Annotated in this window: 56 protein-coding genes and 2 tRNA genes (2 of these 58 only partly in view); 17 read left to right on the top strand and 41 right to left on the bottom strand. The window is 70.4% G+C overall.

Annotated features, from left to right (window positions below):
• From AB3M34_RS07620 to AB3M34_RS07580, 9 genes are all read right to left on the bottom strand, one after another.
• On the bottom strand, positions 1 to 709 hold the 5' portion of the coding sequence (locus tag AB3M34_RS07620) for a rod shape-determining protein (protein WP_370618708.1). The gene continues 326 nt to the left of window position 1, outside the view; the window shows 709 of its 1035 coding nt (coding positions 1–709); its start codon is at positions 707 to 709; its stop codon lies beyond the left edge, outside the window.
• A 77-nt stretch (positions 710 to 786) separates the two neighbouring features.
• Positions 787 to 1779 (bottom strand): carbohydrate ABC transporter permease, encoded by a 993-nt coding sequence (locus tag AB3M34_RS07615; protein ID WP_370618706.1) that lies wholly within the window; start codon positions 1777 to 1779, stop codon positions 787 to 789.
• Entirely contained in the window at positions 1776 to 2705 is a 930-nt protein-coding gene (locus AB3M34_RS07610) for a carbohydrate ABC transporter permease (protein ID WP_370618704.1), read from the bottom strand. Before AB3M34_RS07610 ends, AB3M34_RS07615 begins: the two co-directional genes overlap by 4 nt.
• A gap of 76 nt (positions 2706 to 2781) precedes the next feature.
• Positions 2782 to 4152, bottom strand: coding sequence for an ABC transporter substrate-binding protein (locus AB3M34_RS07605; RefSeq protein WP_370618702.1), 1371 nt, complete (start codon positions 4150 to 4152; stop codon positions 2782 to 2784).
• Between the two features lie 81 nt (positions 4153 to 4233).
• Positions 4234 to 5880: a glycoside hydrolase family 13 protein gene (locus AB3M34_RS07600; RefSeq protein ID WP_370619965.1), complete on the bottom strand. Its 1647-nt coding sequence runs from the start codon at positions 5878 to 5880 to the stop codon at positions 4234 to 4236.
• 134 nt (positions 5881 to 6014) lie between these two features.
• A complete protein-coding gene (locus tag AB3M34_RS07595) occupies positions 6015 to 7028 on the bottom strand; it encodes a LacI family DNA-binding transcriptional regulator (protein ID WP_370618700.1) in 1014 nt (337 codons plus the stop codon).
• A 206-nt stretch (positions 7029 to 7234) separates the two neighbouring features.
• On the bottom strand, positions 7235 to 7645 hold the full coding sequence (gene ndk, locus AB3M34_RS07590; RefSeq protein ID WP_370618698.1) for a nucleoside-diphosphate kinase: 411 nt from the start codon (positions 7643 to 7645) through the stop codon (positions 7235 to 7237).
• Between the two features lie 36 nt (positions 7646 to 7681).
• Positions 7682 to 8020: a DUF4233 domain-containing protein gene (locus AB3M34_RS07585; protein WP_370618697.1), complete on the bottom strand. Its 339-nt coding sequence runs from the start codon at positions 8018 to 8020 to the stop codon at positions 7682 to 7684.
• Positions 8020 to 9363: a bifunctional folylpolyglutamate synthase/dihydrofolate synthase gene (locus AB3M34_RS07580; protein WP_370618696.1), complete on the bottom strand. Its 1344-nt coding sequence runs from the start codon at positions 9361 to 9363 to the stop codon at positions 8020 to 8022. The genes AB3M34_RS07585 and AB3M34_RS07580 overlap by 1 nt, the downstream gene beginning before the upstream one ends.
• Before the next feature lie 88 nt (positions 9364 to 9451).
• On the opposite strand from AB3M34_RS07580, the gene AB3M34_RS07575 reads away from it, so the two are divergent.
• The 3 genes from AB3M34_RS07575 to AB3M34_RS07565 are packed head-to-tail and all read left to right on the top strand — an operon-like array spanning position 9452 to position 14702.
• Positions 9452 to 11593, top strand: a complete 2142-nt coding sequence (locus AB3M34_RS07575) for an MMPL family transporter (RefSeq protein WP_370618694.1) — start codon at positions 9452 to 9454, stop codon at positions 11591 to 11593.
• 53 nt (positions 11594 to 11646) lie between these two features.
• Positions 11647 to 14253, top strand: a complete 2607-nt coding sequence (gene valS, locus AB3M34_RS07570) for a valine--tRNA ligase (protein ID WP_370618693.1) — start codon at positions 11647 to 11649, stop codon at positions 14251 to 14253.
• On the top strand, positions 14250 to 14702 hold the full coding sequence (locus tag AB3M34_RS07565) for a GNAT family N-acetyltransferase (RefSeq protein ID WP_370618691.1): 453 nt from the start codon (positions 14250 to 14252) through the stop codon (positions 14700 to 14702). The genes valS and AB3M34_RS07565 overlap by 4 nt, the downstream gene beginning before the upstream one ends.
• Before the next feature lie 17 nt (positions 14703 to 14719).
• Here the strand turns inward: AB3M34_RS07565 and AB3M34_RS07560 are convergent, their stop codons facing one another.
• The gene (locus tag AB3M34_RS07560; protein WP_370618690.1) at positions 14720 to 15859 is read right to left on the bottom strand and encodes a saccharopine dehydrogenase family protein; all 1140 of its coding nucleotides are present in this window, start codon (positions 15857 to 15859) and stop codon (positions 14720 to 14722) included.
• A gap of 42 nt (positions 15860 to 15901) precedes the next feature.
• Positions 15902 to 16795: a LysR family transcriptional regulator gene (locus AB3M34_RS07555; RefSeq protein ID WP_370618689.1), complete on the bottom strand. Its 894-nt coding sequence runs from the start codon at positions 16793 to 16795 to the stop codon at positions 15902 to 15904.
• A 70-nt stretch (positions 16796 to 16865) separates the two neighbouring features.
• Here AB3M34_RS07555 and AB3M34_RS07550 point away from each other — a divergent pair, with 70 nt between their 5' ends.
• A complete protein-coding gene (locus tag AB3M34_RS07550) occupies positions 16866 to 17840 on the top strand; it encodes a YeiH family protein (RefSeq protein ID WP_370618687.1) in 975 nt (324 codons plus the stop codon).
• Between the two features lie 88 nt (positions 17841 to 17928).
• Here AB3M34_RS07550 and clpX read toward each other — a convergent pair whose 3' ends face one another.
• From clpX to AB3M34_RS07515, 7 genes are all read right to left on the bottom strand, one after another.
• Positions 17929 to 19203, bottom strand: a complete 1275-nt coding sequence (gene clpX, locus AB3M34_RS07545; RefSeq protein WP_370618685.1) for an ATP-dependent Clp protease ATP-binding subunit ClpX — start codon at positions 19201 to 19203, stop codon at positions 17929 to 17931.
• Positions 19204 to 19315: 112 nt separating this feature from the next.
• Complete coding sequence (locus AB3M34_RS07540) at positions 19316 to 19951, bottom strand: ATP-dependent Clp protease proteolytic subunit (RefSeq protein ID WP_370618683.1); 636 nt, start codon at positions 19949 to 19951, stop codon at positions 19316 to 19318.
• Positions 19952 to 20010: 59 nt separating this feature from the next.
• A complete protein-coding gene (locus AB3M34_RS07535) occupies positions 20011 to 20601 on the bottom strand; it encodes an ATP-dependent Clp protease proteolytic subunit (RefSeq protein WP_370619963.1) in 591 nt (196 codons plus the stop codon).
• 110 nt (positions 20602 to 20711) lie between these two features.
• Positions 20712 to 21188, bottom strand: coding sequence for an SRPBCC family protein (locus tag AB3M34_RS07530; RefSeq protein ID WP_370618682.1), 477 nt, complete (start codon positions 21186 to 21188; stop codon positions 20712 to 20714).
• A 37-nt stretch (positions 21189 to 21225) separates the two neighbouring features.
• Positions 21226 to 22428 carry an esterase/lipase family protein gene (locus AB3M34_RS07525; RefSeq protein ID WP_370618680.1) on the bottom strand — a complete coding sequence of 401 codons (1203 nt, stop codon included), beginning with the start codon at positions 22426 to 22428 and terminating at the stop codon, positions 21226 to 21228.
• 122 nt (positions 22429 to 22550) lie between these two features.
• Positions 22551 to 23945, bottom strand: a complete 1395-nt coding sequence (tig, locus tag AB3M34_RS07520; protein WP_370618678.1) for a trigger factor — start codon at positions 23943 to 23945, stop codon at positions 22551 to 22553.
• 60 nt (positions 23946 to 24005) lie between these two features.
• Positions 24006 to 24079 (bottom strand) — tRNA-Pro (locus AB3M34_RS07515).
• 177 nt (positions 24080 to 24256) lie between these two features.
• Here AB3M34_RS07515 and AB3M34_RS07510 point away from each other — a divergent pair.
• Positions 24257 to 24330: transfer RNA gene (locus tag AB3M34_RS07510), tRNA-Gly, on the top strand.
• A 48-nt stretch (positions 24331 to 24378) separates the two neighbouring features.
• Here the strand turns inward: AB3M34_RS07510 and AB3M34_RS07505 are convergent.
• Positions 24379 to 24870, bottom strand: coding sequence for a hypothetical protein (locus AB3M34_RS07505; RefSeq protein ID WP_370618676.1), 492 nt, complete (start codon positions 24868 to 24870; stop codon positions 24379 to 24381).
• A gap of 352 nt (positions 24871 to 25222) precedes the next feature.
• On the opposite strand from AB3M34_RS07505, the gene AB3M34_RS07500 reads away from it, so the two are divergent.
• On the top strand, positions 25223 to 25399 hold the full coding sequence (locus AB3M34_RS07500; RefSeq protein ID WP_370618674.1) for a hypothetical protein: 177 nt from the start codon (positions 25223 to 25225) through the stop codon (positions 25397 to 25399).
• Positions 25400 to 25417: 18 nt separating this feature from the next.
• Here the strand turns inward: AB3M34_RS07500 and AB3M34_RS07495 are convergent, their stop codons facing one another.
• From AB3M34_RS07495 to AB3M34_RS07470, 6 genes are all read right to left on the bottom strand, one after another.
• Positions 25418 to 26287 (bottom strand): Fpg/Nei family DNA glycosylase, encoded by an 870-nt coding sequence (locus AB3M34_RS07495; protein WP_370618672.1) that lies wholly within the window; start codon positions 26285 to 26287, stop codon positions 25418 to 25420.
• A gap of 3 nt (positions 26288 to 26290) precedes the next feature.
• Positions 26291 to 26767 (bottom strand): ribose-5-phosphate isomerase, encoded by a 477-nt coding sequence (locus AB3M34_RS07490; RefSeq protein WP_370618671.1) that lies wholly within the window; start codon positions 26765 to 26767, stop codon positions 26291 to 26293.
• 34 nt (positions 26768 to 26801) lie between these two features.
• Positions 26802 to 27704: an alpha/beta hydrolase gene (locus AB3M34_RS07485; protein WP_370618669.1), complete on the bottom strand. Its 903-nt coding sequence runs from the start codon at positions 27702 to 27704 to the stop codon at positions 26802 to 26804.
• Between the two features lie 119 nt (positions 27705 to 27823).
• Positions 27824 to 28429, bottom strand: a complete 606-nt coding sequence (locus AB3M34_RS07480) for a DsbA family protein (RefSeq protein WP_370618668.1) — start codon at positions 28427 to 28429, stop codon at positions 27824 to 27826.
• A gap of 57 nt (positions 28430 to 28486) precedes the next feature.
• Complete coding sequence (locus AB3M34_RS07475) at positions 28487 to 29626, bottom strand: glutamate--cysteine ligase (RefSeq protein ID WP_370618667.1); 1140 nt, start codon at positions 29624 to 29626, stop codon at positions 28487 to 28489.
• A 125-nt stretch (positions 29627 to 29751) separates the two neighbouring features.
• The gene (locus AB3M34_RS07470) at positions 29752 to 30189 is read right to left on the bottom strand and encodes a DUF3224 domain-containing protein (RefSeq protein WP_370618666.1); all 438 of its coding nucleotides are present in this window, start codon (positions 30187 to 30189) and stop codon (positions 29752 to 29754) included.
• Positions 30190 to 30257: 68 nt separating this feature from the next.
• Between AB3M34_RS07470 and AB3M34_RS07465 the strand changes: the two genes are divergently transcribed.
• On the top strand, positions 30258 to 31061 hold the full coding sequence (locus AB3M34_RS07465; protein ID WP_370618665.1) for a helix-turn-helix domain-containing protein: 804 nt from the start codon (positions 30258 to 30260) through the stop codon (positions 31059 to 31061).
• A gap of 62 nt (positions 31062 to 31123) precedes the next feature.
• Positions 31124 to 33667, top strand: coding sequence for an aminopeptidase N (gene pepN, locus AB3M34_RS07460; protein WP_370618664.1), 2544 nt, complete (start codon positions 31124 to 31126; stop codon positions 33665 to 33667).
• Between the two features lie 39 nt (positions 33668 to 33706).
• Here the strand turns inward: pepN and AB3M34_RS07455 are convergent, their stop codons facing one another.
• The 4 genes from AB3M34_RS07455 to AB3M34_RS07440 all read right to left on the bottom strand — a co-directional run bounded on the left by AB3M34_RS07455 (position 33707) and on the right by AB3M34_RS07440 (position 36729).
• Positions 33707 to 34234: a PH domain-containing protein gene (locus tag AB3M34_RS07455; protein WP_370618663.1), complete on the bottom strand. Its 528-nt coding sequence runs from the start codon at positions 34232 to 34234 to the stop codon at positions 33707 to 33709.
• A gap of 10 nt (positions 34235 to 34244) precedes the next feature.
• On the bottom strand, positions 34245 to 34400 hold the full coding sequence (locus tag AB3M34_RS07450) for a hypothetical protein (RefSeq protein WP_370618662.1): 156 nt from the start codon (positions 34398 to 34400) through the stop codon (positions 34245 to 34247).
• Positions 34401 to 34543: 143 nt separating this feature from the next.
• Positions 34544 to 35500, bottom strand: coding sequence for a methylmalonyl Co-A mutase-associated GTPase MeaB (meaB, locus tag AB3M34_RS07445; RefSeq protein WP_370618661.1), 957 nt, complete (start codon positions 35498 to 35500; stop codon positions 34544 to 34546).
• Between the two features lie 38 nt (positions 35501 to 35538).
• Positions 35539 to 36729: an acetyl-CoA C-acetyltransferase gene (locus tag AB3M34_RS07440; RefSeq protein WP_370618660.1), complete on the bottom strand. Its 1191-nt coding sequence runs from the start codon at positions 36727 to 36729 to the stop codon at positions 35539 to 35541.
• Between the two features lie 167 nt (positions 36730 to 36896).
• Between AB3M34_RS07440 and mce the strand changes: the two genes are divergently transcribed.
• The gene (gene mce, locus AB3M34_RS07435) at positions 36897 to 37334 is read left to right on the top strand and encodes a methylmalonyl-CoA epimerase (RefSeq protein WP_370618658.1); all 438 of its coding nucleotides are present in this window, start codon (positions 36897 to 36899) and stop codon (positions 37332 to 37334) included.
• 22 nt (positions 37335 to 37356) lie between these two features.
• Here mce and AB3M34_RS07430 read toward each other — a convergent pair whose 3' ends face one another.
• Genes AB3M34_RS07430 through AB3M34_RS07420 form a run of 3 tightly spaced genes read right to left on the bottom strand, consistent with a single transcriptional unit; the run spans position 37357 to position 39598 of the window.
• Positions 37357 to 38211: a biotin-dependent carboxyltransferase family protein gene (locus tag AB3M34_RS07430; RefSeq protein ID WP_370618656.1), complete on the bottom strand. Its 855-nt coding sequence runs from the start codon at positions 38209 to 38211 to the stop codon at positions 37357 to 37359.
• Entirely contained in the window at positions 38208 to 38843 is a 636-nt protein-coding gene (locus tag AB3M34_RS07425) for a 5-oxoprolinase subunit B family protein (RefSeq protein ID WP_370618654.1), read from the bottom strand. Before AB3M34_RS07425 ends, AB3M34_RS07430 begins: the two co-directional genes overlap by 4 nt.
• Positions 38840 to 39598 (bottom strand): LamB/YcsF family protein, encoded by a 759-nt coding sequence (locus AB3M34_RS07420; protein ID WP_370618652.1) that lies wholly within the window; start codon positions 39596 to 39598, stop codon positions 38840 to 38842. The genes AB3M34_RS07425 and AB3M34_RS07420 overlap by 4 nt, the downstream gene beginning before the upstream one ends.
• A 214-nt stretch (positions 39599 to 39812) precedes the next feature.
• Here AB3M34_RS07420 and ccrA point away from each other — a divergent pair, with 214 nt between their 5' ends.
• Both ccrA and AB3M34_RS07410 read left to right on the top strand, forming a co-directional pair.
• Positions 39813 to 41150 carry a crotonyl-CoA carboxylase/reductase gene (gene ccrA / locus AB3M34_RS07415; protein WP_370618650.1) on the top strand — a complete coding sequence of 446 codons (1338 nt, stop codon included), beginning with the start codon at positions 39813 to 39815 and terminating at the stop codon, positions 41148 to 41150.
• A 75-nt stretch (positions 41151 to 41225) separates the two neighbouring features.
• Positions 41226 to 42533, top strand: coding sequence for a hypothetical protein (locus AB3M34_RS07410; protein ID WP_370618649.1), 1308 nt, complete (start codon positions 41226 to 41228; stop codon positions 42531 to 42533).
• A gap of 2 nt (positions 42534 to 42535) precedes the next feature.
• Here the strand turns inward: AB3M34_RS07410 and AB3M34_RS07405 are convergent, their stop codons facing one another.
• On the bottom strand, positions 42536 to 43345 hold the full coding sequence (locus AB3M34_RS07405; protein ID WP_370618647.1) for an alpha/beta hydrolase: 810 nt from the start codon (positions 43343 to 43345) through the stop codon (positions 42536 to 42538).
• Between the two features lie 119 nt (positions 43346 to 43464).
• Between AB3M34_RS07405 and AB3M34_RS07400 the strand changes: the two genes are divergently transcribed.
• Genes AB3M34_RS07400 through AB3M34_RS07385 form a run of 4 tightly spaced genes read left to right on the top strand, consistent with a single transcriptional unit; the run spans position 43465 to position 48592 of the window.
• Entirely contained in the window at positions 43465 to 45804 is a 2340-nt protein-coding gene (locus AB3M34_RS07400) for a LuxR C-terminal-related transcriptional regulator (RefSeq protein WP_370618645.1), read from the top strand.
• Between the two features lie 56 nt (positions 45805 to 45860).
• Positions 45861 to 46082 (top strand): hypothetical protein, encoded by a 222-nt coding sequence (locus tag AB3M34_RS07395; protein WP_370618644.1) that lies wholly within the window; start codon positions 45861 to 45863, stop codon positions 46080 to 46082.
• A 54-nt stretch (positions 46083 to 46136) separates the two neighbouring features.
• Positions 46137 to 47234, top strand: coding sequence for an AI-2E family transporter (locus AB3M34_RS07390; protein WP_370618643.1), 1098 nt, complete (start codon positions 46137 to 46139; stop codon positions 47232 to 47234).
• Positions 47231 to 48592, top strand: a complete 1362-nt coding sequence (locus AB3M34_RS07385; protein ID WP_370618641.1) for a hypothetical protein — start codon at positions 47231 to 47233, stop codon at positions 48590 to 48592. Before AB3M34_RS07390 ends, AB3M34_RS07385 begins: the two co-directional genes overlap by 4 nt.
• Here the strand turns inward: AB3M34_RS07385 and AB3M34_RS07380 are convergent.
• Together AB3M34_RS07380 and AB3M34_RS07375 are read right to left on the bottom strand one after the other, a co-directional pair.
• The gene (locus AB3M34_RS07380) at positions 48560 to 48826 is read right to left on the bottom strand and encodes a hypothetical protein (RefSeq protein WP_370618639.1); all 267 of its coding nucleotides are present in this window, start codon (positions 48824 to 48826) and stop codon (positions 48560 to 48562) included. The genes AB3M34_RS07385 and AB3M34_RS07380 overlap by 33 nt on opposite strands.
• Before the next feature lie 11 nt (positions 48827 to 48837).
• Positions 48838 to 49239, bottom strand: a complete 402-nt coding sequence (locus tag AB3M34_RS07375; RefSeq protein ID WP_370618638.1) for a DUF7144 family membrane protein — start codon at positions 49237 to 49239, stop codon at positions 48838 to 48840.
• 152 nt (positions 49240 to 49391) lie between these two features.
• Between AB3M34_RS07375 and AB3M34_RS07370 the strand changes: the two genes are divergently transcribed.
• A complete protein-coding gene (locus tag AB3M34_RS07370; protein ID WP_370618636.1) occupies positions 49392 to 50075 on the top strand; it encodes a GAP family protein in 684 nt (227 codons plus the stop codon).
• Positions 50076 to 50083: 8 nt separating this feature from the next.
• Here AB3M34_RS07370 and AB3M34_RS07365 read toward each other — a convergent pair whose 3' ends face one another.
• The 6 genes from AB3M34_RS07365 to AB3M34_RS07340 form a co-directional block, all read right to left on the bottom strand.
• Positions 50084 to 51793: a SulP family inorganic anion transporter gene (locus tag AB3M34_RS07365; protein WP_370618635.1), complete on the bottom strand. Its 1710-nt coding sequence runs from the start codon at positions 51791 to 51793 to the stop codon at positions 50084 to 50086.
• Between the two features lies 1 nt (position 51794).
• Positions 51795 to 52151: an SHOCT domain-containing protein gene (locus AB3M34_RS07360; protein ID WP_370618633.1), complete on the bottom strand. Its 357-nt coding sequence runs from the start codon at positions 52149 to 52151 to the stop codon at positions 51795 to 51797.
• Positions 52152 to 52163: 12 nt separating this feature from the next.
• On the bottom strand, positions 52164 to 52601 hold the full coding sequence (locus tag AB3M34_RS07355; protein WP_370618631.1) for a DUF6325 family protein: 438 nt from the start codon (positions 52599 to 52601) through the stop codon (positions 52164 to 52166).
• A 144-nt stretch (positions 52602 to 52745) separates the two neighbouring features.
• A complete protein-coding gene (locus tag AB3M34_RS07350) occupies positions 52746 to 53609 on the bottom strand; it encodes a YhjD/YihY/BrkB family envelope integrity protein (protein WP_370618629.1) in 864 nt (287 codons plus the stop codon).
• A gap of 115 nt (positions 53610 to 53724) precedes the next feature.
• Entirely contained in the window at positions 53725 to 54006 is a 282-nt protein-coding gene (locus AB3M34_RS07345; protein WP_370618627.1) for a hypothetical protein, read from the bottom strand.
• 27 nt (positions 54007 to 54033) lie between these two features.
• Positions 54034 to 55815 (bottom strand): 3-hydroxyacyl-CoA dehydrogenase family protein, encoded by a 1782-nt coding sequence (locus AB3M34_RS07340; protein WP_370618625.1) that lies wholly within the window; start codon positions 55813 to 55815, stop codon positions 54034 to 54036.
• A gap of 145 nt (positions 55816 to 55960) precedes the next feature.
• On the opposite strand from AB3M34_RS07340, the gene AB3M34_RS07335 reads away from it, so the two are divergent.
• Positions 55961 to 56220 carry the beginning of a hypothetical protein gene (locus AB3M34_RS07335; protein ID WP_370618623.1) on the top strand. It continues 286 nt past the right edge of the window, so 260 of the gene's 546 nt are visible here — the first part of the coding sequence; its start codon is at positions 55961 to 55963; its stop codon lies beyond the right edge, outside the window.

Genomic DNA, 56220 nt, shown 5'->3' with positions numbered 1-56220 from the left:
CGAGGTCGCGTCCGCGGACCTGGACCGTGCGCTCGTCCGGCATCGGGAACGCCGACCCGGCCGCGACCTTGAGGTCCTCGGCGGTGCGCTCCCCCAGCAGCAGCGCGTGCTCCTTCTTGAACCACGCGACGATCGCCTCGTCGAGCTCGTCGCCGGCGGTCCTGATCGACCTGCTCGCCACGATGCCCCCGAGGGCGATCACCGCGACCTCGGTCGTGCCGCCGCCCACGTCCACGATCATGTTGCCGGTCGGCTCGTGCACCGGGAGGCCGGCACCGAGCGCGGCCGCCATCGGCTCCTCGACGATGAACACCTGGCGTGCGCCGGCCTGGTAGCCCGCCTCGCGGACCGCGCGCTGCTCGACCGACGTGATGGCGCTCGGGACGCAGACGACGAGGCGAGGCTTGGTGAAGTAGCGCCTGCGGTGGACCTGCTGGATGAACAGCCGCAGCATGTGCTCGCACGCCTCGAAGTCGGCGATGACGCCGTCCTTCATCGGCCGGATCACCGAGATCGCATCGGGCGTCCGGCCGTGCATGCGCTTGGCCTCCGACCCGACCGCGAGGATCTCATGGGTCTGCGCAGCGAGGGCGACGACCGACGGTTCGTCGAGCAGGACGCCCTTGCCTCGCACGTAGACGAGCGTGTTCGCCGTACCCAGATCGACCGCCATGTCGCGCCCGAGCAGGCTGCGCACGGCGAAGGACATGCGCTCAGGCTAGGTCGGCGTCGCGGCCATCCTCGGCCGACACGCCCTACGCGCCGGGGCCCGACGGTCCTGTCCGCTCAGCCCTTCACCGCGCCGCCGAGCCCCCCGCCGCGGAGGAAGAAGCGCTGGAACACGAGGAAGAAGACGATCGGGACCGCCGTGGAGAGCAGCAGGGCGGCGAGGAACACGTCCAGCTCCGTCTTGGGCGCGAGCGTCGGCAGGCGGACCGACAGCGGCTGCATCTCCGGGTCGGGCAGGACCAGCAGGGGCCAGAGGAAGTCCTTCCACGCAGCCAGCACCGCGAACACGGACACGACACCGAGGATCGGCCGCGACATCGGCAGCACGATCGAGACGAACAGCCGGAACGGTCCCGCCCCGTCGACCCGCGCCGCCTCGATGATCTCCCGCGGCAGGTTGTCGAGGAACCGCTTGACCAGCACGACGTTGAACGCGCTCGCCCCCGCCGGCAGGAACGCACCCCAGAAGGTGTTGAGGAGCGAGACGTGGATGATCGGCACGTCGAGCACCGTCAGGTAGAGCGGCACCAGCAGCACGACCGTCGGGACGAACAGCGTCGCCAGCACGAGCCCGTACAGGACCCTGCCGTAGCGGGGCCGCACGATCGCCAGGACGTAGCCGCCGGTCGTCGCCACCACCATCTGGGTCAGCCACGAGCCGAGCGCAATGATGATCGTGTTGAGGAAGTACAGGTCGAGGTTGAGGTCGACCCAGGCCGTGCTCAGGTTGGCCCAGTCGACGCCGTTCGGGAACAGCGCCATCGGGTTGCGCAGGGTGTCCTGCGTCGGCGTGACCGCCGCCTTCGCGAGCCACAGCAGCGGCCCGAGCGCGACCACGACGAGACCGACGAGGACCAGCGCGTTGATGACGCGCCGCGTCCAGAGCACGCGTGGTCTCCGGAGGTCGTGCCCCGAGGTGAAGCCGCGCGACGCGTCCTCGGTACGGCGTGCGCGGCGCGTCGCCCGGCGCGAACCCGCCGCTGCGGCACCGGCGGTCGCCGACGCGGCCGCCACGACCTCGGCGGGTCGGCTGGGTGCGTCGAGGCTCATGAGTCGCTCCACCTGCGGGTCAGGCGGAAGTAGACCGCCGAGAGGATCGCGAGCGCGCCGGCCAGCATGAGGCTCAACGCGGTCGCCTTGCCGTAGTCGCCACCCAGGCTGTTGCCGAAGGCGTAGTCGTACACCAGGAGCAGCAGGGTGGTCGTCGAGTTGTCGGGGCCGCCGTCGGTGAACAGGTACGGCTCCAGGAACACCTGCGCCGTCCCGATGATCTGGAGGACCAACGTGATCAGCAGGATCGTCCGCATCTGCGGGAGCGTCACGTGCCAGATCTTGCGCCAGATCCCGGACCCGTCGATCTCGGCGGCGTCGTACAGCTCCGGCGGCACCGACACGAGGGCGGCGAGGTAGATGATCACCGTGCCGCCGGCCGCGGCCCACGTCGCCTCGATCACCAACGACGGCATCGCCCACGCCGTGTCCTCGAGCCACGGGACCGGGCCGAGCCCGACCCATCCGAGGATCGTGTTGAAGACGCCGCTCGGGCTGGCGTCGTAGAAGAACTTCCACAGCAGGACCGCGACCGCAGGCGGGACGACCACCGGCAGGTACGCGAGCGTCGAGTACAGCCCCTTGCTCCGCCGCAGGTCGCTCATCAGGACCGCGAGGACCAAGGGCACGGGATAGCCGAAGATCAGCGCGAGCAGCGCGAAGTAGAACGTGTTCCAGAGCGCCGTACCGAGCATGGGATCGGCGAGCACGGCCTGGAAGTTGTCGAGGCCGACCCACTCGGCGGGGCCGACGAGGTTCGTGACCTGGAGGCTCATCACGAACGAGCGGAGGATCGGCCACCACGAGAACAGTCCGAACGCGAGCAGCATCGGGAGCAGCAGGACGACCGTGCTGAGCCCTCCTCCGCGGACCCACGCGGCGGGAGATCGGCGCGGACGGCGACGGGGTGGAGCGGCGGCGGTCATGCGACTCCTCGGGGAGGTGGAGCGGACGGTGAGCGGGTCGCGCCACGGCTGGGGACCCGTGGCGCGACCCGTCGGATCACTGCGCCAGGATCCGGTCGGCCTCGTCGTTCGCGTTCTTCAGCAGGTCGGCGATGTCGGCATTCTCGTCACTGAGCACCTTCTGCACCACAGCGTCGAGCACCCCGTACACCTCTTGCGTGTGCGAGGGCGGTTCGGCGACGAGGTCCTGGTCGAAGATGTTGTCGGTGAAACCGGTCATCTGGTCGACGGGGACGTTGATGTAGTCGGCGATCCACTCGCGCTGCTGCTTCCACGTCTCCTCGTCGAACACCGGGAGGAGCGGGGTGCCGATCGGCTGATCGCTCTCCGCCAACGTCTTGGCGTCGAGGACCGCCGCGTCCTCCTCGACGAGCTTGCGGACGCGGAAGAAGTCGTTCCACTTCACCGCGGCCTCCTTCTCCGCCTTGCTGGCCTTCGCGTTGACGACGGAGACGGAGCCACCGCCGAGGATGCCGGCGTCCGGGCTGTCGGTGAGCGGCACGGTCGTGAGGCCGTACGTCTCCGGCTTGATGCTGTTCGTCGTCACCAGCGCGTTGTAGACGTCCGAGCCACCGACGTACATCCCGACCTTGCCGGCCGCGAACGCCTGGTTGATCCCGGCCCAGTCGAGGAGCAGGTTGCTGCCCATCGACTTGTCGTCCCAACGCATCTCGTGCAGACGCTCGAGGACCTCCGCGGTCTCCGGGTTGTCGATGACGGCCTTGGTCTCCTCGCCGTCGGTCTCCTCGATGCGGCCGCCGTGGGCGTAGGTCAGGGTGGTCAGCAGCCAGCCGCCGGTGTTGTCCTTGGTCATCTGGGCGTAGCCCGGCTGACCGGTCTCGTCGGTGATCTGCTTCGCGTACTGCTGCACCTCGTCCCAGGTCGTCGGAGGCTTGTCGGGGTCGAGACCGGCCTGCTCGAACAGCTCACGGTTGTAGTGCAGGCCCATCCCGTACACGTCGCTCGGGAGGCCGTAGATGTTGCCCTCGGCGTCCTGGGCCGCGGCGAGCACGCTCTCGTTGAAGCTGTCGGCGTACGGCAGCGCCTGCACCTGATCGGTGACGTCGGCGATCTGCTGGCGCTGGACGAGCCCGAGGGTGTCGGTGAACGGCACCCGGAACGTCGTCGGCAGCGTGCCGCCCGCGAGCTGCGCCGGGAAGGTCTCGGCCTTCCACTCCCACTCCTTGGGCTCGACGACGATGTCAGGGTTGGCCTTGTTGAACTCCTTGACGAGATTCTTGACGGAGTCCGCGGTCGCCTGCTCGTCGCCGGGGCGCCAGCCCTCGACGGTGATGGTGACCTTTCCGTCCGCCTCGGCGTCGTCGTCGCCGGACCCGCAGGCCGCGAGGACGGACGCCGAGGCGGCCACGGCGACGATCGCCGCGATCCGCTTCCGGTGCTGCTTCATGGAACTTCTCCTTCGTGGGTGGACGACTTCCGTCCACGGGATGCACGGTTCGATGGGAGGTGGAGGTGGGCCGCGTGTCCGTCACGCGGGAGCGGGCGGGAGCCTCAGCCAGGCGGTGGCGTCCGCCGGAAGGCGACCTCCTTCCAGGGCGGAGCTGGCGACCCAGATCTGATCGTTGGCGAGCAGGTCGACCGGCGTGTCGGTGAGGTTGGCGACGCAGGCGAAGGAGTCGCCCCGGGTGAAGGCGAGCACCCCCGGGAGTGGGTCCAGCCACGACATCGGCCCGTCGCCGAGGTCGGGATGGGTTCGTCGGATCAGGAGTGCGACCCGATAGAGGGAGAGCATCGAGGTGGGGTCGGAGGACTGCGCCTCGGCCGTCAGGGCCGCCCAGTCGTCGGGCTGCGGGAGCCACGTGTCCGAGCCACCCGGCCCGAACCCGTACGGCCGCGCGTCCCCCGACCACGGCAGCGGGACCCGGCAGCCGTCCCGGCCGGGGTCGACACCGTCCGACCGGAAGAACATCGGGTCCTGGAGCCGGTCGAGGGGGATGTCCTCGACCTCGGGCAGACCGAGCTCCTCTCCCTGGAAGATGTAGTACGACCCGGGCAGCGCCATGGCGAGCAGCGCTGCGGCCCGGGCCCGGCGCCTGCCGAGCACGGGGTCGGTCGGCGTGCTGAACCGCTTGGACGCGAACGCGAACGCCGTGTCCGCGCGGCCGTAGCGCGTGACCGGCCGCGTGACGTCGTGGTTCGACAGCACCCAGGTGGCCGGCGCGCCGACCTTCGCGTGCATGTCGAGCGTCTTGTCGATCGACGACCGCAGCCGCTCGGCGTCCCACGGAGCGGCCATGTAGTCGAAGTTGAACGCCGTGTGGAGAACGTCCGGCTCGAGGTAGCGCGCGAACCGCTCGGTGTCGGGCAGCCAGATCTCACCGATGAGCGCACGGTCACCGCCGTACGACTCCGCGATCTTGCGCCAGCTGCGGTAGATCTCCTGCAGCTCGTCGCGGTCGACGTACGGGTGCGCGCCCGGTCCGGGGGTCGTCGGCACCTCCGGCAAGTTCGCGTCCTTGGCGAGCAGGGCGGCCGAGTCGATCCGTACGCCGGAGACGCCGCGGTCGAACCAGAAGCGGAGGACGTCCTCGTACTCCTGCCGGACGTCGGGGTGACCCCAGTTGAGGTCCGGCTGCTCGGCGGAGAAGAGGTGCAGGTACCACTCCTCGGGCGTCCCGTCCGGACGCTGAGCGCGTGACCACGACGGTCCGCCGAACTCCGAGGTCCAGGAGTTCGGTGGCTCCGCGCCGCCCTCGCCGCGTCCGGGGCGGAACCAGAACCGGTCGCGCTCGGGCGAGCCGGGCTCGGCGGCGAGCGCCGCGCGGAACCACTCGTGGGCGTCGGAGATGTGGTTCGGGACGACGTCGATGATGGTCCGGATGCCGAAGTCGAGCGCGTCGTCGATCAGGCGCTCAGCCTCGTCGAGACTCCCGAACGCCGGATCGATCGCGCGGTAGTCGGCGACGTCGTACCCGCCGTCGGCCATCGGCGACGGGTACCACGGGGTGAACCAGATCGCGTCGACGCCGAGGTCGCGCAGGTACGGCAGGCGGCTGCGGACGCCGGCGAGGTCGCCCGTGCCGTCACCGTCGGAGTCGGCGAAGCTGCGCGGGTAGACCTGGTAGATCGCCGCGCTGCGCCACCACTCGGCGTCCCGTCCGGCAGCGGGGTCCACCGCTGGGGACTCGGGATGTACGGCAGCCCGATCGGCCGCACGTCGTGCTGTCACTGTGACCCGCCTCACTCTCGAAGGTGAACGAGAGGCTACGCGGGCTGATCATCGAGCCGCAAGAACTCGACAGGATGTAATTAATTTCGCAACTTTGCAGCGCCGGTTGACTGACGTACGACAAGTTCAGGCTCGAAGTAGATGTCCTCCGGCGGCGTCGGCGCACCCGCGATCTGACGCAGGAGGAGCGTGATCGCAGCCCGCCCCATGGCTTCGATGGGCTGCCGGACGGTGGTGAGCGGCGGGTCGGTGGCACTCATGAACGCCGAGTCGTCGTAGCCGACGACGGAGACGTCGCCGGGGACGTCGAGACGGAGCCGCCTCACCGCCCGGATCGCCCCGAGCGCGAGAGGGTCGCTCGCACAGACGATGCCGGTCACGCCGCGCTGGAGGAGCCTCGTCGCCGCCGCCTGGCCGCTCTGGAGGGAGTAGAGGCTGCGCTCCACCAGCTCCGGCGAGTACGGCGTGCCGGCGCGCTCCAGCACCTGGACGGCAGCGGCGAGCTTGTGCTCGGACGGCACGTGGTCCGAGGGGCCGAGCACGAACCCGATCCGGGTGTGCCCGAGCGACAGCAGGTGCCCGACGGCCTGCTCCGCCGCGATCGCGTCGTCGCAGACCACCCGGGGAAACGCCAGGTCGTCGATCGCCGCGTTGATCAGCACGGCCGGCAGCTTGCGGTTCACCAGCCGCTCGTAGTGCGAGTGGTCCGCGTCGGCCTGGCTGTAGTCACCACCGGCGAACACGACCCCGGCGACCTGCTGCTCGAGGAGGAGGTCGACGTACTCGGACTCCCCCACCCCGCCTGCCGTCCGGGTGCAGAGGACCGGGGTCAGGCCGTGCTGCGCCAGGTGTGCGCCCACGACCTCGGCGAGCGCCGGGAAGATCGGGTTCTGCAGCTCGGGCAGCACCAGCCCCACAAGGCGGGCCCGCTCGCCGCGCAGCTTGGTCGGGCGCTCGTACCCGAGCACGTCGAGCGCCGTGAGCACCGTGGAGCGGGTGGCGTCGGAGACACCCGGCTTGCCGTTGAGCACGCGGCTGACCGTCGCCTCGCTGACTCCGGCTCGGGCGGCCACCTCGGCGATTCGTCGTGCCATGACGGAACCCTAGCCGCGCAGAGCGCCAGCTGTCTGCAATGAGACGTCAAAACTTGCGCAAGATCCTGACAGCTGATGCCCTCCCGGCTGCGCCGTCTCCCCCGTTTGAGGTGCTCACACCCCGAACACCTTCAGGGCACCTCTCAGATGAGGTGCGCCCGCCGCGCTTGAGGTGTGAGCACCTCAAACGCGGAGCGCCGCGGCGGTCAGCCCAGCTCGGGGAACCAGAGCGCGATCTCACGCTCCGCGGACTCGGCCGAGTCGGATCCGTGGACCAGGTTCTCGCGGTTCGAGAGCGAGAGGTCACCGCGGATCGTGCCGGGTGCGGCGACCACGCCGTTGGTGGCACCGTTGAGCAGCCGCACGACCTCGACGGCCGCGTCGCCCTCGAGGACCATGGCCGCCATCGGGCCGGACGTCACGAACGCACGCAGCGGCGGATAGAAGTCGCGCTCCACGTGCTCGGCGTAGTGCGCGTCGGCCTTGTCACCGTCGATCGTGCCGAACCACATCGCGACGACGCCGAGGCCCTTCGCCTCGTAGCGGCCGAGGATCTCACCGATGAGACCACGGCGGACGGCGTCGGGCTTGAGCAGGACCAGGGTGCGTTCGGACATGGTGCACAGACTAGCGAGCAGCGTCCGGAGCGAACCTCAGCGGGCGTAGAACTCCGGGTTCGCGGCACGGTCGCGCTCGATCCGGCGACCCAGCACCCACGCCGTCGCCCAGATCGCGGCGAACATGCCGCCCACGAAGAAGGCGATGGGAAGCAGGAAGCCCATGGCGACGGCACCGACCTGGACGAGCCAGCCGAGGCCGTACGCCCACGGGAACCGCAGCAGACCCGACGTGACGAGGGCGAGTGCCGCCAGTCCCAGGCCGTACGACGCCGCGACCGCCGGCGAGACGCCCTCCACCTGGATCATCACCGGCGTCGCGAGCGCGAGCACGATCGCCTCGAAGAACAGGACTCCGGCACACATTCCGCGCATCAGGACTTCGACTCCTTCGGCACGAGCAGGACGCGCGCCTCTCCTACGGTCACCACGGAACCGGTCACGAGGACGCCGCCGCTGCCGACACCCTCGCCGTACCGCTCGCTCTCCGCCAACGAGACCGCCTTCTCGATCGCGTCGGGCAGCGCCTTCGCGACGTGGACGCGGTCGTTGCCGAAGATGCCCTCTGCCACGTCGGCCAGCTCGGCCGCCGGCATCGCGCGGTCGGTCGCGTTCTGCGTGCAGACGATCTCGGCCATCACGGGCTCGAACGCCTGGAGGATCTCGTCGACCTCCTTGTCGGCCATCACGCCGACCACGCCGATCAGCGGCGTGAACGAGAACGCCTCCTGGATCGCCTCGGCCGCCGCGCGTGCGCCCGCCGGGTTGTGCGCGGCGTCGAGGACGACGGCGGGACTGCGGCGTACGACCTCGAGACGCCCGGGAGACGTCACCTCGGCGAACGCGTCCCGGACGATCTGGACGTCGAGCTCCTTGCCGCCCGTGAACACCTCGACGGCTGCCAGCGCGTACGCCGCGTTGTCGGCCTGGTGCGCGCCGAACAACGGGAGGAACACCTCGTCGTACGTCGCGCCGATGCCTTGGATGGTCAGCATCTGGCCGGCGAGCGCGGGCGTCCGCTCAGTGATGCCGAAGTCGACGCCCTCGCGGTGCAGCGTGGCCCCGACCTCGTTGACGCGCGCGAAGATCTCGGCCGCGGCGTCCTCGGGCTGGCGCGCGACGACGACCTGGGCGCCGGGCTTGATGATCCCGGCCTTCTCCACCGCGATGGCCCCCGGCGTGTCACCGAGGTAGCGGGAGTGGTCCACGTCGACCGGCGTGATGACGGCGACCGAGGCGTCGACGACGTTGGTCGCGTCCCAGGTGCCGCCCATGCCGACCTCGACGACGGCGGCGTCCACGGGCGCGTCGGCGAACGCCTGGTAGGCGATGCCGACCATCAGCTCGAAGTACGACAGCGGGATCGGCTGGCTGTCGTCGACGACCTGCGCGTATGCGGCGACGTCGGCGTACGCCTCGACGAACAGCTCCTCGCTCAGCGGCTCGCCGTCGATGCTGATCCGCTCGGTCATCGAGACCAGGTGAGGACTCGTGAACCGGCCGGTCCGCAGACCGAGGCCCCGCAGGAGCGCGTCGATCATGCGGCCGGTCGAGGTCTTGCCGTTGGTGCCGGTGAGCTGGATCACCGGGTAGGCGGTCTGAGGGTCGCCCATCAACCGGCACAGGGCGCGGATGCGGTCCAGCGACGGCTCGAGCTTCGACTCAGGCCAGCGTGCGAGCAGCGCGCGCTCGACCTCGACGTACGTGGGATTTGTCATCGTCGTCCAGTATCCCAGGGATGCAAGCGATGACTTCTTCAACCCTGCCCGGTCGTAGGGTCGAAGGATTGTCGCCAGGGGGACTGTTATGCATCGCTCGATCGCCGGATGGATCAACCACCGCTTCACGCCCGTGCTCGCCATCGTCGGCTGGATCGCCGTCGTCGTGCTGCTGGGCCCGCTCGCCGGACAGCTCACCGACGTGCAGGAGAACGAGGCCGAGAACTGGCTCCCGAGCAGTGCGGAGTCGACGAAGGCCCTGAAAGCTGCCGAGACGTTCGCCTCGCCCAACACCATTCCCGCCGTGATCGTGTACGAGCGCGAGGGCGGTCTGCAGCCTGGGGACCTCGAGAAGGCCGAGGCCGACGCCGCGACCTTCGCCGAGGGCGACAACATCGACGGCGAGGTCGTGGGCCCCATCCCGTCGGAGGACGGGGAGGCGCTCGAGATCATCGTCCCCCTCAACCTGGGCGAGGACGGCTGGAACCTCGCCCCCGACGCCGTCGAGGAGATGGAGGACGTCGTCACGGACGGACCTGACGGTCTCGATGCGTACGTCACGGGTCCCGCAGGTCAGGCCGCCGACTCCGCCAGCGCGTTCGAGGGCATCGACAGCACCCTGCTGCTCGCCGCTGGCGGCGTCGTCACGGTGCTGCTCCTCATCACCTACCGCAGTCCGCTGCTCTGGCTGCTTCCCCTGATCTCGGCCGGTGTCGCCCTGGTGGTCGCGCAGGCCGTCATCGTCCTCCTCGCCAAGCACGCCAACCTGACGGTCGACGGCCAGAGCGCCGCGATCCTGACGGTGCTCGTGTTCGGCGCCGGGACGGACTACGCGCTGCTGCTCGTCGCCAGGTACCGAGAAGAGCTGCGACGGCACGAGTCTCGCAAGCAGGCGATGGCCGTCGCGCTGCACCGTGCCGGACCCGCCATCATCGCCAGCGGTGCCACCGTCGCGATCGGCATGCTGTGCCTGATGCTCGCTCAGATGACGTCGACCCGCGGCCTGGGCCCGGTGGCGGCGATCGGCATCGTCGCCGGCCTGCTCGTCATGCTCACGCTGCTGCCCGCCCTCCTCGTGGTCTGCGGCCGCTGGATCTTCTGGCCGCGCATCCCGCACTTCGGCGACGCCGACCCGAGCTCGCACGGCTTCTGGGCGAAGATCGGCCACCGCATCACGCGGGCACCGCGACGCGTGTGGGTCACGACGTCGGTCCTGCTCGCCATCGCGACCATCGGCATCGTCCAGCTGAACGCCACCGGCCTCAGCACGGAGGAGGCGTTCCGCAGCACACCTGACTCGGTGATCGGCGAGCAGGTCCTGAGCGAGCACTTCCCCGGCGGGGCCGGAGCGCCGGTCGTGGTGCTCTCTCGGCCCGACAATGCCGACGACGTCCGGGCTGCGTTCCAGGCCAACGACGGCATCGCCGCCGACAGCGTGACAGAGCCTGCGGTCGAGGGCGACTGGGCCTACATGGAGGGCACCCTCGAGGTCGAGCCCGACAGCGACGCCGCGTACGACGTGATCGACGAGCTCCGCGAGGAGCTCGACGCCGCCGACCCCGACGCCCTCGTCGGTGGGACGACCGCCGTCACCCTCGACATCCAGCGGGCTTCGTCCCGCGACAACAAGGTGATCATCCCGGCCGTCCTGGTCGTCGTCCTGCTCATCCTGATGCTGCTCCTGCGGGCGGTCGTCGCCCCGCTGATCCTGCTCGGCACCGTCGTGCTGTCGTTCGGCGCGGCGCTGGGGATCAGCGCGCTCGTGTTCCGGTACGTCTTCGACTTCGCCGGCACCGACACGTCCTTCCCGTTGTTCGTCTTCGTGTTCCTGGTGGCGCTCGGGATCGACTACAACATCTTCCTGATGACCCGCGTCCGTGAGGAGGCGTTCAAGTGGGGCACGCGCCGAGGGGCTCTGATCGGGCTCGCCGCCACCGGTGGTGTGATCACCTCGGCGGGGCTCGTGCTGGCGGGCACGTTCGCCGCTCTGGGCACGCTGCCGCTCGTGTTCTTCGCCGAGATGGGGTTCGCGGTCGCCTTCGGCGTGCTGCTCGACACCCTGATCGTGCGGTCCGTGCTGGTGACCGCCCTGAACCTCGACGTCGGGCGCCACATGTGGTGGCCGAGCGCGCTGGGTCGCAAGGAGGACGTCGAGGATGCGCCGGAGCTGCCGGAGCCCGATGCCGAGCCCGTCGCCGCCGGGTCGGAGCCGGGCCCGCAGTCCCCGTGAGCACGGGGCGAACCGGTCACCGGTGCTCGCCGGTCGCCTCCTAGACTGACCTCATGAGCAACGTGCCGGAGAAGCCCGCCCTGGAGGGCCTCGAGCAGAAGTGGTCGACGCTGTGGCAAGAGCGTGGGACCTACATGTTCGACCGTTCCAAGACGCGGGCCCAGGTGTACTCGATCGACACCCCGCCTCCCACGGTCTCCGGCTCGCTCCACGTAGGCCACGTCTTCTCCTACACGCACGCCGACCTCGTCGCCCGCTTCCAGCGGATGCGCGGCAAGGAGGTCTTCTACCCGATGGGCTGGGACGACAACGGTCTGCCCACCGAGCGGCGTGTGCAGAACTACTTCGGTGTGCGCTGCGACCCGTCGATGCCGTACGACGACGCCTTCACGCCACCGGAGAAGCCCGACCCGAAGCGTCAGATCCCGATCAGCCGTCGCAACTTCATCGAGCTGTGCGAGCAGCTCGTGGCGATCGACGAGAAGGCCTTCGAGGACCTTTGGCGCACGATCGGCCTGTCGGTCGACTGGTCGCAGACCTACACGACCATCGGCGAGGTGTCGCGCACTGCCTCGCAGCGCGCGTTCCTGCGCAACCTCGCACGCGGCGAGGCGTACACGGCCGACGCCCCGACACTCTGGGACGTCACCTATCAGACCGCCGTCGCGCAGGCCGAGCTGGAGCCCCGCGACTACCCCGGCCACTACTACCGCGTCGCCTACACCCTCGCTGACGGCACCAAGGTGCACGTCGAGACGACACGTCCCGAGCTGACGCCGTCAGCGGTCGCACTGATCGCCCACCCGGACGACGAGCGTTATCAGCACCTGTTCGGCACCGCCGCGACCTCTCCGCTCTTCGGCGTGCAGGTGCCGGTGATCGCCGATCCCGCCGCCGACCCCGAGAAGGGCTCCGGCATCGTCCACTGCTGCACGTTCGGTGACCTGACCGACGTCCAGTGGTGGCGTGAGTTCGACCTGCCGACACGCACGGTCGTCGGACGCGACGGTCGCATCCTCCGCGAGACGCCGGAGTGGATCGCCTCGGAGGACGGCCGCAAGGCGTACGAGGAGCTTGCAGGCAAGACGGTCTTCTCCGCACGCGAGGCGATCGTCGCGGCGCTGCGTGAGTCCGGCGACCTCGACGGCGAGCCGGCGGCGACGACGCGCATGGCGAACTTCTACGAGCGCGGCGACAAGCCGCTGGAGATCGTCTCCACCCGCCAGTGGTACCTCACGAACGGCGGCAAGGAGCCGGAGCTTCGCGGCCAGCTCGTCGCCCGCGGGCACGACATCGCGTGGTACCCGGGCTACATGCAGTCGCGCTACACCAACTGGATCGACGGGCTCAACAGCGACTGGCTGGTCAGCCGTCAGCGCTTCTTCGGCGTGCCGATCCCGGTGTGGTTCCGTCTCGACGACGAGGGCGAGCCGGACTACGACGACCCGATCGTGCCGGAGGAGTCCGAGCTCCCGATCGATCCGCAGTCGCAGGCGCCGAAGGGGTACGAGGAGCACCAGCGCGGCAAGCCCGGCGGTTTCATGGGCGACCCCGACATCTTCGACACGTGGGCGACCTCGTCGCTGACACCACAGATCGTCTGCGGATGGGAGCGCGACCCGGAGCTGTTCGAGAAGACCTTCCCCATGGACCTGCGCCCGCAGGCCCACGACATCATCCGGACGTGGCTGTTCTCCAGCGTCGTGCGCGCTCACCTCGAGAACCACACGGCCCCGTGGTCGCACGCACTCATCTCCGGCTTCGTCGTCGACCCCGACCGCAAGAAGATGTCGAAGTCGAAGGGCAACGTCGTCGTTCCGACCGAGATCCTCGACAAGTTCGGGGCCGACGCGGTCCGCTGGCGTGCCGCCGGGGCGCGCCCCGGTGCTGACTCGCCGTTCGACGAGACGCAGATGAAGGTGGGGCGCCGCCTCGCGATGAAGGTGCTCAACGCCTCGAAGTTCGTGCTCGCCGCACCGGAGGCGTACGGGCTCGGCGTCGACGCCGCGTACGTGGAGCCGCACCGCGTGACGGAGCTGCTCGACCTCTCGATGCTGCGCCGCCTCCGCCAGGTCGCGATCGAGGCGACGGAGGCGTTCGAGGCGTACGACTACACGACCGCCCTCGAGGTCACCGAGCGGTTCTTCTGGGGCTTCTGCGACGACTACCTCGAGCTCGTCAAGGACCGGGCCCGTGGCGAGGACGATGCGGCCGAGTCGGCCAAGGCGGCCTTCGCGATCGCCCTGTCGGTGCAGCTGCGTCTCCTGGCGCCGTTCCTGCCCTACGTCACCGAGGAGGTCTGGTCGTGGTGGCAGGAGGGCTCGATCCACCGCGCCGAGTGGCCGAGCGGCGAGATCGAGATCACGACCACCCCGCACGATCCGGCGCTGCTGGTCGCGGCGGGCGAGGTGCTCGCAGGCATCCGCGGCGCGAAGTCGACGGCCAAGGTGAGCCAGCGTACGGCGGTGACCGGTCTGGTCGTCCGCGGCTCCGAGAAGCGGGTCGAGATCGTCAAGCGTGCACTCCCGGACCTCCGCTCGGCGGGCAACGTGACCGGTGAGGTCGAGTTCGTGGTCGATCCCTCGCAGGACGGCGACCTCGCCGTCGAGGCGGTGCTCGCAGACCCCGAGCCGAAGAAGCCGGCAACGGCGCCGGAGTGAGCGTCTTCACGATTCGGGACGCCGACGCCGACGACGTCCCGGCCATCGTGGCCATGCTGGTCGACGATCCGCTGGGGGCCACGCGTGAGAGCCCGGACGACCTTGCACCGTACCTCGACGCGCTCGCCGAGATCGCAGGCGACCCGCACCAGCGTGTCGTCGTGGCCGTGCGGGACGGCGAGGTGATCGGCACGCTGCAGCTGACGTACATGCGCGGCCTGGGCCGGCGGGGCGCGACGCGTGCTCAGATCGAGGCGGTCCGCGTCCGCGCCGACCTGCGCGGCGCCGGTCTCGGCTCGGACATGATCCGGTGGGCGATCGACGAGGCGCGCGAGCGGGGCTGCACCCTCGTCCAGCTCACGTCGGACGCGACCCGCGAAGGCGCACACCGCTTCTACGAGCGCCTGGGGTTCACCGCGAGCCACGTCGGGTTCAAGCTCACCTTCTGACCCGGGCTGTTCTGCCGTCAGAGCGTGCGGAAGTACGGGAGCCGCTCGAGGAGCGCATCCCCCATCGCCACCGCGGTGGTGACCTGTCCGGCGGTCTCCGGCAGGTCGTCGAACGCGAGCGCGAAGACCGACTCCCCGAGCATCCGCGCCGTCTCCGTGTAGCCGGGGTCTCCGCCCGCCGCCTCGGTGACGAGACGCGTGCCCGGGGCGTCCGCCTCGAACTGCACGCGGAACCATGACCGTGCCCGCTTCGCCTCGCTCGGGCCGTCCCCGGCGGACTTCACCCGCGCGAGCGCCGTACGGATCGGTGGCACCTGTGCTCCGACCACCACGGCGCCGGTGCCGACTGCGGCGCCGACCGCGACCGGCAGGCGCTGGAACTGGACGTAGTGGCCGTACGCGAAGTCGGGCCCGTACGCAGGCAGCGACCGCGCCGAGCGCAGCACGACCTGCGGGTCGATCGTCGGAAGCGGGAGCGCCCACCCGGATCCGCCGACGCCTCGCCCGGGCCGCTCCGGCAGGCCCCTCACGCGACGCCCCTCGGGACGCCCCTCGAGCCGGCGCCGCTCGTTCGCCGTGTTCCGCGACGAACGGAAGCCTGCAAAGGCACCCAGCGCCGACTGGAAGGTGCCCCCGGAGAAGTCGGCACTCGCGCGCACGTACCCGCGGATCGTGATCGGCACGTCGGAGGGAAGCTGCTTGACGGTGTGCAGCACGCCGAGGTCGTGCGGGACGGAGTCGAACCCGCACGCGTGCACGAGCCGGGCCCCCGTGCGTTCGGCGGTGGCGTGGTGGTCGAGCCACATGCGGTCGACGAACTCGGGCTCGCCGGTGAGGTCGCAGTAGTCGGTGCCGGCCTCGGCGCACGCCGCCACGACCGGCCCACCGTGGGCCGCGTACGGCCCGACCGTCGTCGCGAGGACTCCGGTCGACTCCGCGAGCCGACGCAGCGAGTCCGTATCGGTGACATCCGCGACCGTCACCGACGGCACGGTGCCTCCGGCCGCGGCGATCCGGTCGACGACGGAGTCGAGTCGCGCCCGGTCACGACCCGCGATCGTCCACGACGTCGCGGCAGGTGCGTGCGCGGCGAGGTAGTCGGCGGTGAGCCCACCCGTGAATCCGGTGGCTCCGAGCAGCGCGAAAGCGTAGGTCACGCGGCGAGTCTAGGGGCCCGGCGCGGAGCCGTGGGCCCGCCGTCAGGTCTCGCGCGACGCCTCGGCAGCGATGAGGACGAGATCGGCCGCGGCGTCCTGGAGTCGTCGCCGCCGGTCCCACACCGCTGTCAGGGGGCGGCGCAGGTCCAGCGCCGTCGGTACGATCACGAGCCGGCCGCGCTCGACGTCACCGACGACCGCGCGACGCGAGACGACCGCGGGCCCCACTCCCGCGGCGGCAGCACCGAGCAGAGCGCTGGTCGAGCTGGCCTCGAGGACGATCGCCGGCTGGCGTCGCAGGGCCGCCTCGAAGGTGCTCCGCGTGCCGCTTCCGGGCTCGCGGACGACGTACGACGCTGTCTGGAGCTCGTCGAGCGTCACCGGGGTCCGGCGACGTGACCACGGATGGCCCGGGGCGACCACGACCGCGAGGCTGTCGTGGCCGACCACCCTCGTCGCGAGGTCGTGCGGGGTGCCGGCAGACTCGATGAAGCCGAGGTCGACGTCTCCGTCGCGGACCATGGCGGCGACGGTGTCGCTGTTGACCACGTGCAGGCGGGGACTCACCTCGGGTCGTCGGGCGCGCAGCTCGGCGAGCCACCGCGGGAGGATCAGGTCGGCGATCGTCAGGCTCGCGGCGACGGCCACCCCCGAACGCCGCTCCTCGCCGAGGGCCAGCAGGCTGGATCTGACCGTCTCGAGCTCGTGCAGCAGGGTGCGGGCCCACGACACGACGACCTCACCGTCCTCCGTCAGGCGTGATCCTCGCGGCGAGCGGGTCAGTACGCTGATCCGCCAACGTGCCTCGAACGCGCGGATCCGGGCGCTCGCTGCAGGCTGCGTCATCCCGAGATCCCTGGCCGATGCGCCGAGGCTGCCATGCTCCGCGACACTCACCAGAAGACGCAGCGTCTGCACGTCGACGTCCGGAGTCATCACCCCACCTTATGAGTCGAGCCCGTTCTCGCCACTACTGGGTACGGCGCCGCTCACCGACCCTGGAGGGGTGACCACGTCTCCCCGCCCCGTCCTCGTCGTCGCTCCGGCGCTCGCCGGGGTCGTCGCGATGGCGGTCAGCAGCGCGGTCCCGCTGCTCGGGCCGATGCTGGTGGCCCTCGCACTCGGGGCCGTCGTCGCGAACGCCTCAGCGGCACCCGCCGAGCTCCTCGCGACACCGTCAGCCGTCGCTCGTACCTGCCTTCGGGTCGGCATCGTCCTTCTCGGCCTGCGGCTGCCGCTGGACGACCTGCTCGGGATCGGCCTCGGTGGCGTGGTCGTCGTCGTGGCGACGGTCGCCATCACGTACACGGTCACTACGGTCGTCGGGGACGCGCTCGGGATCGAACGCGGCCTGGTGACCCTGATCGCCGCAGGTTTCTCGGTCTGTGGTGCTGCGGCGATCGCGGCTGTCCAGGACGGGGTGCGAGCTCGGCAGCGGCACGTCGCCGTCGCGGTGGCGCTCGTCACCGTCTACGGGACCGCGATGATCGCGCTCCTGCCACTGGCCGGACGCGCCCTCGGCCTCTCCACCGAGCACGCTGCGCTGTGGGCCGGCGCGAGCATCCACGAGGTCGCCCAGGTGATCGCGGCGGCATCCCTGATCGGCGGACCGCTGGCAGTCGCGGTCGCCACGACCATCAAGCTGGGCCGCGTCCTCACGCTCGCCGGCGTCTACGCCGTCGCATCACGGCGACAGGGCGGCGAGGAGGCCACGAGCGCTCCCGTCGTCCCCTGGTTCGTCGCGGGATTCCTCGTCGCTGTCGCCGTTCGGGCCACCGGCGTGGTGAGCCCCGGAGCGCTCGGACTCGCCGAGACGGTCACGACCCTGTTCCTCGCAGCCGGGATGTTCGGACTCGGGCTCGGCCTGCGGGTGCGAGACCTCTGGCCGCTGCCCGCCGGAGTCGTGGCACTCGCGACGGTCGCGACCGTGACGGCAGCCGGCTCGTCGCTGCTGCTCATCCTCGGCACCTCACTGGCCTAGGACCCTCGCTGGTCGAGCGGCCCATACCGCTGGTCGAGGCGCGAAGCGATCGAGACCACACCCGCAGGTCAAGCCGCGGAGAGACGGCTCAGGAAGCCTTGTCGCGACGCTCTTCGTCGCGGTGCGGCACCAAGGTCGGGTTGACGTTGTCGAGGACCGTCTCCTTGGTGACGACGACCTTCGCGACGTCGTCACGGCTCGGCACCTCGTACATGACGTTGAGCAGGACCTCTTCGATGATCGCGCGCAGACCGCGTGCACCGGTGCCGCGCAGCAGCGCGAGGTCGGCCATCGCGTCGATCGCGTCGTCGGCGAACTCGAGCTCGACCTGGTCGATCGCGAAGAGCTTGCCGTACTGCTTGGTGAGGGCGTTCTTCGGCTGCGTGAGGATCTCGACGAGGGCTTCCTTGTCGAGGTTCTCGACCGTCGCGATGACGGGGAGGCGGCCGATGAACTCCGGGATCAGGCCGAACTTGAGCAGGTCCTCGGGCATGAGCTTGGTGAAGACGTGCCCGCTGACGCGCTCGGTCGCCCGCTCCTCGCGGTTGGTGTTGAAGCCGAGCGACATCTTGCCGTTGCGGCTCTCGATGATCTGCTCGATCCCTGCGAACGCACCACCCACGATGAAGAGGATGTTGGTGGTGTCGATCTGGATGAACTCCTGGTGCGGGTGCTTGCGCCCGCCCTGCGGCGGCACCGACGCGGTCGTGCCCTCGAGGATCTTGAGAAGGGCCTGCTGGACGCCCTCGCCGGAGACGTCGCGCGTGATCGACGGGTTCTCGCTCTTGCGGGCGATCTTGTCGACCTCGTCGATGTAGATGATGCCGGTCTCGGCCTTCTTGACGTCGTAGTCAGCGGCCTGGATCAGCTTGAGAAGGATGTTCTCGACGTCCTCGCCGACGTAGCCGGCCTCGGTCAGCGCCGTGGCGTCGGCGATCGCGAAGGGCACGTTGAGCATGCGCGCGAGGGTCTGGGCGAGATAGGTCTTGCCGCAGCCCGTGGGCCCGACGAGAAGGATGTTGGACTTCGCGAGCTCGACGACGTCGTCCTTGTGACGACCTGCGGCGGCTCCGGCCTGCACACGCTTGTAGTGGTTGTAGACCGCAACGGCGAGCGACTTCTTGGCAGAGTCCTGACCGATGACGTACTGGTTGAGGAACTCGTAGATCTCACGCGGCTTCGGGAGCTCCTCGAGAGAGACCTCGGACGTCTCCTGGAGCTCGTCCTCGATGATCTCGTTGCAGAGCTCGATGCACTCGTCGCAGATGTAGACGCCTGGCCCCGCGATCAGCTTCTTGACCTGCTTCTGGCTCTTGCCGCAGAACGAGCACTTGAGCAGGTCGCCGCCGTCGATGCGTGCCACTGCTTCCTCACCTTCGTCGCGCGGGGCTCTCCCCCAGCGATGCTTCTATCGACCGTACCCTGTGCCGGGCCGACGTGCGGCCGACCCGGCACACGGGCGTGTCAGATCGGGATCAGACCGCCGGGGTCTTGAGGGTCTCGAGGATCTGGTCCACGAGGCCGTACTCGACCGCCTGGTCGGCAGTGAGGATCTTGTCGCGCTCCACGTCGCGGCTGACCTCGTCCTTGGGCTTGCCCGACGCCTCGGAGATCATCGTCTCCAGCAGCTCGCGCATGCGCAGGATCTCGCGGGCCGTGATCTCGAGGTCGGAGCTCTGCCCGTAGGTGCCCTCGGTGTACGGCTGGTGGATCAGGATGCGGCTGTTGGGAAGCGCCAGGCGCTTGCCGGGCGTGCCCGCTGCGAGCAGCACCGCCGCCGCCGAGGCCGCCTGGCCGAGGCACACGGTCTGCACGTCCGGCTTGAGGTAGCGCATCGTGTCGTAGATCGCCGTGAGCGCCGTGAAGGAGCCGCCGGGCGAGTTGATGTAGAGCGAGATGTCGCGGTCAGGGTCCATCGACTGCAGGCACAGGAGCTGCGCCATCACCGCGTTGGCGACCTCGTCGGAGATCGGGGTGCCGAGGAAGATGATGCGGTCCTCGAACAGCTTCGCGTACGGGTCGATGCGGCGGAACCCGTAGGACGTCCGCTCCTCCCACTGGGGGATGTAGTAGTTCATCGCCGGGGCGAACTGCTGGTGCGGCATGGTCATGTCGGCTCCTGAGGTCGGGCCACCCTGAGGGAGACGGGACAGCGGCAGGGAGGTCGCGGTCACGATGCCTCACCTCGCGTGACGTCGTTCTCGCGGGCGATCACGTGGTCGATGAAGCCGTAGTCCCTCGCCTGCTCGGCGGTGAACCAGCGGTCGCGGTCGGAGTCGCGCTCGATCGCCTCGAGGTCCTGGCCCGTGTGGAATGCCTGGAGCTCGTTGAGCTGCTGCTTGAGGAGCAGGCTCTGCTCGGCCTGGATGCGGATGTCGGAGGCCGAGCCGCCGAGGCCGCCGGACGGCTGGTGCATCATGATCCGCGCGTGCGGGAGGGCGTACCGCTTGCCCTTGGTGCCCGCAGCGAGCAGGAACTGGCCCATCGAGGCGGCCAGACCCATGCCGACGGTGACGACGTCGTTCGAGATGAACTGCATGGTGTCGTAGATCGCCATGCCCGAGTCGACCGAACCGCCGGGCGAGTTGATGTAGAGCCGGATGTCGCTCTTGGGGTCCTCGGCATTGAGCAGCAGCATCTGCGCACAGATCGCGTTGGCGTTCTGATCGCGAACCTCGGAACCGAGGAAGACGATGCGCTCCTTGAGGAGTCGCTGGTAGATGTGGCCGTCGAGATCCGAGGGGCCGACGTCGCCGGCCATGCGGGGAGTCGTCTCTGTGTTCACGTGCTCGACCCTAGCGGGGCGGGCGGACGAACCCGAGCGGAACCCTTCGGATTTCGCTACGGGCGCACAACCCGCCCCTGGACGCGTCAGCCGTCGCGTTCTGCCGCTGCCTTGATCCGTGCCAGCGTCGCGGCCATGTCCTTCTCGAGCGTCGCGGAGTAGCCGTCGTGGCCGCCGAGGAACCGCTTGACGAGCATCTTGGACGCGCTCGTCGACCCCTCGGGAGCCTCGCGCCGCTCGACGATCCGCGTCCTGCCCTCGCCCAGGTCCTCGAGCTCGTACGTCCAGACCGTGCCGTTCACGGGGACCGAGAAGGCGATCGCCCGCTGCGGCTCGTACCGGACGACCTTGGACGTGGTCGGCCACATCTTCCACCCGAGCCGGTTGACGTTGATCGTGTGCGCCCCGACCTTGGTGCGGCCGAGGACGATCATCCGCCGGGTCTGCGGGCTCCACTCGGGCATGCGTCGCAGGTCGGAGAGAGCGTCCCAGACGGTCCTCGGCGGCGCATCGACGTCGATGCTGACCTCGAGCAGGTACGGGTCGGCGGTGGGCGTGGTCATGAGATCCCTTCGGGGCTGGGTACGGCGGACGAGGCGGTCAGTCGGCGAGGGTGCCGGCGGGCAGTGCCGCGGGGCGGCCGGCGACCCACTCTGCGAGCCGGGCGGCGAGCCGGGGATGGTTGAGCAGTCCCAGGTGCCCGCCCGACACACGCGACGTCGAGGCGCCACCGACCACGGCGTCGGCCCCGCGAGGCGCCCCGGCAGCGGACCCAGGCGTCACCATGACGTCGGCCCTCGCGGCGACGAAGTGGTACGACGCGCGCGGCAGCGGAGCGACGGCGAGCCGCCCGTCGCCCCACCGGGCCGTGAGGTCCTGGCCGTGCCACTCCTCGCGCGTCACGTAGCCGTGCCGGAGGTCGACGATCCCGGCGGAGCGTGCACCGAGGACTCCCGCGAACGGGAGACTCTCGGGGACGAGGCCCAGGGCACGCGAGCCGAGGTGGACCGCGCGCTCGAGCGGAGCGCCCAGATGCGGGGTGCCGAGGCACACCACGGTCGCGACCGCGTCGGTCCACGCCGCACGTCGCGAGACGCCGTACGCCGTCGCGGACCGGATGACGAGCCCGCCCATCGAGTGCCCGACGAGGTGCAGACGCGTGACCGGCACGGGCCATCCCGCCACGATCTTCGTCAGCAGGTTGGACAGGTCGGCGCCGTTGTCGGAGACGTGGCGCCCGGTGTTGTAACGCAGCCGGACCGGGGTCGCGTCCGTCCGGTCGCGGAGCACGTCGTCGTACGTGGCTCCGTGGCGGTCGACCCCGCGGTCCCACGAGTCGTCGTTCTCGCCGAGACCGTGGACGAGGACGACGACCTCGCTCCTCGCACCGGGGTAGGCGAGCGCGAACGCGTACGGCTCCGGGACGACGTCCTCGCCCTCGACGCGCAGGGCCATCGACAGCGCGTACGGGTCGTCGCGGTCGGCCAGCTGGTCACCGACGAGCGCGTTGATCGCCGAGCGGAGCATGCGGGTCCGCCGGCTGCTCTCGACGGGAGCGCCGACGCCGCGGTCGGCCAGGTGCCGAAGGCCGCGGCTCGCACCGCGGAGGCCGCCGGAGACCCCGGCGTACGCCACGGCCGCGACCGCGTCGTGGGCCAGCTGCGGAGCCCTGCCGCCCGCAACGGCACCGAAGACGCGGCGCGCGACCGCGCCGTGCACCTCACGGACGCACGGCACCACGACGTCGTCGGCGAACCCGAGGGCCAGCGCGGCGGAGTGCGCGGTGCGGGGCGTAGGAGGCACCTCCACATACTCCCGGTATCCGATCACAGCGCGCTACCCCGTACGCCGAATCGGACCCTTGTCACACGACGACGGCCCCTCCCGCAGCTGCGGGAGGGGCCGTCGTACGCGTTGGGCGGAGATCAGGCCTTGTCGTCGCTCTCGGCGTCGTCACCCTCGGTCTCGTCACCCTCGGCGTCGTCACCCTCGGCGAACGTGCCGTCGCCGCGCAGGTTCGCGAGGTCGATGACGTTGCCCGACTCGTCCTTGACGGTCGCGTTCTCGACGATCGAGGCGAGCGCCTTGCCGCGCACGACCTCGGACACGAGCTCCGGGATGTGGTTGTGCTCGACCATGTGCTGCATGAACGACTGCGGGTCCTCACCGGACTGCTGCGCGCGGCGGAGCATGTGCTCGGTGAGCTCGTCCTGCTCGATGCCGATCTCGGCGTCGGCGGCGATCTGGTCGAGGAGGAACTGCGCCACGAGCGAGTCGCGAACGCGCTTCTCGAGGTCGGCCTCGAACTCCTCGGCCGTCTGCTCCTCGGACTCGAGGTAGGCGTCCATCGACATGCCCGCGTAGGCGAGCTGCTGCTCGATCTGCTGGCGACGGTTCGTGAGCTCGGCGTCGAGGACCGTCTCGGGGAGCGGCACGTCGAGCTTCTCGAGCGCTGCCTCGAGGACGGCGTCGCGGGCGTCAGCGGCCTGCTCGATCCGCTTGCCGCGGAGGAGCTTCTCGCTGATGTCGGCACGCAGCTCGTCGACCGTGTCGAACTCCGACGCGGTCTGGGCGAACTCGTCGTCGAGCTCGGGGAGCTCCTGCTCCTTGACGACGCTGAGCGTGACCTCGACGTCCACGTCCTCGCCCACGAGGTCGCCACCGGCGAGCTGGGTCTGGAAGGTCTTGGTCTCGCCGGCGCTCATGCCAGTGACGGCCTCGTCGAGCCCGTCGAGCATCGAGTTCTTGCCGATCTGGTATGCGACACCGCTGGCCTGGGCGGCCTCGATCTTCTCGCCGTCCTTGCTCGCGGACAGGTCGATCGTGACGAAGTCGTTCTCGGCGGCGGGGCGGTCGACCTCGGACAGCGTGGCGAAACGCTCGCGCAGCGACTGGATCTGCTCGTCGATGTCGGCGTCCTCGACCGTCACGTCGGGCACGGTGACCTCGACGTCGCTCAGGTCGGGCGTCTCGAACTCGGGGCGGACGTCCACCTCGACGGTGAACTCGACGAGCTCGCCGTCCTCGAGGCGGGACACGTCGACCTCAGGCTGGCCGAGGGGCTGGATGCCCGCCTCGGCGACGGCCTGCGAGTAGATGCCCGGAAGGGCGTCGTTGATGGCCTGGTCGAGGATCGCACCGCGACCGACACGCTGGTCGACGACCTTCGAGGGGACCTTGCCGCGGCGGAAGCCGGGGACCGAGATCTGCGACCCGATCGTCTTGTAGGCCTTGTCGAGGGCCGGCTTGAGCTCCTCGAACGGAACCTCGATGGTCAGCTTGACCCGGGTCGGGCTCAGATTCTCCTGGGCACTCTTCACGAGTACGTTCTCCTTGGTCGTCGTGCAGACGTCACCGTTGTGGTGACGTGTCGTCGGCTGTCGGGATGACAGGATTTGAACCTGCGACCCTCCGCTCCCAAAGCGGATGCGCTACCAAGCTGCGCTACATCCCGGTGCGCACCGTTCGCATGGTGCGGGCGCCCGCACCACTGTAGTAGACGATGCCGATCGACCCCGAATCGCGGGCATCCTCGACGCCACACCCGCGCGCTACCCCTTGCGAGGATCAGCGGGTCGATGTGTCATCATGGTCGCGGTTGACCGCAGGGCGTACGGCCCGGCGACAACGCGCGGACGTAGCTCAATGGTAGAGCCTCAGTCTTCCAAACTGATTACGCGGGTTCGATTCCCGTCGTCCGCTCCACGCGCCCCGAGCCGCGCCGCCCGGCCCGATCCAGGCGGCGCAGTCCGATCAGAGCTTCGGCGTCCCCGCAAGCCCCCAGGACTGGTTGCCCAGGCCGTCGTCGTTGACGTTGTACGTCACGGTGCCGTCGGCCGTGTTGCCCGAGATGTTCGAGTAAGGGCCGAGCGAGCAGGTGTAGGAGCCTGACGTGTTGCTGATGTTCGTCACGGTGCAGGTCTTGGACTTGACGATCGCGTCGTTCTGCTCGATCCGCACCTGTACGGCGAACTTCTCCCACTTGCCCGAGCCGGACTCGCCCCAGCTGACACGGGCGTAGGCACGCTTGATCTCGTTGCTCCCGCCCGAGCCGCCCCAGCTGCGCACGAGGCACAGCTCGACCTTCACGTCGGCGTTGTAGCCGTTCGTCGGGAACTCCTTCGCGCTGGTCTTGCACCGGTAGTCGTCGGCGCTCGCGGGACTCGCGAGCGCGGTGACTCCTCCGGCCGTGACCGCCACCACGGCTGTTGCCGACGCCAGCGTGCGCATCAGGGTGTTCCTCATGGATGGTTCCCTTCTGTCGGAAGCCGGCCGGGACCGACCGGCCGTACGACCCTAGGGACGCCCACGGACACGCTCAACGGATTATTCGGCGCAGCGAGAAATTGCACGGCAGGTTCCGGAAGGTCGGCCTTCGACCGCGCTGACCAGAACCCTTGGGTCGAGATGTCCGGAATGGGAACGTTAACCCACTCGTCATGCGCGCCTAACCGATTCGATTCCCTCGGCGCCTAGTGTCGAGGGTGTCGGAACGAGATCACGCATCGACGAACCGGCACGCACAACGCGGCGCCTGGCCCGCTTGGCAGGGAAGGCGGCCCAGGCGCCGCGTCGGCCCCTTCTTCGGAGGTTCGCGATGAGTCCCCTCAACCTCGCCTGGCACGTCGCCGCGTCAGGCCTCGCCCGCTTTGCTTCCACCGACGTCTCCCGCGCCAACGCCCTCGGGTGCGCCAACGAGCTGGCCGCCGCACGGCGCGAGCGTGAAGAGGTCTCGGCGCTGCTCGCCGCGCGCATGCTCCCCGACGTCAGCTGACCAGCCTCGGGCAGACGTTCAGCCGCGCACCGGCGTACGGCGGCGGCTCCTCGGCTGGCACCGCGGGCACCAGAACAGGTTGCGGCCCGCCACGACCTCCGTACGCACCGGTGTCTCGCACACCAGGCACGGCTGGTGCGTGCGGCGGTAGACGTACACCTCTCCACCGTGGTCGTCCTTGCGCGCCGGTCGTCCCATCGCCTCGGGTTCGTGCTCCGGCCGCACCGTGTCGATCCGGTTGTGCACGACGCCGTACGCCATGAGGCCGACCAGGTCGCCCCACACCGCGTCCCACTCGGCGCGGCGGAGGAAGCGGCCCTCCATGAACGGGTCCAGGTTGTGCCGGAAGAGGATCTCGGCGCGGTACACGTTGCCTACTCCCGCGAGCACCGCCTGGTCCATCAGCAGCGCGGCGATCGAGATGCGCGAGCGGTTGACGCGCTGCCACGCCAGCTCAGGTCGCGCGTCGTCGCGGAGCGGGTCGGGGCCCAGTCTTGCGAGGTAGGCGGCCTTCTCGTCCGGCGTGAGCAAAGTGCAGACGGTGGCGCCGCGCAGGTCGGCCCAGGCCCGCGCGGACTCCAGACGCCACCGCACCTGGCCCACGACCGGGCGGGCACCGAGGTCGCCGACTCCGCCGGAGCCCGGCGGTGACTCGTGGATCGCGAGACCCCCGATCAGGCCGAGGTGGATCCGAACCTGCTCCTCGACCCCCGCGAAAGCGACGAAGAGCTGCTTCCCGTACGCCTCCGCCCGCTCCATCAACCGCCCGTTGATGCGCGCGGCTCCGTCGACGAACCGGCCCTGCGGGCTCGAGGACCACGTCGTGTCGCCGGCGAAGGCGGCATCGAGGTCGAGCGCGAGCCGGTGGAGGGTGTGCCCCTCGGGCACGGCTCAGGCGTCCTCGCGGCGACCAGCTGCGCCGCGGGACTCCTCGTACGCACTGACCAGCGCGACGCGCCGCGCGTGGCGGTCGTCGCCGCTGAACGGCGTCGAAAGGAAGGCCTCGACGATCGTGGTCGCCTCGTCGATGGTGTGCATCCGGGCGCCGATCCCGACGACGTTCGCGTCGTTGTGCTGTCGGGACAGCGTCGCGGTCTCGACCGACCAGGCGAGCGCCGCGCGGACACCGTCGACCTTGTTGGCCGCGATCTGCTCACCGTTGCCGGATCCGCCGACGACGATGCCGAGGCTGTCCGGGTCGGCGACGACGGCCGTACCGGTCGCGATGCAGAACGGCGGGTAGTCGTCGAGCGCGTCGTACTCGGCCGGGCCGTGGTCGACGACGTCGTGACCGTGTCCCCTCAGGTGGGTGACGAGGTGGTTCTTGAGCTCGAAGCCGGCGTGGTCGCAGCCGATGTGAACGCGCATGGGGTCAGTCTCTCAACACCCGGTCTCGCGACGCTCAGCCGCTCCAGGACGAGGCGAGGTCGTGCAGCGTGCCCGCCACCAGGCGTACGGCCGACCGCGACGCGTCGAACTCCCACGGTCGGCGCCAGAACCCGTGGGTCATCCCGAGGGCGCGCCACGCGACGGTCGGCACACCGGCGTCGGCGAGCCGTGCCGCGTACGCCTCTCCCTCGTCGCGCAGGAGGTCGTGCTCTGCGGTGATCACGAGCGCCGGCGGGAGACCGGTGAGGTCGTCCGCACGCAACGGCGAGACCTCGGGGAGGGACTTGGCGTCGGCCGCGGGAGCGTACTGGTCCCAGTACCAGTCCATGTCGGCCGCCACGAAGCCGTTCGCGGCCACTCCCTCGCTCCGGCGGGACTCCGTGTCGGCGAGCGCGTCGAGCGGCGGGTAGACCAAGACCTGGTACGCGAGCGCGCCGCGGTCGCGAAGGCAGAGGCCGGCGATCAGGTTGGCGCCGGAGGAGTCGCCGACCGCCGCGACGAGCGACGTGTCGAGCGCGTGCTCCTCGCCGTGCTCACGGAGCCAGGCGAGCGCGGTCGCGACGTCGTCGAGCGGAGCAGGGTACGGGTGCTCCGGCGCGCGCCGGTAGTCCACGGCCAGGAGCGCCCACCCGGTCGCGTTCGCGAGGTAGCGGCAGAACGCGTCGTGCGTCTCGAGGTCGTGGAAGACCCATCCGCCGCCGTGCACGTAGAGCACGACGGGCGCGTCCTCCTCGGGCCGGTAGAGGCGCACCGGCACCCCGTCGGCGTCGAGGTCGGCGACGTGCTCGACGTCGATGCGGATCGTGTCGGCGAGCGCGGCCTCACGGTCGGCCGCACGATCGGCTACCACGTCGATCGTGTCGAAGGAGGTGTCGTCGTCGGGCGGGATCGCGGCGCGCGCCTGAGGATGCAGCATGCCGCGATGCTAGCGCCGCACCACTCTGCGTTGGCCCCCACGGAGCGCGCAGGCCCCACCGGAATCGTCCGGTGGGGCCTGACGTCTGCGTGGGGACCGACGCAGAGTGAGCTGGCGGGTCAGTCGAAGATCGGCTCGCGCGTGCGGGTGCGCTTCAGCTCGAAGAACCCGTCGGTGCCGGCGACGAGCAGGCAGCCGTCCCAGAGCCGGCCGGCGGCCTCGCCCTTGGGTGCCGGAGTGACGACGGGACCGAAGAACGCGACGCCGTCGATCGCGACGACCGGGGTGCCGACGTCCTCGCCGACCAGGCTGATCCCGCGCTCGTGCGACGCACGTAGCGCCTCGTCGTACGCGTCGCTGTCGGCAGCCTCGATCAGGTCGGGCTCGAGACCGAGCTCGGCCAGCGCCTCGGCGAGCACCGTGCGGTCGAGGGCGCGGCCACCGGGGTGCACCCGGGTGCCGATCGCCGTGTAGAGGTCGCGCAGCACGGAGTCACCGTGCTTCTGCGCAGCGGCGGTGGCGACGCGCACGCCCGCCCATCCGCGGTCGAGCATCTCGCGGTACTTCTCCGGCAGGTCGTCACGACCCTCGTTGAGGACCGACAGGCTCATCACGTTGAAGCGCACCTCGACGTCGCGGACCTGCTCCACCTCCAGGAGCCAGCGCGACGTCATCCAGGCCCACGGGCACAGCGGATCGAACCACATGTCGACGGTCTTGGACATGCTCACCTCTCGGTCGGGGGTGCCGGCGGGGTGCCGGCGCAGCAGAAGCCTTCTCCGTCACAACAACGGGCGACCGGCGTGCATTTCCTCGACGAGGGCGAACGCCACCGGCTGCAGGTCACCGTCGTGCCGACGCGCGACCTCGCGCTGCCGCTGGTACGAGGCACCGCCGGTGAGGATCGTCTCGATGTCCGCCAGCTCGTCGGTGCACCCGAGCCGCTCGGCCGTGGGCGCGAGGACCTCGAGGAGCCGGCGTACGTCGGTGGTCACCAGCTCCTCGTCGCCGTCGGCGTCGAGGATCAGGATCGCGTCCATCCCGTACCGGGCGGAGCGCCACTTGTTCTCCTGGAGGAACCACTGCGGCAGGTCGGGGAGCTCCCGTCCGGCGTCGAGCTCGGACGAGAAGTGGTCCACGAGGCACTGGGTGAGCGCAGCGATCGCGAGGAGCTCGGTGAGCGTCGGCGTACCGTCGCAGATCCGGACCTCCAGCGTGCCGAACCGAGGCGACGGCCGGATGTCCCACCGCACCTCGCTGAAGTCGTCGATCACGCCGGTGTGGAGCATGTCGTCGGTGTACTGCTCGAGGTCGGACCATGCGTCGAGCCGGAACGGCAGCCCCGCCGTCGGGAGCTGCTGGAACATCAGCGCGCGGTTGGAGGCGTACCCGGTGTCCTTCGCACCCCAGAACGGCGACGACGCCGACAGTGCCTGGAGGTGGCCGAAGTACGCGAGGACGGCACGCATCAGCGGCAGGACCTTCGCCCGGTCCTCGATGCCGACGTGGACGTGGACGCCGTAGATGAGCATCTGGCGCCCCCACCACTGGGTGCGGTCGATGAGCGTGTTGTAGCGCTCCTTGTCGGTGACCTTCTGGTGGTCCCACTGGGCGAACGGGTGGGTCCCCGCACACATCAGCTCGACCCTCAACGGCCCCGTGACCCCGCGGACCAGATCGATGCTCCTGCGCAGGTCGCTGCCCGCGTCGCTGACCCGCTCGTGGACACCGGACACGATCTCGACGGTGTTGAGCAGCAGCTCCTGGTGGACGTGCGGGTGGGGCGAGCCGTCGGGCCCGGCGAGCGCGTCGAGGACCGTACGGGCGACCTGCCGGAGGTCGCCCGTGTCGGCGTCGACGAGAGCGAGCTCCCACTCGATGCCGACGGTGGAGCGCCGCGACTGCGCGAAGGGCAGGGCCATGCCCCCATCCTGCCCGAGTCGGTCCCCAGGAACCGTGTGACGGCTCCCACGGCGCCGGGCGTACGACGGCGACCCGGACCGCGAAGGCGAGCAGTGCGAGACCGATGAAGATGTCCCGGGCTCGCTCAGACCGTGTACCGCAGGACGAACCGGTAGCCCTCGTCGCTGTGCCCGTCGACCTCGGGCGTCCCCTCGCCGCGCAGCGTCTCGAGGCCACCAGTGCCCATCCCCTCGACCACCTCGGCAGCATCGGTGACGGTCATCGCGTCGTGGGAGGCACGGTGGAGGATCACGCAGGTGCCCTCGTGCCCGCCGATCGATCCCGTGAACCGCTCGACCGCGAGGATCGGGGCGTCGCCGGGCTTGTACGTCATCAGGTACTGGACGACGCCCTCGCCCTCCATGTCACCGGCGTACGTGTACCGGACGGTCGCGCGGGTGATGCCGCGATCTGGGTAGTACACCCCGTTCATCTCGCTGCCGGACCCGTCGATGTCCTCGACCACCGACTCCTCCCAGCTCGCCACCTGGAACGTCGCCACTGCCTGCTTCTCGTAGGTCATGCCACCGATGCTCGTCGTGAGCGGCACGACCGGTCTTGAACAAACGCGCCACCTCCTAGGGTGGTGGCATGCAGGAGCCGGAGGGGTATCCGCAGGCGATCGTCGGACGCGCCGAGCCGATCGACGTGCGCCGGATCGATGCGCCGTCGGGTCTCGACGGTGTCGACTACCTCTGGCGGGTCCGGTGGGAGGTCGAGGAGCCGTACGAGCAGGCAGTGGTGCCACAGCCGCGGGTGCACCTGGCCGCGGAGCAGGGGCGGCTGCTCGTGCACGGCGTGATCCCACGGCTGTTCACGCGCACCCTGGCCGGGCGCGGCCACGTCCTGGGCGCGTCGTTCGTCCCGGGTGGCTTCCACGCGTACCTCCGCGGCGACGTCGCCGACCTGTACGACCAGCTCCTGCCGGCAGGCGACGTGCTCGGCGTCGACGACCGCCCGTACGCAGCGACGATCCTGGCACCGGAGGCCACCGACGAGGAGATGGCGGCGGCGCTCACCGCGTACCTGGGTGCGGTCGGGATTGAGCCCGACCCCCGGGCGTACGAGGTGCGGGCGGTCGTCGAGCACGCCGAGACCGACCGCACCGTGACGCGCGCGGACGCTCTCGCCTCGTACGCCGGGGTCAGCCTGCGCACGCTCCAGCGGGAGTTCGCCACGTACGTCGGGGTGGGGCCGAAGTGGGTCGTGCAGCGGTTCCGGCTGCTCGACGCCGCGGCCGCCGCCCGGTCGGGCGACGCCGTCGAGTGGGCCGTGCTCGCTGCCGACCTCGGTTTCAGCGACCAGGCGCATCTCGTACGGCGCTTCACCGAGGTGGTCGGCACCCCTCCCGCGGCGTACGCGCGGGAGGTGGCGCCGCGGCCGTCGGACGGTTAGCGAGCGCCGCGCGTCGAAACCGCCGTGGCCCCGCCCACCGCCCGAGTGACAGGATGGGCCACATGCCAGGAACCAACCTCACGCGTGCCGAAGCGCAGGAGCGGGCTGCGCTCCTCGACGTCCACCACTACGCCGTCGACCTCGACCTCACTCTCTCCGCCACCGAGTTCGGGTCGACCACCGTCGTCCGCTTCTCGTGCAAGGAGCCGGGCGCGTCGACGTTCGCTGACCTGGTCGACGCGCGCGACCCGAAGATCTGGCTGAACGGCGCCGAGCTGGACGCGTCGGCGTACGCGGACAGCCGCATCGCGCTGACCGACCTCGCCGCCGAGAACGAGCTCCGGGTCGAGACCCGTCTCCCCTACTCGCGCACCGGCGAGGGCCTGCACCGCTTCGTCGACCCGGCCGACGACCGCGTCTACCTCTACACGCAGTTCGAGGTCCCCGACGCCCGTCGCGTCTACACGACCTTCGAGCAGCCCGACCTCAAGTCGACGTTCACCTTCACGATCGACGCCCCCACCGGGTGGACCGTCGTCTCGAACTCCCCCACGCCCGAGCCCACCGACCTCCGCGCCGGCGTCAGCCGCTGGGAGTTCGCCGAGACCAAGCGCATGTCGACCTACATCACCGCGCTGATCGCCGGTGAGTACGACACGATCACCGACACCTACAAGGGCGAGTACGGCGCGATCCCGCTCGGTATCCAGGTGCGCAAGAGCCTGCGTGAGCACGTCGACGCCGACGAGATCTTCGAGATCACCAAGCAGGGCTTCGGCTTCTTCGAGGGCGTCTTCGAGATGGGCTACCCCTTCGGCAAGTACGACCAGGCGTTCGTCCCGGAGTACAACATGGGCGCGATGGAGAACGCCGGAGCGGTGACGTTCCGCGACGAGTACATCTTCCGCAGCCGCCAGACGCATGCCGCGTACGAGTCGCGCGCCAACACGATCCTTCACGAGATGGCGCACATGTGGTTCGGCGACCTCGTGACCATGAAGTGGTGGGACGACCTGTGGCTCAACGAGTCGTTCGCCGAGTTCGCGTCGCACCACGCCGAGGTCAACGCCACCAAGTACACCGGCGCCTGGACGGGGTTCACGAACCAGCGCAAGAACTGGGCGTACCGCCAGGACCAGCTGCCCTCGACGCATCCGATCGCCGCGGACAACTACGACCTGCACGCGGTCGAGGCCAACTTCGACGGCATCACGTACGCGAAGGGTGCGTCGACGCTCAAGCAGCTCGTCGCGTGGGTCGGTGAGAAGGACTTCTTCGCCGGCCTCCGCGCCTACTTCTCCAAGCACGCCTACGGCAACACCGAGCTCCGAGACCTCCTCGTCGAGCTCGAGGAGGCGTCCGGCCGCGAGCTCACCTCGTGGGCGAACGAGTGGCTGCAGACCTCGGGCGTCAACACGCTGCGCCCGCGGTTCGCGGTCGACGCCGACGGCGCGTTCACGTCGTTCGCGGTCGAGCAGACCGCGGCCGACGCGTACCCGACCCTGCGCCGTCACCGCATCGCCATCGGCCTCTACGACCGCACCGACGCCGGTCTCGTCCGCCGGACGCGGGTCGAGACCGACATCGAGGGCGCGCTGACCGAGGTCGACTCGCTGGTCGGCCAGGAGCAGCCCGACCTCGTCCTCCTCAACGACGACGACCTCACGTACGCCAAGATCCGGTTGGACGAGCGGTCGCTGGAGACGCTGACGACCTCGATCGCCGACCTCCCCGACTCGCTGGCGCGTGCGCTCTGCTGGGGCGCCGCGTGGGACATGCTGCGCGACGCCGAGCTGCCCGCGCGGCAGTTCGTCCCGATCGTGCTCGCCGGGGTCGGCACGGAGTCCGACCTCACGGCCGTGCAGACCCTGCTCCGCCAGGGCGGGTCGGCGGTCGCGCTGTTCTCGGCGCCCGACAACCGCGAAGCGCTCGGCACGCAGTGGGAGCAGGGCGTGCGAGGGCTCCTCGACGCTGCCGCCGCGGGTTCCGACCACCAGCTCGCGTTCGTCCGGGCCTACGCCGGTGCGGCCACCTCGGCCGACGCCATCGCCTACCTGACGGGTCTGCTCGACGGCTCCGTCGTGCCCGAGGGTCTCGCGGTCGACACCGACCTGCGGTGGGCCATCGTCAGTGGTCTCGCGCGTGCCGGTGCGTTCGGCGACGCCGAGATCGACGCCGAGCTCGCCCGCGACAACACCATCGCGGGGCAGGAGAAGGCCGCCGGTGCGCGTGCGTCGCGACCGGACGCCGCGGCGAAGGAGTACGCCTGGGACGCGGTCGTCGTCCGGGACGACCTCCCGAACGAGACCCAGCGCAGCATCGCGCGCGCCTTCCAGCAGCCTGGCCAGGGCGAGCTCCTCGCGCCGTACGTCGCCCGCTACCTCGAGGTCGCCGAGACGGTCATCGAGAAGGGCGTGTGGCGGGCGTCGGAGATCCTCGAGAGCTTCTTCCCCCGCGCGAACCCGCGGAGCGAGGACCTCGAGGCCGTCGACGCGTGGCTCGAGAGCAGGGCGGACCACGATCCGACCACCCGCCGCTACGTCAGCGAGGGGCGCTCCGACCTCGCGCGCGCCCTGGCCGCCCAGGAGCGGGACGCCCAGGTCTGAGCTGCGTCCGTCCCGTCCCCGAGCGGGGGCGGGACGGAGTCAGCGCGGTGCGGGGCCGCGGAGGCCGGCCGCGACGAGCGCGCGCTGGATCGTACGGTCGCGCTCGAGCGGGTCCGGGATGAACCGGATGTCGCGCAGTCCCTGAGCCTGCGCCGCGGACTCGAACACGAAGTGGCCGTAGCCGAGGATCCGGCCGAGCACCGTGCGCTCGACGGTGATGTCGAGGATTCGGGCCATCGGCATCGTCGCGACCTTCACCTCGAAGACACCGCGGATCTTGAGCACGCGGTGGTTGGTGATCACGAAGACGTCGAGGTGCCGTTCTGCGGCACGGAACATGCCGTACCCGATCACGGCGATGCCGACGAGCGCGAGGAACCCCGCGGCATCGATCGGCATGACCGGGAACAGCACGATCAGCAGCGCGCCACCCGCCACGATCGCGTACGGGCCGACGAAAGAGACCCAGTGGTGGCGCACGACGTCCTTGACGCGCTCGCCGTCGTCGAGGAGCAGGTGCTTGCCGATGTTGCGGTCCGGCACGACGCGCAAGGCCTGACGCAGCACCGGACGACCTTCAGTTCAGCAGCGACTGGAGGAATGAAGCGATCGCGCCGAGGGCGTCGACGATCCAGTTGAAGATCTGCTCGACCGCGTTGGCAGCACCGGTGGGGTTCGTGAGCAGGAAATAGATCACGAAGATCACCAGGACGACCTGAATCGCCTTTTTCACCACTGCTGCCTTTCTCGGGGGCAGAATGCTGGGGCACACTCTCGGTCGTTTATAGCGGATTCGGCGGGGGCGTGTGGCCAGGCGCGCCGCGATGCTTCCGGTCACCTCGCCGCAACGTGCAGCCGCGGCCGTTCGGGAGCGGCTCAGACCTCCCCGAGCAGGGCGCGCGCGGCGGCGAAGGGATCGCTGCGACCGGCCACGACATCCGCAGCGAGCGCGTCGAGCCGCCGGTCGCCGTGCAGCGCCTCGAACCGTTGCCGGAGCTCGGTCGTCGCCACCGTCTCGATCTCGTCGCGGGTCCGCCGCAGCCGGCGACGCCCGAGCTCTCCGGACTCGCGCAGGTGCCCCAGGTGCGCGTCGAGGGCGGCGACCACCTCGTCGATGCCCTCCTCCCGGTACGCGACGGTGAGGACGATCGGCGGCTTCCATCCGCCGTCCGGGCGCTGGGTGAGAGAGAGCATGCCGCGGAGCTCGCGGCGCACCTGGCTCGCGCCGTCGCGGTCGGCCTTGTTGACGACGTAGACGTCGGCGATCTCGAGGATGCCCGCCTTCGCCGCCTGGATGCCGTCGCCCATCCCCGGCGCGAGGAGGACGACCGTCGTGTCGGCGAGCCGCGAGATCTCGACCTCGGACTGCCCGACTCCCACGGTCTCCACCAGGATCACGTCGCACCCGGCGGCGTCGAGGACGCGCAGAGCCTGCGGCGCCGCCCAGGCGAGTCCGCCGAGGTGCCCGCGCGTGGCCATCGACCGGATGATCACGCCGGGGTCGCCCGCATGGTCCTGCATCCGGATGCGGTCACCGAGCAGCGCCCCGCCGGAGAACGGCGACGTCGGGTCCACCGCCAGCACGCCGACCTTGCGACCCTGTGCTCGCAGTGATGCGACCAGCGCTCCGGTCGTCGTCGACTTGCCGACGCCGGGCGAGCCGGTGAGCCCGATGACCTGGGCGCGACCGAGGTGCGGGGCGAGCGCGGCGCTGACCTCCGGCAGGAGCGCTGACGCGTCCTCGACCAGCGAGATCAGGCGTGCCACCGCGCGGGGGTCGCCGTCGACGGCTCGGGTCACGAGCTCGTCGACGGCGACCGTACGACGTGCCATCAAGCGGGCACTCTCCTCCGTACGGCGCCGGGCCGCGGTCAGCGCTGCGGGACGCGGATGATCAGCGCGTCGCCCTGGCCGCCGCCACCGCAGAGCGCGGCTGCGCCGGTGCCGCCACCGCGCCGGGCGAGCTCGAGCGCCAGGTGCAGCACGACACGGGCTCCACTCATGCCGATCGGGTGACCGAGCGAGATCGCGCCGCCGTTGACGTTGACCTTGTCCTCATCGATGCCGAGCTCACGCTGGCTGGCGATGCCGACGGCGGCGAACGCCTCGTTGATCTCGACCAGGTCGAGGTCGGAGGGTGCGATGCCTTCCTTCTCGCAGGCCTTGACGATCGCGTTGGCCGGCTGCATCTGCAGCGAGGAGTCAGGCCCGGCGACGTAGCCGGCAGCACCGATCTCGGCGATCCAGGTGAGGCCCAGCTCCTCGGCCTTCTCCTTGGCCATGACGACGACCGCGCAGGCGCCGTCGGAGATCTGGGACGCGGTGCCGGCGGTGATGGTGCCTTCCTTCGCGAAGGCGGGACGCAGCTTGCCGAGGGTCTCGGCGGTGGTGTCGCCACGGACGCCCTCGTCGGTGGACACGGTGACGGTCTCGCGACGTCCGGCGATCTCGACCGGCACGATCTCGTCGTCGAAGACGCCGTTCTTCTGCGCCGCGGCGGCGAGCTGGTGCGAGCGGGCGCCGAACGCGTCCTGGTCCTCGCGGGAGAGCGCGTCGACCTCGCCGTTGCGCGACTCGGTGAGCTTGCCCATCGCCTGGTCGGTGAGCGCGTCCCAGAGGCCGTCGTACTCCATGTGGTCGAGGATCGTCTGTGCGCCGTACTTGTATCCCTCGCGCGATCCCTTCAGGAGGTGCGGCGCCTGGGTCATCGACTCCTGCCCGCCGGCGACGACGACGTCGTACTCGCCGGCGCGGATCAGCTGGTCGGCCGTCGCGATCGCGTTGAGACCGGACAGACAGACCTTGTTGATGGTGATCGCCGGGACGTCGAGCGGGATGCCGCCCTTGTACGCGGCCTGGCGGGCGGGCACCTGACCGGCGCCGGCGCCGAGGACCTGGCCCATGATGACGTACTCGACCTGGTCGCCGGTGATGCCGGCCCTCTCGAGCGCACCCTTGATCGCGACGCCGCCCAGGTCCGATGCGGACTGCGACTTGAGACCACCGAGGAGTCGGCCGATCGGGGTGCGGGCACCGGCCACGATGACGGACTGACGAGACATGAGAACTCCTTCGAGCGCGGGAGGCGCGGGGCCGGCCGAGGACGGCGGAACGCGGTTGGCTTGCCAGCACGATACTCGCCCGTAACATCGTCGTCGCGTGCGGTGAGGAAGGTCACAGGGGCGCCCGGGGAGCCGCGCGGGCGCTGATCTGTCCTAGGGTGCCTCGCATGGTTCCCGATCATCTGCTCATCGCCATCGACCACGTCGGCATCGCGGTGCCCGACCTCGACGAGGCGCTCGAGTTCTACGCCAACGTCTTCGGCCTGCACTCGGTGCACGAGGAGATCAACGAGGAGCAGGGGGTCCGCGAGGCGATGCTCGCCGTCGGCGAGACCGACCAGCGCATCCAGCTCCTCGCACCGCTCTCGGACCAGTCGACGATCGCGAAGTTCCTCACCCGCAACGGCCCGGGCATCCAGCAGCTCGCCTACCGCGTGAGCGACCTCGACGCTGTGAGTGACGTGCTCCGCAGCCGCGGCATGCGTCTCCTGTACGACCAGCCGAAGCGCGGCACGTCCGACAGCCGGGTCAACTTCGTGCACCCCAAGGACGCCGGCGGGGTGCTGGTGGAGCTCGTCGAGCCCGCCGCCGACACCACGCACTGACCCGTACGCCCCGTCCCGGCGCTCACGCCCACCGCAGGCGCAGCGGCTGGCCGGGGCGTACCTGTGCCGCGCGGTCGACGTCGGCGTCCACGACGACGCCGACCACCGGATAGCCGCCCGTGACGGGATGGTCGGCGAGCAGCACGACCGGCTCCCCGCTCGGCGGCACCTGGATCGCACCGCGGCACGCCCCCTCGGACGGGAGCTGACGGCGAGGGTCCGCGAGGGACATCGCCGCACCGTCGAGCCGCATCCCGACGCGGTCGCTGTTCGCGGAGGCGTGCCAGGTCGTCGACACGAGCGCGTCCGCGTCGGCGACCCAGTCGTCGCGGGGGCCTCTCACCACCCGCAGCAGGACCTCGTCGTCGTAGGCCGTCGCGGGCACCGCGTCGACGTGCGGGTAGGCGGTGGGTGTCGGCCCGACGGGGAGCCGGTCGCCCGCGGCGAGCGGCGCCGGACCGATCTCGGCGAGCACGTCTCGGCTCCGCGAGCCGAGCACCGGCGGCACGTCGACACCGCCCCTGACGGCGACGTACGACCGCAGCCCCGCTGACGGAGTCCCCAGTCGCAGCCGCTCGCCCTGGCGCAGCGCGACCGCGGCATACGGGTCCGCGGCGCGCGACCCGACGGTCAGGGACGCGGGTGCGCCGGTGACGGCGACCCACAGGTCGCCGTCGCGCGCGACCGCCTCGAACCCGCCGAGCAGCACCTCGATCGCGGCGGCACCCTCGGGGTTGGCGAGCAGTCGGTTCGCCAGCCGGTACGACGCCCGGTCGGCCGCGCCGGACCGGCCCACCCCGATCGCCGACCACCCCGGCCGGCCGCCGTCCTGCACGAGCGCGAGCGGGCCACTGCCCACCACCTCGAGCGCCGTCACCCTTCCTCCAAGCTCTGCTCCTCCACGAACCGGACCACGGCGCCCGGTCGCAGCAGCGCGGGCGGGTCGCGTTCGAGGTCCCAGAGCACCGCGTCGGTCGTCCCGATCAGCTGCCAGCCGCCCGGTGAGGTGCGCGGGTAGATCCCCGAGTACTCCCCCGCGAGCCCGACCGCACCCGCCGGCACGGTCGTACGAGCCTGAGGGCGACGCGGCACCTCCAGGCGCGGGTCGCCTCCGACGAGGTAGGCGAATCCCGGCGCGAACCCCCCGAAGCCGACCCGCCACGGCCGGCCCGTGTGCGCAGCGACCACCCCGCGGACGCCCAGACCGGTGAGGTCGGCGACCTCGGCGAGGTCGGGACCGTCGTAACGGACGCGCACCACGATCTCGTCGGCGTCCGCCGTCGGCGCGCCCGGTCCAGCCGTCGCGGGCTCGATGCCACGGAGAGACGTCGCGAGTGCGGCCACGTCCGCCCCGTCCTCGGACACGACGAGGACCGTCCGCGCCGCCGGGACGACGTCCGCCACACCCCCCAGCGACGCCGCTCGCACCGCCTCGGCCCACGTCACCACCGACCCGGCGTCGTCCAGGTCCACGATCAGCGCGCGGTCGCCGTAGGGCCGGACCCTCACACGAACGCCCCGAGCGTCACCCCGGCGGCCTCGAGCACCTCACGGACGCGTCGGGCCATCGTGACGGCACCCGGAGTGTCGCCGTGCACACAGACGGACTCTGCCGTGATGCGGACGTCGGTCCCGTCGATCGCCTCCACCGCTCCTTCGGTGACCATCCGGAGAACGCGCTCCGCGACGTGCGCGGCGTCGTGCAGGACGCTGCCCGACTGCGTACGCGGCACCAGCTCCCCCGACCGCGTGTAGGCGCGGTCCGCGAACGCCTCCCGGACCGTTCGCAACCCCAGGCGCTCGCCCCACGCCAGCAGCCGCGAGCCCGGCAGACCGAGCAACGGGAGCGACGGGTCGTACGCCCGGACGGCCTCGGCGACGGCTCGCGCCTGCCCGTCGTGGTGCACGGTGGCGTGGTAGAGAGCGCCGTGCGGCTTGACGTAGCGGACGCCGGTCCCGGCGACCCGCGCGACGCCGTCGAGCCCACCCACCTGGTAGACCACGTCGTCGGCCAGCTCGACCGGGTCCACGTCGATGAACCGGCGTCCGAAGCCCGCGAGGTCGCGGTAGCCGACCTGCGCACCCACGGTGACCGCGCCCGCGGCGGCCAGCTCGCACGTACGCCGCAGCGTCCGCGGATCTCCTGCATGGAACCCGCACGCGACGTTGGCGCTGGTGACGAGCCGGAGGATCGCAGCGTCGTCTCCCAGCTCCCAGCGTCCGAACGACTCACCGACGTCGCTGTTGAGATCGATCTGGTTCACGTCTCTCCTGGCCCCTCGCTCCGCGCGCCACCCACGCTACCGGCGGGGAACCTGGGCGGTACTGTCGGCGGATACCCGCCGGTCACGAATCATGCGGGCACACGGCTCCGGACGCACCCCGCGGGGCGACATCGGTCACACTCGTACACCACGGCCATTACCGATGAGTAATATCCGCGTAACGCAAGAGCGCCGCTCAATTCTGGAGGACGACGTGCAGCACATTCTCGACGCGATCATGGCGGGAGACACCTCGAGCGAGGACTTCGCGAACATCGCCATCCCGGAGACCTACCGGGGTGTCACCGTCCACAAGGACGAGACCGACATGTTCGAGGGGCTGGCCACCCGCGACAAGGACCCTCGCAAGAGCCTGCACCTCGACGACGTACCAGTCCCAGAGCTGGCGCCGGGTGAGGCCCTGGTCGCGGTGATGGCGAGCTCGATCAACTACAACACCGTCTGGACCTCGATCTTCGAGCCGGTCTCGACCTTCGGGTTCCTCGAGCGGTACGGGCGCCTCTCCGAGTACACGAAGCGCCACGACCTCCCCTACCACGTGGTCGGCTCCGACCTCGCCGGCGTCGTCCTTCGCACCGGTCCCGGTGTCAACGCCTGGAAGGCAGGGCAGGAGGTCGTCGCCCACTGCCTGTCGGTCGAGCTCGAGAGCCCCGACGGCCACAACGACACGATGATGGACCCCGAGCAGCGCATCTGGGGCTTCGAGACCAACTTCGGTGGCCTCGCGGAGCTGGCGATCGTCAAGGCGAACCAGCTGATGCCCAAGCCCGACCACCTCTCGTGGGAGGAGGCCGCCAGCCCCGGCCTGGTGAACTCCACCGCGTACCGCCAGCTGGTCTCCAAGAACGGCGCGGCGATGAAGCAGGGCGACACCGTCCTGATCTGGGGAGCCTCGGGCGGCCTCGGGTCGTACGCCACGCAGTTCGCGCTCAACGGAGGCGCGACGCCGGTGTGCGTCGTCTCCTCGCCCGAGAAGGCCGAGATCGTACGCTCGATGGGAGCCGAGCTGGTCATCGACCGCTCGGCCGAGGGCTACAAGTTCTGGAAGGACGAGCACGAGCAGGATCCGCGCGAGTGGAAGCGCCTCGGCTCCAAGATCCGCGAGCTCACCGGTGGCGACGATCCCGACATCGTGTTCGAGCACCCGGGTCGCGAGACGTTCGGCGCCAGCGTCTACGTCGCACGCAAGGGCGGCACCATCGTCACCTGCGCGTCGACGTCGGGTTACATGCACCAGTACGACAACCGCTACCTCTGGATGAACCTCAAGAACATCCTGAGCTCGCACTTCGCGAACTACCGCGAGGCGTGGGAGGCCAACCGCCTCATCGACAAGGGCATGGTCCACCCGACCGTCTCCAAGGTCTACAGCCTCGACGAGACCGGCCAGGCCGCCCTCGACGTGCACCGGAACGCCCACCAGGGCAAGGTCGGTGTGCTCTGCCTCTCGCCCGAGGAGGGCCTCGGCGTGCGCAACGACGAGAAGCGTGCGAAGCACCTGACGGAGATCAACCGTTTTCGCGGCATCTGAGTGGTGAGTTCGGGGGGTCGGTCGCGCTACGCTTTGCCGAGCGACCTCCCCCCGAACTACGACCGAAGGCATTCCATGTCAGACCCTCATGACAGCGTGACCAACGACGGCGACCAGTTCGCCCGTGCGACCGGCAATCCGGCTACGGGGGCCGGCTTCCCGCTGGTCCGCCGCGGCGGCTACGACAAGGACGCTGTCGACGCATTCCTCTCCCAGAACCGGGCCGAGGTCTCCCGCGCCAAGGCCGCGGCCCAGTCGGCCGAGTCGAGGGCCGGCGCCCTCGAGGCCGAGATCGCGGGCCTTCGCGGCCAGCTCACCGAGGCGAGCAAGCCCAGCTACGCCGGGCTCGGTGGCCGCGCAGCCGAGCTGCTCGGCCTCGCGGAGCAGCAGTCCTCCGAGATGCTCGACCGCGCCAAGCGCGAGGCCGAGGACGTACGCCGCCTCGCCGAGTCCGAGGCCGGTGCCATCAAGGCGGCCGCCGCCAAGGAGGCCGACGATCTCCGCGCCGTCCAGCTCGCCGACGTCGAGGAGACGCGCGAGCGTCTCCTGGCCGAGGCCGAGAGCGAGCGCGCGCTGGCGCTGGCCGAGGCCGAGGACGTCCTCGCCAAGGCCAAGCGCGAGGCTGACCAGATCGAGCTCGCCGCCAACCAGGCTGCCAGCTCCGCTCGCCTCAGCGCGACGCGCGAGGCCGAGCAGGTCCGCGCGGCCGCCGACCGCGAGCTCACCGAGGCCCGCCGGGTCCTCGCGCTCGAGCGGGAGCGGATGGCCAAGGAGGCGACCGAGTCCCACGCCGTCGCCACCGAGCAGACCTCCAAGATGATCGCCGACGCCGAGTCCCGTGCCTCCGCCGCGGAGAGCCGTGCTCGCGAGGCGATCGCCGCCGCGACCAAGCGCCGCGAGGAGACCAAGGCCGAGTCCGAGCGCATGGTCGCCCGCTCACGACGCGAGGCCGAGCAGATCATGCACACCGCCCGGACGCAGTCCGAGCACTCGCTGGCGCAGGCCCGCGCTGACGCCGAGAAGCAGATCTCGTCGGTCCGGCACGAGCTCGACACGCTCGTCGCCAAGCGTGATGCGGTCAAGAGCCAGCTGACCAAGCTGCGCGAGGTCATCGGCTCCTTCGCCGGGCTCGACGCACTCGACAACGATGCCGAAGCCGATGTCTCGGTCCAGGCGCCTGCCGGTGCGTCCGAGCCGGCCGCGGCCGAGCTCGTCGCAGCCGTCGAGGAGGTCGTCGTCGAGGCCGAGGCCGCCGTCGAGGACATCGCCGTCGAGGAGCCCACCGAGATCGCACCGGTCGACCGCCCGTCGGCCGACCGCTCCGTCCCGCGCGCGAAGCTCGGCGGACCGGCTGCCGCCGACCTCGCGGAGGACGACAAGTAGCCTCAGGTCTCCTGGTCACCTGGCTGCGGGCCGGCGTCCTCGAACGCCGCGACTGTCCGGTCGCGGTACACCGAGGCGTCGGCCCGTTCCATGGGCCCGTCCCACGTGCGTGGCAGCGGGACTGTGACCTGCGGTGCGAGGCGGGCGACGATCTCGTCGAGCACGCGCTCCGTGTCACCGACCCACAGGTGCTTCGCGCCGTCCACGCCGATCACCTCGGCCTGCGGCACCCGCGCGAAGCGCTCGCGCGCCTCCGCCGGCCGAAGGTAGTCGTCGTGCTCCGGCACGAGGGCGACGACGGGCTTGCCTGACGCAGCCCACGCATCGAGGTCGGAGTCCTCGGAGTACCGCAGCGGCGGCGAGAGCAGGATCGCCCCCTCGACCTCCGAGTCCAACCCGTACTTCAGCGTCAGGTCCGTGCCGAACGACCAGCCGACGATCCAGATGTTCGGCAGGTCCTCGAAGTCCGCGACCTCGATCGCGGCCGCGACGTCGTACCGCTCGCCGACCGCCTTGTCGAACGCCCCCTCGCTGGTCCCCTGCGCGCTGGTCGTGCCGCGGGTGTTGAACCGCAGCACGGCGATCCCCGCGAGCGCCGGGAGCCGGTACGAGGCCTTGCGGAAGAGGTGGCTGTCCATCATGCCGCCGTGCGTCGGAAGCGGGTGCAGGCAGATCATCGTCGCGACCGGCTCACGCTCCTCGGGGACGGCGAGCTCGCCCACCAGCTCCAGCCCGTCGGCGGTGTGGAGCGTGATCGGGGTACGGCGGGCGGGCAGCACCGAGCTCCCCCGGATGACCTGTGCGTCGTTCACCGGACCAACCCTACGGTTCGGCACGCCGTGACAACCGGTCGCGGGGTCTCCGTCCTCCGAGTAGCCTCCGAGTGCCGAGGTCGTACGTGGGGACGTCCGCAGGCACCAAGGGGGAAGCGGTGGCGCTCCGTGCGTACAAGGGTCAGGCGGTGTTCGTCGACGACGCCGTCATCGTCCGCAAGCGGGTGCTGGGCGCGCTCGACCGCGCTGCTCGGCGTCCGATCGTGCTGGTCGCCGCTCCAGCCGGCTACGGCAAGTCCGTCCTCCTGCGTCAGTGGATCGAGTCTCGAGCGACCGGCGTCGTCCAGGTCGACGCGGACGCACCGGACGCCTGGAGCGTCGCCAGGCGTGCCCTCGAGCGAGGGCGGACCGTCGTCGTGGACGACTGCCACCGCAACGGCTGGGGCGACGACTTCCTTGCAGCCTGTGAAGCCGCGAGCACGCAGGCACCACTCGTGGTGGCCACCCGCGTCGACCCCCTCGTCGCTCTCCACGGCCAACGACTCTCAGGCCGGGTCAGTGAGCTTCGTGCCGACGATCTTGCCTTCACGGTCGGTGAGCTCGTCCGTGTGGTGGCACGCACAGGTCGGCGCCTGAACCCCGAGGAGGCGCACTCGCTGTACGTCGAGACCGACGGCTGGCCCGCCGGCGTCCGCCTCGGTGCCGGACGCGTGAGACGCAGCACGGTCGACATCGGAGCCTTCTCGCCGACGGGGAGCTATCTCGTCGCCCAGGTCCTCGACTCCCTCGACCACGACCTGAGGGACTTCCTCCGCATGACGGCGGTGCCCGAGCGGTTCGACGTCGCGCTCGCTGTCCGGCTGGCCGGCCGCGCTGACGCCGGCGCCGTGCTCGACGAGGTCGCCCACCGGGTGGGGTTCGTCTCCCGAGACGACGAGTCGGGCATCTACCACTACCACCACCTGCTGAGGCAGGTCCTGCTCGACGAGCTGACCCGTGAGACGCCGGACGTCGTCCGAGCGCTGCACCGTGAGACCGCCCGCTGGTACGCCGAGAAGTCCGAGCATGCGCCGAGCGGTCGCCACGCGGTGGAGGCCCACGACTGGGACCTGGCCGCCGACGACGCCGTCGCACTGGCATGCGTGGCAGTGGGCGACGGTTCCTGGGCGGCCGTCGACTCTCTCGTCGCCGCCATCCCGCACGCCGTCGGCACCGATGACAGTCGTCTCCATCTCGTCGCGGCTGCTCGGGCGCTGGGAACCGTGGAAGCCGACACGGTCGTGGCCGACGACGAGCTGAACCACGTCCATGGCCCGGTCTCCGCGAGCATCGTGGCGACCAGGCACGCCGATGCCCTGGCGCGCCTGTGCCGTGCTCGCCTGGCGCTCACCGCCGACCGCATCGAGGACGTCGGGCCCGCGCTGGGGACGCCGCAACCGGTCCTCTCCGAGCACGACAGCCTGCCCCGGTCGCCTGCAGCGGCGTTGCGTGCAGCCTGGGCGGTCACGAACGGCCTCGTCGCCGCGTTCGCGGGTGCTCCCGAGGACGCCGCAGCGCACCTCGCGACGGCGCGTCGGGTCGGGGTCGGCCTTCCCGGCATCGTGACGGCCTCCGCCGAGGTCGAGGCGTGGGTGTCGTGGGGAGCGGGCGACCTCGCGGGGGCGGCAGCGGCGATCGCCGACCAACCATCCGCGGGTGACGACGACCTGCCTGACTCGGTGCTCCTCGTCCGCGGGTGGGTGGCGTTCGAGCGCGACGAGTACGACCCGAGCAGCGATGCCGGGCTCCACGGCCCGCACCGCGCAGGCGCGCACGCGGGCGTCCTCCCGCGGCGCGAGGTCGACGCGGCGCGGCAGGCGCTCCTCACGCGGACCGGGACGGCCGCTCCGCAGGTCGTCTCCGCCAACGCTGAAGCGCAGCACAGCCGGCTGGTCGCGCGTCACGCGCGTCTCTCGCACGAGATCGCGTTGCTCGGCAGCGGCGACGTTCGCGCGGCTGCGGCGGCGCTGGCCGACCACCTGGACGCATTGCCCACGCCAGCGCCGGACATCGAGGTCCGCCTGCACCTCGCGCACGCCGTTCTCGCACACCGCACCGAAGACGCCACTGCCGCCTCGACGGCGATGCGCCGAGCACTGGCGAGCACGGAGCAGCACGGGTGGCGACGCGCCTGGCGCGAGCTCGGAGCGACCGCGGTCGAGCTGCTGTCCGCCGAGCGCCAGCGGGTAGGGCGGCATGCCGACCTCGTCGCCCGCCTCCTCGTGGACCTCCGTGGCGAGCACCGCCGCGACTCCGTCGGGCTCGTCGTCGCCCTGTCGGTCCGTGAGGACGAGATCCTCCAGTACCTTCCGGGCACGTTGGACCAGGCCGAGATCTGCGCGGCGCTCTTCATCTCACGCAACACCCTGAAGACCCATCTCCGCGCGATCTACCGCAAGCTCGGTGTGGAGTCGCGCCGCGAGGCCGTGCTCAAGGCCGAGGCGATCGGTCTGCTCTGACGATCTCGCCCCCCAAGGGTGAGTCGCCCGCCGACGCACCCCAACAGACTGGTGCCATGGGGGACGAGCACGCGGTGGTCTACGAGATCGTGGCCGACGGTGTCCTCACCGAAGGATCGAGGTCGACGCTTCGGGGCATGGGACTGGCAGCCTCGACCCGACCGGACGGCAGTGTCGTGCTCCGTGGCGAGTTCGCCGGGCTGGCGGAGCTCAACGACGTGATCTTCTCCCTCGAGGACCTCGGGCTCGGACTCGTGTCGGTGCGCCAGATTCCCTGAAGTCACACCGCTGGGGTGAGACACGATCGGGCACGGGTGCTCTACCGTCGATACGTGTCTGACGATTTCGATGCAACGCCTCGGTCCTTGCCCCGCGAACCCCTGATCATCGTGACCACCGCGGCCGCGCTGGTCGCCATCATCGGTCTGAGGCAGTTCTCCGGGATCCTCGGCCCGCTGATCCTCGCACTGGTCCTCGTCGTCGCCGTGCAGCCGCTCCGCGACTACACCGTCGGACGCGGTCTCCCCCAGTGGCTGGCCACGGGCCTCTCGCTGATCGCGGTGTACGCGATCGTCATCGGCTTCGGTTTCGCGCTGGTGCTCGCGGGGGCGCGGTTCGCGACCGCCCTCACCGAGTACGAGCCCCAGTTCAACGCCTTCGTCGACGATGTCGGCGACAAGCTCGAGCAGATGGGCATCGGGAGCAGCCAGGTCCGAGCCATGATCAGCGACGTGGACCTGAGCAGCGTGGTCGGCGTGGCGACCGATCTGATCGGCGGACTGGCAGGCGCACTCACGAGCATCTTCTTCATCGTCGTCCTCCTCTTCTTCGTCGCCACGGACGCCGGGTCCTTCACGTCGAAGCTGCGAAGCGTCCCGTCCATCGGGTCACGCACGGCGGAGGCGTTCGGTGTCTTCGCGCGCGGCACACGCTCGTACCTCATCGTCTCGACACTCTTCGGTCTCGTGGTCGCGCTGGTCGACGTGGTCGCCCTGTACGCACTCGACATCCGTGACCCGTGGCTGTGGGGGCTGCTGGCGTTCCTGACGAACTACATCCCCAACATCGGCTTCATCATCGGCGTGATCCCGCCGACGATCATCGCGCTGCTCGACCACGGGGTCGGCACCGCGATCGCGGTCGTCGCTGTCTACTGCGGCGTGAACTTCGTCCTCCAGACGCTGATCCAGCCCAAGGTCGTCGGGAGCTCCGTGGGACTGTCGGGGACCCTGACGTTCATCTCGCTCATCTTCTGGGCGTCGATCTTCGGGGGCGTCGGCGCGATCCTCGCGGTCCCCTTGACGCTGCTGGTCAAGGCGATCTTCATCGACGTCAGCCCCGACCGCGGCTGGATCGGTCCGCTCCTGTCCAGCACTCCGTCCGAGCCGGTCGCCGTGCCGCGCGCGGCGACCGAAGGAGACACACCATGAGCGAGGCAGCAGACCCCGACGACGAGGTGACACGGCTGCGAGCCGAGGTCGCCGCGCTGCGTGAGCAGGTGGCCGTCTCGGGAAGCGCGACGACACCTCCGCCGCCGACCGGCAGGACCGGCTGGTGGCGAACCCCGCTGGTCGCCGTCCTCGTCGTGCTCGGTGCGCTCATGGCGCCCTTGTCCGTCGTCGCGACCTGGGCCCACGACGAGATCGGCGACACCGACCGCTACGTGGACACGGTGGCCCCCCTGGCCGACGATCCGGCGGTCCAGAACGCGATCACCGACATCATCACGCGCAACATCGTGACGAGGCTCAACCTCGACCAGGCGACCAAGGACGCCTTGTCTGCCCTGTCTCAGCAGGGCTTCGTCCCCCCGCGCGCCGCGCCGTTGATCCCGGCACTGGCGAGCCCTCTGACCAACGCGGTCGAGAACTTCATCCACGACACCGTTGCACGCGTCGTCGAGAGCGACGTGTTCGCGGACGCCTGGGTCACTGCGAACCGCGAGGCGCACGCCCAGGCCGTCGCGGTGCTGACCGGAGAGACACGCAACGGCGTCGAGGCGTCGGACGACGCGCTCAGCATCAACATCGCTCCGTTCATCGACGCCTCGAAGGAGCTGCTGATCGATCGGGGCTTCCAGCTCGCCGAGCGCATCCCCACCGTCAACGCCACGTTCGTGCTCTTCCAGTCCAAGGACATCGGCACGGCCCAGAAGTGGTTCGCCTGGCTCGACACGATGGCGCGGGTGCTCCCCATCCTCGGCCTGATCCTGCTCGCGACCGCCGTGATGGTCGCCCGGGACCGGCGCCGTACGGTGATCACGGCGTCGCTGGCGGTCGCGGTGTCGATGCTGCTGCTCGGGCTCGCGCTCAACCTCGTCCGACCGGTCTACCTCGACGCCGTCCCCGCAGACGTGCTCCCCCCTGATGCTGCGGCGGTGATCTATGACCAGCTGGTCCTGTTCGTCCGTACGGCGCTGCGGGCCATCCTCGTCGTGGCTCTGGCGATCGCGATCGCCGCCTTCCTGATGGCACGCACCGGGGCGGGGGCCACGATCCGCACGGGGGCCGCCGGCGCGCTCGCGAGCCTGCGTGAGAGGTCGGGCGTACGACGCGGTCCGGTCTCGACCTTCGTGAGCACCTACCGGACGTTCGCCCGCATGCTCGTCGTCGCGCTGGGAGCGCTGGTCTACATCTCGATCGACCATCCGACCGGAAGCAGCGCGCTGGTGATCGTGGTCCTCGTCGTTCTCGGCATCGTGGTCGTCGAGCTCGTCGCAGGACCGCGCCGCACCGACGAAGTGGCTACGGAGGGCTCAGCCGACGTCCCGCCCACGGTCGGACTCTGACGATCCGGGTTCGTCCTGCTGAGTGACCTCGACCAGCTCGACGCCGAGCGCCTCCAGCGCCTGGAGTGCGCCGAGGAGCTCCGCGTGGTCACGGAACTCACCGCGCAGCGCGACAGGCCCGTCCGTGTCGACGCGCATCCTCAGCGCGCCCAGTGCGGAGACGAGTGCCTCGTCGAGGTCGGCTCGCACCACGACTCCGAAGGAGGTGCGGCGGCCCGGCGAGGCACTCGTCATCAAGATCTCCGTCAGCTCTCGAAGTCCGGCGTGTAGTTGGCCAGTGCCCAGATCAGGAGGACGTCAAACGCAATGATCAGCACCCCCCAGAACGGGTAGTACGGGAGCCAGAGGAAGTTCGCGATGATCGAGAGGATCGCGAGCCCGATGCCCGCACCGCGTGCGAAGGCGTTGCCGGTCATGATCGCGAAGGCGATCACGATGGCGAGGATGCCGAGCACGAGGTGGATCCATCCCCACGTCGTGGTGTCGAACGAGAACACGTAGTTCTCGGTGGTCACGAACAGATCATCGTTGGCGATGGCTGCGATGCCCTGGAAGATCTGGACGAACCCGATGATCGCGAGCATCGCCGCCGCGAAGATCGTGACTCCCTGTGCCCATGGGTTGCTCGTGCCGGTGCGGCTGGACATGGGTGCTCCTTCTTTTAGGCGGCGGCCAGCCCGCCGCGTACCGCTCAATCTGTCGGCGGGCGGCCACGGGGGCATCACTCCGGCGGGGTGATTCGATCCGTGGGTCCGCAACGTCATGCTGTTACCACGCCACCTCGATGCAAGGAGCAAGGATGCCCGGACTGTCCTCCGCCCTCGGAGACCTGCTTCCCGCCGCGCTCGGCGTCGCGATCAGCCCGATCCCGATCATCGCCACCGTCCTGATGCTGATGTCGGCGCGGGCGACGCAGACCGCACCCGCGTTCGCGTTCGGGTGGGTGCTCGGACTGACGGCCGTCGTGGTGATCGTGCTCCTGGTGGCCGGACCCGACGGCGTCGACACCGCCGGCTCGTCGACGACCACCTCGTGGATCAAGCTGGTGCTCGGTGTGCTCTTCCTCCTGCTTGCGGCCAACTCGTGGCGCAAGCGGCCCCGCGCCGGAGCCGAGCCCGAGCAGCCGAAGTGGATGGCCTCTCTCGAGCGGACCTCACCGCTGGTCGCGATAGGCCTCGGTGCAGCGCTCGCGGGTGTCAACCCGAAGAACCTCGCGCTGTCGGTGACGGGGGCCGTCGCGATCGCCTCGAACGGGCTGAGCGGCGGCGAGGAGGTCACCTGCGTGATCGTCTTCGTCGTGATCGGCAGCGCGTTCGTCGCCGGGCCCGTGCTGGCCTTCCTGACGCTCGGCGACCGCATGACGGCGCCGTTGGAGGCCTTGAAGAACTTCATGAGCGACCACAACGCGGCCATCATGACCGTCCTGCTGAGCGTCCTCGGACTCTCCAACCTCGGCAAGGGTCTGGGCGGTCTCCTCGGCTGACCCGGCTCTCATCGCCCGGCGTCGAGTGCAGCCTGCGCTGCGACGACCGCGTCGTCGACCGACGGATGGGCCTCGGGCAGTCCGCTTTCCTCCTGAGAGGTGCGCAGCACGTCCCGCACCTGCCCGAGGCTCTGGGCGACCAGCAGGAGCACGCCACGACGTTCGAGGTCGGCCCGCAGCGTCACGAGCATCGACGCGGCGCTGACGTCGATGCTGGGCGTGGTCTCCAGGTCGAGGACGACTGCCCGCACGGGATCGTGCGCCGCGTGACGGATGCGGTCACGGACGTAGTCGGCGTTCGCGAAGTACAACCCGGACTCGACCCGCAGCACCGCGATCCGCGGGTCGCCGCTGGTCCCGTCGTGGCGCTCCCCGTCCAACCACAGACCCTCGCGCGGAGACCTCACCAGCTCGGCGACGTGGGGGCGCGACGAGCGGTAGAGCAGCGTGATCAACGACAGGCTGATCCCGATGAAGAGGCCGGGCAGCGTGTCGAACACCAGCACGCCGAGCATCGCGCCGACGGCGGCGATGAAGTCCACGCGAGCGGCGCGCTTGTAGATCTGCCCGAGCGGCCCGGTCCACACTCCGTACAGCCGGCGGAGGGCGGCGAAGTCGACCAGCTCGATCACGGCTGCGATCACGACGGCCGCCAGGACCGCCTCGGGAAGCTTCTCGAAGAGTCCGGTCAGGAACAGGAGCGTGACGATCGTCAGCACGGCGACCGTCATGGTGGAGATCTGAGACCGTGCGCCGGCACCGCCGTTGACGGCGGTCTTCGACAGGCTGCCGTTGACGACCATCCCGCTGGCGAGGCCCGAGCCGATGTTGGACGCACCCAGTCCGAGGAGCTCGCGGTTGCTGTCGATCTCGTACCCCTCCTTCGCCGCGTACGTCTTCGCCGCCCCGAGTCCCTCGGCGAACCCGATCAGCAGGACACCGATGGCAGGACCGACGAGCTGGAGGTAGTCCGCCACGCTGAGGTCGGGCACTCCGACGGTCGGGAGTCCGGACGGGATCGTGCCCACGATGTCGACTCCGTGGTCGTCCAGGCTCAGGACGACGACCGCGAGCACGCCGAGGAGCACCACGGCCAGCGATGCGGGGACGAGCGGCGCGAAGCGCTTGAGCACGAGGATCGCGACCAGAGCGACGGCGCCGACCGCGAGCGTCGGACCCTGGACGTCCCCGAGATGGACGATGATCCCCCAGAGCTTCTCGAAGAAGCTGCCCGCCGGCTTGTCGATGCCGAGCATGGCGGGGACCTGGCCCACGATGATCGTCAGGGCGAGGCCGATGATGAAGCCCTTGAGCACCGGCTCGGAGATGAACGACGACAGGAACCCGAGCCGGCACAGGCCGGCGACGATGCCGAGGATGCCGACGACGATCGCCAGCGCGGTGGTCGTCGTGACGAAGTCGGCGGTGCCCGCCTTCGCGACGTCGCCGACCACCGACGCCGAGAGCGCCGCGGTCCCCGACATCGTCGCCACGACGAGGTGGCGCGAGCTGCCGAGGGCGGCGTACAGCACGAGCGCCGGAGCCGCGGCGTACAGCCCGACGACCGGCGGGACGCCGGCGATCGTCGCGTACGCCAGCGACTCCGGCACCAGCACGGCCCACACGGTGAGCCCGGCGATCAGGTCGCCGCGCAACCAGCGCCGCTGGTATCCGGTGAAGGACGAGAAGAGCAGGTGCTGCCTCGGGGACGTCGTCATCTCAGCTGTTGAGGAGCTTCGCCTTCTCTGCCGCGAACTCTTCCGGGGTCAGGATCCCCTGCTGCTGCAGCGCCGCGAGCCGCTCCAGCTGTCCCACGATGTCGACCGGCGCAGCGGCCGCGGGCGCGGCCGGTGCCTGCTGGGCGTACTGCTGAGCTGCGGCCGCCTGTTGCGCCGCTGCCTGCATCGCCGCCTGCTGCTGCTGCTCCTCGTAGGCCTGAGACTGCGACTCCTGCTCGTAGCGCGACTGCTGGCGGCGAGCCTGGCGGTTGCTCACGGCCCCTGCCGTTCCCGCCACGACCGCCGTCCGCGCTGCCAGACCGACCAGGCCCGGGCGTCCCATCCGTCGTCCCATCATCTGTCTGTCTCCTCAGCTCTCGCTCAGCGTGTCGAACACCAGGTCGAGGTCGGCACGGTCGATGCGTTCGTGGGCCAGCACCACTCCACCCACGGAGTCGAGGGCGGCGGCGAACCGCGCGGCCCACACGTTCTCCCACACGACGAGCACCGCGGCCGCACCGGGCGGCACCTCCTCGGCGATCGCCAGGATGTCGTCCTCCCCCAGCAGTCCCGGCACGTCGGCCGGAACGCCGAGCACCTCCTGGACGGCGTCGCCGTCGTCGATGTCCACGACGGTGACGCTGCCGTCCTCGGCCTTGGCGACGATGACCGCGTCCAGCAGGCGCACGGCTCCGCTGGCAATGGCCTCGGCCGCGACCGCTGCGACGCTGCCGTCCGGCAACGAGTCGTCAAGGAACCCGAGCACTGCGATATCGACCGGGCCTGACGGGCGTACGTTGTCCGCCATCGGTCCCCCTCTCTGCGACGATGTTCGTCCTACTCTCGCGCGAAGGCGCTGCCTCCGGATCACCCCTCGCGGGTGACGTCGCCCTCAATCCTGCGGGAGCCGGACGCGACGCGCCCGCCGGACCCGGACCCGGACCCCTGCGTCTCACCGACGCGCCTTCCTCGGCGTCGCCCTGCCGGCGAGCTCGAGAGCCCGGGCGGTCCACCCCCGCTCGCGGAGCCAGGTCGACAGCTCGTGCCCGACGACCGCGGTGCCCACGAGCACGTAGGCCACGATCACCAGCCACGCCACGATCGCGAACGCCACGCCGATCACACCGTAGCGCTGGGCGTCGATCGCGATCAGGTGCGGGACGTACAGGTGGGTCCACCAGCCCGCGGCCAGCTGGACGACGGCCGCGAGGATCGCCGCCGGGAGCAGCTCCTCGAGCCCGGCCCGACCCCCGAGCTCCAGCCGGATCAGCACCAGCCAGAACGGAACCGACACGACCAGCTGGACCACGATCCCGGCCGGACCGAGCAGGTGCCCGATCCAACCGACCATCAGGAAACCGCCGAGCATGAAGAACACGGCGCCGAACCCGAAGAACGTCGCCCGCACCCGAGGGTTCGGTTCCCGGCCCCACGCAAGCTCGTACAGGCGCTGCAGCGAACGGCTGAACGACCCCACGGAGAACAGCAGGATGAAGAAGCCGAGAATCGTGAGACCACCGGTCGACTCCGGTGGCGTGGCGAAGAGGAGGTCGACCGCGTCGGCGGTGCTGCCCGTGAGGTCGAAGTACTCGATGAGCAGGTCGGCGAACTGCTGGGTCCCATCGCGTGACAGCCAGCTCGACACGACCACCATCAACGGCACGAGGGCGATGAACGCCTGGCCGGCGAGCGTGATCGCACGGTTGCGGCCGTCGATCTCGTACATCCGGTGCATGCACCGCCCTGGGAACGAGCGTTCGAACCAGCCCCGTGCGGTGTCCGCGGCAGCCAGACCGCGCTGCACCCACGACGTCATCGGCTCACACCACGCTTTCCCACTGCCTCCCACCGGGGCCGTCCGCCGGTGCTGCGACCAGTGTCGCTGCGCGGTCGCAGCCCGGGCGTCACCCGCGCCGGGTGAGGCGCGGCAGTCAGCGCCGGCGGCGCCAGCACGGCGTGTGCCAGTGCCTCCGCTCCTCGACCCCGGAGGCGCTGAGGAGGCTCGGCTCGAGCGGCCACACCACCACGTGCGGCGTCGCAGGGCGGATCGCCTGCGAGCAGCCGGGGCACGTGTACGTCTTCGTCGACGACGAACCGCTGATCGTCCGGACGACCCAGTCGCCGTCCGGACGCTCCTCGACCCGTTGGTTGCCTCCGTTCAGCGGAGGGGGAGCGCCGCGGGGACCACGAGGCGTACGACGTCGGCGCGACATGCCTCAAGCGTACGGGGAGACTCCGCGTCAGCGGCGCGCGTAGTCGCGGAACCCGCGCCCCGTCTTGCGTCCGAGGTAGCCCGCCGTGACGAGGTGCTCCAGGAGCGGCGCCGGGGCCCACGCGGGCTCGCGGAACTCGCGGAAGAGCGTCTGCTCGATGGCGAGCGACACGTCGTTGCCGACCACGTCGAGCAGCTCGAACGGGCCCATCGGCAGCCGGCACCCGAGCTTCATGGCAACGTCGATGTCGTCGGCGGTCGCGTAGTGCGCCTCGAGCATCTTGACGGCGTCGTTGAGGTACGGGAAGAGCAGCGCGTTGACGATGAAGCCGGCGCGGTCGCCGCACGCGACGGCGTGCTTGCCGACGTTCGCGCAGAGCGCCTGGACCGTCTCCGTCACGTCGTCGGCCGTGGCCACCGTCGAGACGACCTCGACGAGCTTCATCACCGGGGCGGGATTGAAGAAGTGCATCCCGATGACGTCCTGCGGGCGGTCGGTCACCGCGGCGCAGGCGATCACCGGGAGGGACGACGTCGTGGTGGCGAGGATGGCGCCGGGCTTGCAGATGCGGTCGAGGTCCTTGAACAGCTCGACCTTGACGTCGAGGTCCTCCGCGATCGCCTCGACGACGATGTCGACCGGGGCGAGCGCCTCGCGCTCGGTGCTCCCGGTGAGGCGGCCGAGGATCTCGGCCTTCTTCTCCTCGGTCGAGCGCCCGCGCGAGATCGCCTTGTCGAGGGACTTCGCGATGGCGGCGCGGACGCCGTCGAGCTTGTCCGGCGTGCGGCCGACGTAGACCACGTCGTACCCGGCCTTCGCGAAGACCTCCACGATGCCCGACGCCATGGTGCCCGTGCCGACGACCCCGACCAGGCCGATCTCACGGCGCAGCTGCGGCGCGGTTTCCGAGGACGGCGTCACCGCATCGTCGACGACGGTCGAGGAGTACTCCTCGGCGTACGTGTAGAAACCGCGGCCCGACTTCCTCCCGAGGAGCCCCGCGGTGACCATCTGCTTGAGGATCGGCGACGGGGCGTGGACCCGCTTGCGGTCCTGCAGGTACATCGTCTCGAGGATCTCGTACGCCGTGTCGAGGCCGATCAGGTCGAGCAGCGCGAGCGGTCCCATCGGGTAGCCGCAGCCCAGGCGCATGGCGGCGTCGATGTCCTCGCGGGTGGCGTACTGGGCCTCGTACATCGAGGCAGCGTGGTTGAGGTAGGCGAACAGGAGGGCGTTCGCGATGAATCCCGCCTTGTCGCCAACGGTCACCGGGCTCTTGCCGAGCCGCTGGGCGAGCGCGACCGCGTCGTCGACGACGTCCGGCGCGGAGACGACCGTGCGGACGACCTCGACGAAGTCCTGGACCGGCGCGGGGTTGAAGAAGTGGAGACCGACGACGCGGCTCGGCAGACGCGTGGCGGAGGCGATCTCGGTGACGGACAGTGCCGACGTGTTCGAGGCGAGGACGGCGTCGTCGCGGACGATCTTGTCGAGCTGCTGGAACACGTCGATCTTGACGTCGAGCTGCTCCACCACCGCCTCGACGACGAGGTCTGCCTCGGCGAGGCTCGTGAGGTCGGTGCTGTACGAGATGCGGTCGAGCAGCGCGCCACGGTCGGCGTCGTCCAGCTTGCCGCGCTCCGCGGCGCGCTGGGTCGAGTGCTCGATCGTCGAGCGGCCGTGCTCGAGCGCGGCGTCGTCGCGATCCACCGCGAGGACGGCGATGCCGTTGCGGGCCAGCACCTCCGCGATGCCGGCACCCATGGTGCCGACGCCGACGACTCCGACTGTCTTGATCTCGCGCGCCACGGAAGTCTCCTGTTTCTCGGGGGACGTAAGTTACCGGCAGGTTACTACTCGGTAGCCCCGCGCATCACTGCCAGCGGCGTGACGCACGTCACGAATCCGGCGCCGGTGGGCTGCCGATGGCCTGCCCGCCGCCTAGCATGACGACATGCTGCGCTTGGACGATCGGCCACCTCTCGCCCGTGCCGCCCTCCCTCGACGAGCCCTGCGCCGCGTCACCTTCGCCGCGAGCTCGGCCCTGGTCGCCCTCGTGCTGGCGTCGTGCGGCACCCCGGACGACGAAGCGGATGCCGACGCGACGGCGACGTCTGCAGCGCCGAGCCCGTCGGCCACCGCGACGGCGACGACCGAGCCGGTCGCGACGCCGGAGCCGTCCGCCACGACGGCCCCGAGCCCCAGCGCGACTCC

Source organism: Mumia sp. Pv4-285 (assembly GCF_041320275.1).
GTDB lineage: Bacteria > Actinomycetota > Actinomycetes > Propionibacteriales > Nocardioidaceae > Mumia > Mumia qirimensis.
Note: the sequence above shows the minus strand (reverse complement) of the source record. Positions and strands in the feature narration are given on the sequence as shown.

Coding starts and splice junctions, on each gene's coding strand:
- AB3M34_RS07615 (WP_370618706.1), bottom strand. CDS start 1,779: ATGAGCCTCGACGCACCCAGCCGACCCGCCGAGGTCGTGGCGGCCGCG.
- AB3M34_RS07610 (WP_370618704.1), bottom strand. CDS start 2,705: ATGACCGCCGCCGCTCCACCCCGTCGCCGTCCGCGCCGATCTCCCGCC.
- AB3M34_RS07605 (WP_370618702.1), bottom strand. CDS start 4,152: ATGAAGCAGCACCGGAAGCGGATCGCGGCGATCGTCGCCGTGGCCGCC.
- AB3M34_RS07595 (WP_370618700.1), bottom strand. CDS start 7,028: ATGGCACGACGAATCGCCGAGGTGGCCGCCCGAGCCGGAGTCAGCGAG.
- ndk (WP_370618698.1), bottom strand. CDS start 7,645: ATGTCCGAACGCACCCTGGTCCTGCTCAAGCCCGACGCCGTCCGCCGT.
- AB3M34_RS07585 (WP_370618697.1), bottom strand. CDS start 8,020: ATGCGCGGAATGTGTGCCGGAGTCCTGTTCTTCGAGGCGATCGTGCTC.
- AB3M34_RS07580 (WP_370618696.1), bottom strand. CDS start 9,363: ATGACAAATCCCACGTACGTCGAGGTCGAGCGCGCGCTGCTCGCACGC.
- AB3M34_RS07575 (WP_370618694.1), top strand. CDS start 9,452: ATGCATCGCTCGATCGCCGGATGGATCAACCACCGCTTCACGCCCGTG.
- valS (WP_370618693.1), top strand. CDS start 11,647: ATGAGCAACGTGCCGGAGAAGCCCGCCCTGGAGGGCCTCGAGCAGAAG.
- AB3M34_RS07555 (WP_370618689.1), bottom strand. CDS start 16,795: ATGACTCCGGACGTCGACGTGCAGACGCTGCGTCTTCTGGTGAGTGTC.
- AB3M34_RS07540 (WP_370618683.1), bottom strand. CDS start 19,951: ATGACCATGCCGCACCAGCAGTTCGCCCCGGCGATGAACTACTACATC.
- AB3M34_RS07535 (WP_370619963.1), bottom strand. CDS start 20,601: ATGGCCGGCGACGTCGGCCCCTCGGATCTCGACGGCCACATCTACCAG.
- AB3M34_RS07530 (WP_370618682.1), bottom strand. CDS start 21,188: ATGACCACGCCCACCGCCGACCCGTACCTGCTCGAGGTCAGCATCGAC.
- AB3M34_RS07505 (WP_370618676.1), bottom strand. CDS start 24,870: ATGAGGAACACCCTGATGCGCACGCTGGCGTCGGCAACAGCCGTGGTG.
- AB3M34_RS07500 (WP_370618674.1), top strand. CDS start 25,223: ATGAGTCCCCTCAACCTCGCCTGGCACGTCGCCGCGTCAGGCCTCGCC.
- AB3M34_RS07490 (WP_370618671.1), bottom strand. CDS start 26,767: ATGCGCGTTCACATCGGCTGCGACCACGCCGGCTTCGAGCTCAAGAAC.
- AB3M34_RS07485 (WP_370618669.1), bottom strand. CDS start 27,704: ATGCTGCATCCTCAGGCGCGCGCCGCGATCCCGCCCGACGACGACACC.
- AB3M34_RS07480 (WP_370618668.1), bottom strand. CDS start 28,429: ATGTCCAAGACCGTCGACATGTGGTTCGATCCGCTGTGCCCGTGGGCC.
- AB3M34_RS07475 (WP_370618667.1), bottom strand. CDS start 29,626: ATGGCCCTGCCCTTCGCGCAGTCGCGGCGCTCCACCGTCGGCATCGAG.
- AB3M34_RS07470 (WP_370618666.1), bottom strand. CDS start 30,189: ATGACCTACGAGAAGCAGGCAGTGGCGACGTTCCAGGTGGCGAGCTGG.
- AB3M34_RS07465 (WP_370618665.1), top strand. CDS start 30,258: ATGCAGGAGCCGGAGGGGTATCCGCAGGCGATCGTCGGACGCGCCGAG.
- pepN (WP_370618664.1), top strand. CDS start 31,124: ATGCCAGGAACCAACCTCACGCGTGCCGAAGCGCAGGAGCGGGCTGCG.
- meaB (WP_370618661.1), bottom strand. CDS start 35,500: ATGGCACGTCGTACGGTCGCCGTCGACGAGCTCGTGACCCGAGCCGTC.
- AB3M34_RS07440 (WP_370618660.1), bottom strand. CDS start 36,729: ATGTCTCGTCAGTCCGTCATCGTGGCCGGTGCCCGCACCCCGATCGGC.
- mce (WP_370618658.1), top strand. CDS start 36,897: ATGGTTCCCGATCATCTGCTCATCGCCATCGACCACGTCGGCATCGCG.
- AB3M34_RS07410 (WP_370618649.1), top strand. CDS start 41,226: ATGTCAGACCCTCATGACAGCGTGACCAACGACGGCGACCAGTTCGCC.
- AB3M34_RS07395 (WP_370618644.1), top strand. CDS start 45,861: ATGGGGGACGAGCACGCGGTGGTCTACGAGATCGTGGCCGACGGTGTC.
- AB3M34_RS07385 (WP_370618641.1), top strand. CDS start 47,231: ATGAGCGAGGCAGCAGACCCCGACGACGAGGTGACACGGCTGCGAGCC.
- AB3M34_RS07380 (WP_370618639.1), bottom strand. CDS start 48,826: ATGACGAGTGCCTCGCCGGGCCGCCGCACCTCCTTCGGAGTCGTGGTG.
- AB3M34_RS07375 (WP_370618638.1), bottom strand. CDS start 49,239: ATGTCCAGCCGCACCGGCACGAGCAACCCATGGGCACAGGGAGTCACG.
- AB3M34_RS07370 (WP_370618636.1), top strand. CDS start 49,392: ATGCCCGGACTGTCCTCCGCCCTCGGAGACCTGCTTCCCGCCGCGCTC.
- AB3M34_RS07365 (WP_370618635.1), bottom strand. CDS start 51,793: ATGACGACGTCCCCGAGGCAGCACCTGCTCTTCTCGTCCTTCACCGGA.
- AB3M34_RS07360 (WP_370618633.1), bottom strand. CDS start 52,151: ATGATGGGACGACGGATGGGACGCCCGGGCCTGGTCGGTCTGGCAGCG.
- AB3M34_RS07355 (WP_370618631.1), bottom strand. CDS start 52,601: ATGGCGGACAACGTACGCCCGTCAGGCCCGGTCGATATCGCAGTGCTC.
- AB3M34_RS07350 (WP_370618629.1), bottom strand. CDS start 53,609: ATGACGTCGTGGGTGCAGCGCGGTCTGGCTGCCGCGGACACCGCACGG.
- AB3M34_RS07345 (WP_370618627.1), bottom strand. CDS start 54,006: ATGTCGCGCCGACGTCGTACGCCTCGTGGTCCCCGCGGCGCTCCCCCT.